The following is a 53,186-nucleotide window of genomic DNA, read 5'->3' as shown; positions in this document are numbered from 1 at the left end:
GTGGAGATCGTGGCCGAGATCGACCGCGACGAGTTGTGCGGGATGACCGGGGCGCGGTCGGTGCCGGCGTTGGTGGCTTGGAAGACGGGGTGTTCGTCGGCAAATGCGCGCACGATCGCCACGATTGCGAGCCGGCTTGAGGAGTTTCCGCGCTGCGCTCAGGGCATGCGGGAGGGCCGGCTGTCGCTGGACCAGGTTGGGGTGATCGCGGCGCGGGCTGGCGAGGGTTCTGATGAGCATTACGCCGAGCTTGCCGCGGTGGCGACGGTGAACCAGTTGCGTACCGCGGTCAAGCTGGAACCGCGTCCCGAACCCGAGCCGCAGCGCGAGCCCGAACGCTCGATCACCACGACCAGCACCGAGCAGGGCAGCTGTTACCGGATCACGCTTCCGCACCCCGATGCGGCGAAGTTCGACGCGGCGGTGGCGTCGCATCGTGAGGCGCTGATCGCCGAGTGGAAGCACGATCAGGCCACCGGCGCGGGTGATCAGCGGCCGCCGTTGCCGGGCACTGTCGAGGCGTTCATGCGCCTGGTGCAGACCGGCTGGGATGTCGAGGCGGCGCGACGCCCGCACGGGCAGCACACCACCGTGGTGGTGCACCTCGACATGGACAAGCGCGCCGCGGCACTGCATCTGGGTCCGTTGCTCTCCGATGCCGACCGCCGCTACCTGACCTGTGATGCCACGTGTGAAGTGTGGTTCGAACGCCGCGGCGAGGTCATCGGTGCCGGAAGGGCGACGCGGGTGATCAACCGGCGGCTGCGCCGCGCGCTGGAGCATCGCGACCGCACCTGCGTGGTGCCGGGTTGTGGTGCCACCCGCGGTCTGCACGCCCATCACCTGCGGCACTGGGAAGACGGCGGCCCCACCGAGTTGGCCAACCTGGTCCTGGTCTGCCCCTCCCATCACCGGTCACATCATCGGGGTGTCATCACCATCAGCGGACCCGCACACGCACTCGTGGTCCGCGACGACGAAGGCCGAGTGCTCAGCGCGGGATCGCTGGCGCGCCCACCCACGGGGCCCCCACCTGCGGTGGCGCCGTGTCCGGGACCGATCGGCGAACGCGCCGACTGGTGGTGGTACACACCCTTCCAACCCCACCCACCACCAAACAACTAGGGACGACGGGTCCTTACCGGCAACGCATCGGTGCTCTAAAACGCTGGGGCGCAGAGGTATTCGTTCGCGCCTGGACCGCCTACCCCGCCGTGGACATGGGCGCTAGCTCGCCGCGCGCTGCGCCGCGACGAACAGATTGCCGGGCACGTAGTCGCGAACCTCCTCGGGCGCCGCACGCCCATAGCCGGCCATCAATTCGTCGGCCGGGGTGACCGTCACCTCCCAGCCGTGGCGGCCGAACCATTCGCCGACGTCCTCGCGCTCCTCGAAATACCAGAGCTCGTCGGTGCGGGGTATCTCACGATCCGGATCCACGCCGGCCATCAGCCCGCGGATCCGATCCATCCGCTCGCGGCGCTTGGCGCGGGCCTGCGGGTCGAGGAACTTCGGACCCAGGGCCTCCACGGCCACCCGGCTGCCCGGCGCGGTCAGCCCCTGGATGCGTTCGAACAGCAGCTCTTGGGCGGCCGCCGGCAGATACGGCATCAATCCCTCGGCCGACCAGACGCTGGGCGCGTCGGCGTCAAAACCCGCCTGCCGCAACGCGGCCGGCCAATCCTGGCGCAGGTCCACCGGCACCGCGACGCGATTACAGGCGGGCTGCGCCCCATGTTCGGCCAACGTGGCCGCCTTGAAGTCCAGCACCTTGGTCTGGTCGAGCTCGTAGACCGTCGTGCCCGCAGGCCACGCCAACCGCCAGGACCGCGCGTCCAGGCCGGCCGCCAGGATCACCGCCTGGCGAATGCCTGCGCCGGTCGCTTCGCGGAAGAAACTGTCGAAAAACGCTGTGCGCGAGGCCATATAGCCGACCATCGACTGCATCTGCAGCGGCAACGTCGGCTCGGCCTCGATGACCTCGGCCGGCAACTGCGCCGCGGAATGCCAGTTCCACACGCCGTCCCCGGCGGCGTCCAGGAAAACCTGCGCGAATGGGTCCGTGATCAACGGGTTTTCGTTACGGGTCTCCGCCGCGCGGGCCGAGGCCACCCCCAGCGCGGTCGCCCCCACGCTTTCGGTGATCTCCCAGCTGTCGTTGTCGGTCCTGGGCACAGTCAGTTTCCTCTCGTCCGATGCGCAGACACGAACAGCGTCTGTGGTGTGGCGTCGTCGATGTCTTGTGGTGGCCTGCGGTCGTACCCGGCCATCAGCTCGGGGGCCGGGGTGACCGTCACGTCCCAGCCGTGCCGACCTAACCAGTCGGCCACGTCTTCGCGTTCCTCGAAGTACCACAGGTCTTGCACGTCGGGAATGTCGCGGTCGGGCTCCAGTTCGGCCATCAGGTCGCGCACCCGCTGCATGGTCTGGCGCTGCCTGTCGCGGGCGCCCTCGTCGAGGAAGTCGGGGCCTGGCGCCTCCACGGCGATCCGGCTGCCTTGCGTGCCGAGCGCCTGTACCCGCTCGAACAACAACTCCTGGGCGGTCGCCGGCAGAAACGGCAACAGCCCCTCGGCCGACCACACGCTGGGCGCGTGCGCGTCAAATCCCGCGCCCTGCAAGGCGGACGGCCAGTCGTGGCGCAGGTCGACGGGAACGCTGACCAGCTCGCAGGTCGGCTCGGCGCCCTTGTCGCGCAGCGTCGCGGACTTGAACTCCAGCACCCGCGGCTGGTCCAACTCGTACACCGTGGTGCCGTCCGGCCAGGGCAACCGCCACGCCCGCGAGTCCAGCCCGGCCGCCAGGATCACCACCTGCCGCACGCCCGCGCCGGTCGCGTCGAGGAAGAACTTGTCGAAGAACGCCGTCCGCGCGGCCATGTAGTCGACCATCCCCTGCATCCGCGGCTTGAGGTCCGGATCGATCTCGGCGACCTGGGCGGGCAGGTTGGGGGCCGCGAACCAGTCCCACACGCCCGCTCCCGCGGCCTGCAGGAACACCCGCGCGAACGGATCGCTGATCAGCGGGTTCTCGCTCTCGGTCTCCGCGGCCCGGGCCGCCGCCACGCCCAGCGCCGTGGCGCCCACGCTCTCGGTGATCTCCCAGCTGTCGTCGTCCGTCCTGGCCACGCCGCCACCCGCCCCCAATTCGCTAACACGCCTACCTACCCGACCCTACGCGCGCCGGATGAGTGGAAGCTGTCAACGAACCGGGTATTGCGTTAACTTGTCGGCGGGCCACTGCGCGGGCCGAAAGCAAGGCTCAGCGGTGCCGAGCGAAGCCGAAGGATCCTTCATACATGCGAGTTGACGGGCGCGACATCATCGTCTCCGGCAACCTGCTGCAGCCGTTGACCCGGCGGACCAACGACATCCTGCGGCTGATCCTGGCGTTGCTCTTCCTGGCGCTGGTGATCACGGGCTCGGTGATCACCCGCCCGCAGTGGATCGCGCTGGAGAGATCCGTGTCGCAGATCGTCGGCGTCTTGTCGCCGACCCAATCCGACGTGGCGTACCTGATCTACGGCCTTGCGATCGTGGCGTTGCCGTTCATGATCCTCATCGGCCTGATCGTCGCCGGGCAGTGGAAACTGCTGGGCGCCTACGCCACCGCGGGGCTGAGCGCGATCGTGTTGTTGTCGATCAGCGGCACCGGCCTCGCCGCGCCGCGGTGGCACTTCGACGCCCTCGACCGGCTGACCACGCTGCCGGCGCAGTTCCTCGACGACCCGCGGTGGATCGGGATGCTGGCGGCCGTGCTGACGGTGTCGGGGCCCTGGCTGCCGGCGCGCTGGCGGCACTGGTGGTGGGCCCTGCTGCTGGCCTTCGTTCCGATCCATCTGGTGGTCAGCGCCATCGTCCCGGCGCGCTCGTTGGTGGGCCTGGCGGTCGGGTGGGTGGTGGGCGCGCTGGTGGTGCTCGTCGTCGGCACGCCCGCGCTCGAGGTGCCGTTGGACGCGGCGGTGCGCGCCCTGGCCAAGGCGGGCTTCACCGTCACGCGGCTCACCGTGGTCCGGCCGGCCGGCCGTGGCCCGCTGATCCTTTCGGCGGAGGGCGAACATCTCGGTGACACGGCGCTGATCGAGTTGTACGGCCCGCATCAACGCAGCGGCGGAGCGCTGCGCCAGCTCTGGGGAAAGCTGAAGCTGCGCGACGCCGAAACCGCGCCCCTGGTGACCTCCATGCGCCGCGCCGTCGAACACCGCGCGCTGATGGCGATCGCCATCGGCAACACGGGTCTGGCCAACACGGCGACGGTCGCGGTCGCGCCGCTGGACCGCGGCTGGATGCTTTACTCGCACCGGCGCCCGCTCGGCACCCCCATCGACGAATGCGCGACGACGACTCCCGTTGCCCGGCCGTGGGAATCGCTGAAAGTCCTCAACGACCGCCAGATCGCCCACGGTGACCTGCGCAGCCACCACATCACCGTGGAGGACGACACCGTGATGTTCGGTGGGTTCGGCAGTGCCGAATACGGGGCCACCGAGGCCCAACTGCAATCCGACATCGCGCAGCTACTGGTGACGACATCCGCGCTGTACGAGCCGAAGTCCGCGGTGCGCGCGGCGATCGAGGTGTTCGGCAAGGACACCATCCTGTCCGCTTCGCGCAGGCTCACGAAAGTCGCTGTGCCGCGGTTTATTCGGCGGTCCATACCAAACTCTGGAACCGTCATCTCCGGCGCACGGGCCGAGGTCAAGCGCCAAACCGGCGCCGACCAGATCAAGCCTGCGACCATCACCAGGTTCACCCGCAGCCAGATCGTGCAGCTGGTGCTCTTCGGCGCGCTGGTCTACGTCGCCTACCCGTTCATCAGCACGGCACCGACGTTCTTCTCCCAACTGCGGACGGCGAACTGGTCGTGGGCGCTGCTGGGGCTGCTGGTGTCGGCGCTCACGTATGTCGGTGCGGCAGCCGCGTTATGGGCCTGCGCCGACGGCATGGTGAACTTCTGGACGCTGTCAATCGCGCAGGTGGCCAACACCTTTGCCGCCACCACCACCCCGGCGGGCGTCGGCGGTCTGGCGCTGAGCACGCGGTTCCTGCAAAAGAGCGGCTTGTCGGCGATGCGGGCCACCGCGGCGGTGGCGCTGCAGCAGTCGGTACAGGTGATCGCCCACCTGGCGCTGCTGGTGCTGTTCAGCGCCGCCGCCGGGGCCTCGATGAACCTGCGGCATTTCGTGCCGAGCGCGACACTGCTGTACCTGATCGCCGGGATCGCGCTGGGCATCGTCGGTGCGTTCCTGTTCGTGCCCACGCTGCGCAAGTGGCTGGCGACCGAGGTGCGACCGAAGCTGAACGAGGTGGTGACCGATCTGGTCAAGCTGGCCCGCGAACCGCGGCGGCTGGCCCTGATCCTGCTGGGTTGTGCGGGCACCACCCTCGGCGCGGCGCTGGCGCTGTGGGCCAGCATCGAAGCCTTCGGTGGCGGAACGACTTTCGTCGCCGTCACGGTGGTCACCATGGTCGGCGGCACGTTGGCCTCTGCCGCTCCCACGCCCGGCGGTGTCGGGGCCGTCGAGGCGGCGCTGATCGGTGGCCTGGCCGCGTTCGGGGTGCCGGCGGCGGTCGGCGTGCCCTCGGTCCTGCTGTACCGGGTGCTGACCTGCTGGCTGCCGGTCTTCGTCGGCTGGCCGGTGATGCGGTGGCTGACCAAAAACGAGATGGTCTGAGGACCTAGTTCTCGGATTCGGCCTGTGCGACCACGAGAACCGTTGAGGTGCGCACGCTTCGGCCGACGGTGGTGGTCAAATACGCCAGGTAGAAGTCCTCGGGCACCGACGGTGCGACCGAGATGGAAACGGTGACGCTGGCCGACCCGTCGGCGCGGAATTGACCCGATGCCGGCCGCACGCCGATCCCGACATCGGAGGAGGTGCCCGCGACGGTGTAACCGTCGGCGGTGTCGGTCATGCGTTGCGCATCAAGGGTGACGGTGCCCGTGCTCCCGGGCGCGATCGTGACGACGGGTTGAGCAACGTTGACGGCCACCGCCGAGCTGCCGGCCCCGAACGACGGCGGCGCATCGGATTGCGCTGTGCCCCAATGCTTGTCGGGATAGGCGGCCAGCGAGTACGCCAGTGTGCCGCCGGTGCGGATGATCGACTCGGGCAGCGACGTGTGGTCGGTGGCCTGCCCGTCGACCCTCAGGCCGCTGATGTATTTGAGGTGGTGCGGTCCCGAGGCGCCCGGCGCGAAGATCCGGATGAATTTGTTTGCCGGCAGCGCGATTTCGACACGGTCGAACAACGGCGCGCCGACGGTGAGGATCGGCGTTCCCGGGGTGGCCGGGTACAGCCCCAGCGCCGCCCACACGTACCAGCTGGCCAACGCGCCCAGGTCGTCGTTGCCCGGCTCACCGTCGGCGGTCGGGGCGAACAGCCCGCGCACCCGGTCCACGGCGTGCTGGGTCTTCCATGGTTGACCGATGTAGTTGTACAGCCACGGCACACCGAAACTCGGTTCGTTGCCGGCCCACAGGTAGGGCTGGTTGGGACCGACATTGAGCTTGTCGGTGAAGCGGTCGAGCCGGTCGGCCACGGCGGCGCGGCCGCCGAGCGCGGTCACCAGTCCCGCCACGTTGTGGGGGACCGACCAGACGTACTGTTCGGCATTGCCCTCGTCGTAGCCGACCTGGCCGAAGTTCTCCGGGGCCACCACGAACCCGGGACCGGGGCGGAAGAAGCCGGTCCAGCTGCGCGGCAAGACGTATCGCGTGGTGGGGTTGAACAGGTTCTGCCAATACTGCGCCCGGTTCGCGAATTCGGTGGCGGTCGCGGCGTCACCCAGCGAGTCGGCGAATCGGGAGATCGCGAAGTCGTCGATCGACCACTCGAGGGTGATCGACGCGTCGGCGATCCAGCCGTTGCGGCCGAACTCCAACGTGAACGGCGCATAGCCGAACCGCAGGTAGGTGCCGATGCCGCGACGCTCGACGTAACCGGCCAGGCCCACGCCGCCTTTGGTCGCCCCGTCCACCATGTAGCGCAACGCCTTTTGCGTGTCGAAGTCATTGGCGCCGAACGCATTCCAATTCACGATCAGCGGGGTCACGCTGTCCCCGCTCATCTCCCCGGTCGCGGCGTTGGCGAACGCCCAGCGCGGCAGCGCTCCACTCTGCTCGGCGTCGTTCACCAACGATTGGGCCATGTCGCTGGCCCGCTCCGGAAACAGCAACGCCTGCAGCGCCGCCAGGCACCGGTAGGTGTCCCAGTCGGAGAAGTTGGCGTACTGCGTGTGCCCGGCGGCGACCGTGTGGATGGAGCCGTCGAACCCGACGTAGCGTCCGTCGGCGTCGTTGAACATGTTGGGGTGCAACAGGGATCGATACAGGGAGGTGTAGAAGGTGCTCAGGTCGTCGACGTTGCGGCCGGCCACCGAGACGCGGGACAGCGCGGCGTTCCAGTCGCGGGACGCGGCGCCGCGAACGTCGTCGAAGCCGGCCGAGCCCTCGGCCGCCAGGTTCGCCCGGGCCCCCTCGATCCCGACGTAGGAGACCGCGGTGCGCACCTCGAGCGTCGAGCCGGCCGGGAATTCGACGTATCCGCCGGCATACGGCGCGTTGGCGCTGCGGGCGCCGGGGTAGACGGCGGTGCCGTCCCAGGACCCGTAGCCGGTGAAGGGCTGGCTGAACTTCATCGCGAAGTACACCGTGTAGGCGTTCGGTTTGTCGCAGAATCCCCCGCTGGTGGCCCAACCGGTGATCGTGGTGTTGTCCTCCCCGATCTGGATGGTCGCGCGCGAGTTGCCCGCCAACGACGAGCCGGAGCGCACCTGCAGCAGCGCGGGCCGGCCGTTGCGCGGATAACTGAAACGGCCGACGCCCGTGTGCGCGGTGGCGGTGAGTTCCGCCTTCACGCCGGTGCCGGGGAACCGCACCGCGTAATAACCGGGGACGCCCTGCTCGCTGTCGTCGTGGGCGATGCCTTCGGTGGCATTCCAGGGTTGCCGACCGATCCCGCCGGTGACCGGCAGCATCGAGATGTCGCCGAACGCAGCGCATCCCACCGACGCGTGGGTCATGCTGAAGCCAGTGGCGCGCGGGTTGTCGTAGTTGTAGCCAGCGTAGTTGCCGACGGTGTCCGGCGAGTACTGCACCATCCCGAAGGGCACCGTGGCACCGGGGAAATTGTTGATCTCCCCGACCGTCTCGCCGCCCGTCCCGGTGCCGATGAGCGTGGCGACGTGGTCGACCGGATTCGCCACGAACACCGGCGGACCGTCGTATCCCCTGGGTGGGGCCGCCGCGATGAAGACCATGAAGACAGCCGACGCCGCGATGACCGCAATGAGGGCCCGCCGCGACCGCATACCTGTCTAATACTCCGCTAACGAACCGAAAACGCCGTATTCGTGGGGCGTTTCGGCCGGCGAATTGGACAACTATTGGGGCCGCACCGAGTCGCGGGCAAAAACTCCAAAAGATACCGGCAAACCGTCGAGGTTTTTCCGTTACTGTCATGCCCAGCACGGCTGGCGCTGGTACCGGCCCAATTTTCGGGAGATTGGATCGATGAAACATTTGACGCTAGCAACCATTTCCGTGGCGCTCAGTCTGGCGCTCGTCGGTTGCGGCCACGACCACAAATCCGGCGATAAAGCGTCGACTTCCACTTCGACGACGACGTCGTCTGCCACGTCGACGTCGTCGCAGACCGGCGCGCCACCCGCGGCGAAGGCCAAGTACACCATCGCCGACTACGTCAAGGACAACAACATCGCCGAGACACCCGTGCACCACGGCGACCCCGGCCCGAACGTCGACCTGCCGGTGCCCGCGGGCTGGCAGCTCAACCAGAACTCCGGCACCTCGTATGGCGGCATCGTGCAGAGCCAGCCCGCCAATCCCGCCGATCCGCCGACCGTCTCGGCGCTGTACTCCAAGCTGAGCGGCAATGTCGATCCCGCGAAGCTCATCCAATTCGCTCCGGGCGAGGTGCAGAATCTGCCCGGATACCAGGGCACCGGCAACGGCTCGGCGTCCACGCTCGGCGGCTTCCAGGCCTGGCAGGTGGGCGGCACGTACCAGCGGGGCGGCCAGACCCGGGTCATCGCGCAGAAAACCGTGGTGATCCCCAGCCAGGGCGCGGTCTACGTGCTGCAGCTCAACGCCGACGGGCTGGAAAGCGACCAGGGCCCGCTGATGGACGCCACCAACATCATCGACGACCAGACCACCATCACGGGCTGAATGGCGGGCCGCGGGGCGCGGTTGCCTCTACGGTGAACGCATGACAGAGCAGTCGTATGCGGTGGACGCCGGTCATCCACCGTCGGCGCTGATGCGTCTGGTCAATCCGGTGATGGGGTTCTTGCTGCGCAGCCCGCTGGCCGGGCTGGCCCGCAAGCAGTTCATGGTGCTGAGTTTCACCGGGCGAAAGACGGGACGCGCTTATTCAATTCCGTTGAGCGCCCATGTGATTGACGGCGAGCTGTACGCGCTGACCGGAAATCCGTGGAAGCAGAACTTCCGCGACGGCGGACCGGTCCAGGTCGTTTACGACGGCAAGACGACGGCGATGCGCGGCGAGCTCATCCGCGACCGGGCCGTCGTCTCCGACCTGCTGGTGCGCTGCGCCGAGTCCTACGGGGTCCAGCGCGCGCAGCGCATGATCGGGTTGAAGTTTCGCGACCAGCGCATCCCGACCCGCGACGAGTTCGCCGAGGCGGTCGACCGGCTGCATCTGGGTGCGGTGCGGCTGAGTCCGGCGCCCTAGCACCGCACCCGCTCAGGTGGTGTCGCCGCTCTCGGGCGCGCGCAGGTGGGCGCCCCGCAGGCGCTGGTCGAATCGCGAGCGCGCGGTGATGACCTCTTTGCCCAGCGCCGAGAAGTCCTCGGCGATCCGTTGGGCGAGCAGTCCGAGCTTGGTGTTTCCCGACTGGGACAGCGTTTTGAGCATGTTGAACGCGGCGTCTTCGTCGATGCCGTAGATCAGCATCAGCATGCCCTTGGTCCGCTCGATCACGCCGCGGCGCCCGGCGATTTCGGCGACCTTCGCGCTGATGGATTCCTCGCGGCTGCGCGCGGGCGTCGGCGTGACTTCGATGTAGAAGCCGTGCGTCCCGACGACGTTGCCGTCGTCATCGCAGAATTGGTCGCCCACCACCAGGACGTGATGGATCATGCCGCCGGTGTCCACGATGCGATGCCGTGTGCTGAATGCCTGACGACGCCTGATCATGTCGTTGATGCCGTCGGTCACCTGAGGACGATCGGCCGGATGCTTGTGCGACAGCACCAGTTCCGTGGTGGGTGTCACCGTGCCGGGTTGGTACCCGTGCATGCGCTGGACCTGGTCGGACCATACCCAGCGGTGGCCTTCGAAGTAGAAGCGGAACCAGCCCACGGATTGTGGGGTGGCGCCGGCCAGCCCCCGCTCGATCGCTGCGGCTTGGCTGTCTAGATTCCAAGCCACGGCTGACGTTTCGCGTAGTGGGCGGCAGAATTTGGTAGCGATCGCAGCTGGATCGCTACCGCCCGGGCGGGAAAACCGGTACTGCACATGCAGGAGTGGGATACCCCCATGGGGGTTAGGTTACATTTTCTGACCACTGGTCATGCCCGGAATCTCAAAATTGCCGGGCGAGTAAGTTTGGCGTTCAGATCCGGCGCCGCAGGCGTTCGACGAGGGCGACCAGCTTCGCGTGGTGCGACCCGGCCCAATAGATGCGGCCGCATTGCGTGCACCGGCTGAAGTCGTCGTAGTGCTCGCGGGTCAGCGGCTCCAGCTCATCGATCACGTCCTCCTTGGCGACCGGAGCCAACATGCCGTTGCAGCGCACACACCGGCTCAGCGGCGCCAGCCGTCGCTCCAAATCGAGCCGGCGGAGCACGGCGACCGCCTGCTCCTCCGGATCGTCCGAGCGAACAAACAGGCCATGGGTGACGGCGCGGCGCTTCAACAGGCCGCGGTCGCGGGTCAGCAGGATGCGCCGCTGCGCGCCGCTGATCTCGGCCAGGGTCTGGTCATCGGCGTCGTTCGACCACCACACGTCGAACCCGAACAGCCGCAGCAACCACGCGAGCCGGCCGAGGTTGACGTCGACGACGAAGCGCGGGTCGCGCAACGGCACGGGCCGAAGCCTGCCGGTCGGGCCGATGTCGAGCGCCTCGAACACCGGATAGGCGGCGACGCGGTCCCCGGAGACCGGGCGGTAATCGAACCCCCGGGCCGCATCGTTCACCAGGATGAGGTCGACCTCGGTGTGCGGAATTCCCATCGCCTCCAACACATCTTTGACGCTCTGGTGGGGTTTGAAGGGCCGGCGCACGGTGTGCCCGCGCAACGGCGCCGCGACGAAGTCATTGAGTTCGGCGTATGCCCGAACTTCGATGTAGCCGGTCGGCTCGCTCACGCCGGTCCCGCGCCCGCGGCCGCGCGGGTTCGGGTGACGACGGGCTGCTCGAACCCGGCGTCGGCCACGGCCCGTTGCACCGCCTCGCCGACCGCATTCGCGCGCTCGTGCGGCACCAGCGCGATCACACAGCCGCCGAAGCCGCCGCCGGTCATCCGCGCGCCCAGCGCGCCCGCGCGCACCGCGGTCTCAGCGATCAGGTCGATGCGTTCGGTGGTGATGCCGAAGTCGTCACGCATGGAGGCGTGCGAGGCGGTGAAGATCCTCCCGGCTTCGGAATAGTCCGAATTACGCAGCGCCGCAACGCAATCGATGACCCTCTGGTTTTCGGTCAGCACGTGTCGGGCGCGCCGGGCGTCGGCGGGATCGCGCACGGCCGTCAGGTCGACGGGCCCACGATCGGCGGCCTCACGCAGCGAGGACGCCGACAGTTCGGCCGCCGCCCGCTCGCACGACGCGCGCCGCGCCGCGTAGTCGCCGCCGGCGTGGCTGTGGCGCTGCCGCGAGTCGATCAGCAACAGCGTGACACCCGCGGCGGCCGGGTCGAAAACCACCGGCGTGACGGTGAGGTCGGCGAAGTCGATCAGCACCGCCGTCGCGTCGCGGCCGCAGAGCGCGGCCAGCTGATCGAGCAAACCCGTTGGCGCCCCGACGTATTCGTTTTCGGCGCGCTGGGCCAGCCGGGCCTGTTCCTTGGGGTCGATGCGGACACCCGCGGCCGTGGTGATCGCGCCCAGCGCCGCGCATTCCAGCGCCGCCGACGACGACAGACCCGAGCCCATGTGCAGGTCGCTGGTGATCGACATGGCGCCGCCCGGCACCGGGTGGCCGCCCTGGCGCAGCGCCCAGATCACCCCGGCCACGTAGGCCGCCCAGCCGGCCACCTCGCCGGGAACGGTGCCGATCCGAACGCGCACCGGGGCATCGGCGCGGTCGCTGACGACGGTGATCGCGTCGTCGTCGGTGGGCGTGAACGTCGCCACGGTGCGCTGCGGTAGCGCGATGGGCAGCGCGAAACCCAGGTTGTAGTCGGTGTGTTCGCCGATCAGGTTGATCCGCCCCGGGGCGGCGTAGCGGATCGGCGTGGTCATTGCGCGAGGCCCCGCAACAGCTGGGCCACGCTTTCCGGCGTGACGTCACCGATGAAGGCATCCATCGCCGATTCGGAGGCCGCCAGGTACTTGAGCTTGGTGGCGCTGCGCCGGATGGACATCAATTCGACGTGGAAGTAACCCTCGGCCTGGGCGGCGGTGTCGGCGTACTGATGCAGCGCCGAAATGTAGGGCAGCGGCGCGGAATACAGCCGGTCGAAGCGCCTGAGCACGTCGAGGTACACGTCGACGAATGCGCAGGATTCGTCCTCGCCGAGTTCGGTCAGGTTGCGCACGAACCGGTTCGGGTAGATGTGCACCTCCACCGGCCAGCGCGCCGCGAACGGCACGAACGCGGTGAACAACTCGTTGCGCGCGATGACGCGGCTGCCGGCCTCGACCTCGCGGGCCAGCAGGTCGGCGAACAGGTTGCCGCCGTGGCGTTCTCGATGCAGACGGGCCTGCTCCAGCATGGCGGCGGTGCGCGGCGTCAGATAGGGGTAGCCGTAGATCTGACCGTGCGGGTGGGTCAACGTCACCCCGATTTCCTCGCCGCGGTTCTCGAAGCAGAACACCTGCTCGATGCCCGGCCTGGCCATCAGGTCGGCGGTGCGATGCCGCCACGCCTCGACGACCAGCCGTGCGTGCGCCGGCTCGAGCTGGGCGACGGATCCGGTGTGGTCGGCCGAAAAGCAGATCACTTCGCAGCGGCCGTGCCCAGGCGCGGCCGCAAAGCCGTCGTCGGCGGGCACGGGCGGCGAGACCGGCGACGACGGCAGCGCGCCGGACAGGCTGGGGAAGCGGTTCTCGAAGACGACGACGTCGTAATCGGGCGCGGGCACCTCACTGGTCAGCCCGGTCGGGCCCGGGCACAGCGGGCACGCCTCGGGTGGCGGCTTGTAGGTGCGGTCCTGGCGCAGCGCCGCGATGATCACCCACTGCCCGGTGGACCGGTCGAACCGCAGCTGCGACTGCGCGGAGGGCTCAGCGGCACGCGACGGCAGCGGCCGGCGATCTTCGACCGGCGCCGGGTGATGCCCCGGCAGCGCGAAGAACAGCAGCTCACGACCGTCAGCCAGCTGCGCGCGCGTCGGCTCGGTCACGATGTCGAAGACTACTTTGGTCGCCGTGGCGCGGTTCGGGTAACCATGGGGGGTAAGCGCACGAGAGGGGTCATCGGAATAACTGTTCTTTACGAACGCGCCCGCAATTGGGTGATCGGCTCCGATCCTGGCTTGCTTCGGTTGCGCATGGCGACCCGGACGACGGCCGCGCTCGGCCTCTCCCTGCTGGCGCTCTTCATCCTGACCAAGGCGACGGGACAACCCCTGACCGTCGCCCTGCTGGGCGTCGTCATCACCATGGTCGCGTCACGCTCCGTCAACGAACCCGACCCGCGCCAGCAGCGAATCACCATGGCGCTGTTGCCGTTGCCGGCCGCGGTGTCCATCACCGCCGCCGCGGTGCTGGCCCCGCACCTGGTGGCCAGTGACGTCGTGTTCGTGGCCGTGGTCTTCACCGCGGCGTACATCCGCCGCTTCGGGGCGCGGGGCAGGGCGCTGGGCATGGTCGCGTTCATGTCCTACTTCTTCACGCTGTATCTGCACGCCCGCCTCGCGGAGCTGCCCTGGATGATCGGGGCGGTCGCGGTGGGCACCGTGTGCACGTTCGTGATGAGCACCTACGTGATGCCCGATCGACCGGAGCGGGTGTTGCGCGACACCGTTCGGGCCCTGCGCGCCCGGATGGCGATCGTCATCGACACCACCGCCGAAGCGGTGCGGACGGGCCGCCTCGATGAGCGGCGGCGCCGCCGCATGCGGGCCCGCACCATCCGGCTCAACGAGACCGCCCTGTTGGTGCAGAGCCAGATCGAAGACAAGGCCGACCCCGCCACCCTGTGGCCCGGCGTCACCACCGAGCAACTGGCCCCCTGGCTGCTGGATGCCGAGCTGGCCATCGAATGGGTGGCCACCGCCGGTCGACGGGCCGCCGTCCTTGCCTGCGAGGCCCCGGACGCCATCCCCGCACCCACCCGGGCCGCGCTCGTCGACGCGCTGACCGAGCTGGCGCGAGCGATCCGGCTCCCCGAACCCGACGGGCTGCGCCGGGCCGCCGACCGCGCGCAGCGACTGCTGGACGAGCAGCGCGGCCCCGCCTCGGACCCGGCCGGCGATGACTCGGGCGCCACCGCCGTGCGGCGCCTGGCCCTGGCGATAATCAACGCCGCCACAGCGACTTCCGATGTGCGGGCGATCGTCGACCGGGCCACCACCGGCCGCCCCCTCGACGACGCCGCCACCTCCCCGGCGGCGCCCGAGGGTGACGAACCCGACGAGGCCACCGAGGAAGAGCCGTCCACCGGGCTGCCGCCGACCACCCGGCAGGCCATCCAGGTGTCGGTCGCCGCATCGTTGGCCATCGTCGTCGGCGAGCTGGTGTCGCCCGCGCGCTGGTATTGGGCGGTGATCGCCGCGTTCGTCATCTTCGCCGGCACCAACTCCTGGGGCGAAACCTTGACCAAGGGCTGGCAACGGCTGCTCGGCACGCTGCTCGGCGTGCCCTGCGGCGTGCTGGTGGCCACGTTGCTGACCGGCCACAAGACCGCCGCGCTGGCCGGCATCTTCGTGTGCCTGTTCTGCGCCTTCTACTTCATGACGGTCACCTACAGCTTGATGACGTTCTGGATCACCACGATGCTGGCGCTGCTGTACGGCCTGCTCGGCCAGTTCTCGTTCGGCGTGCTGATGCTGCGCATCGAAGAGACGGCGATCGGTGCCGTCATCGGGGCGACGGTGGCGGTCCTGGTGCTGCCGACCAACACCAGAACCGCGATCCGCATCGACACCCGGGCCTTCTTGACGAGCCTGTCCGCCCTGATCGAGGTGTCGGCCGCGACGATGTTCGGCGAGGCGGACAGCGCCAGCCCCTCGGAGCAGGCGCGTCAGGTCGGTCGCGATCTACAGCAGTTCCGGGTCACCGCCAAGCCGTTGCTGGCCGGGGTCGCCGGGCTGGCCGGCCGGCGCAGCATCCGCCGCGCGCTGCGCATCTTCACCGCCTGCGACCGGTACGGTCGAAGCCTGGCGCGCAGCGCCGAGCAGTATCGCGATCCGGTCGGGTCACCCTCGCTGGCCTCGGAACTGGCGCAAGCGTTTTCGGCGGCCGCGGACCAGACGCGGCGCAACATCGAAGCGTTGCAGGAAGCCATCGAAGGGGGCCACGCACCGACGCTGATCTCGGCGGCCGACGAACTCGACGCCGCCGAGACGGTGGCCCGGCAACAGGACGGCGACGGCCGCGATGCCATGAGCCCCGACACCCGGCGGTTCCTCACCGCCGTGCACGCCCTGCGCCAGATCGAGCGCGCCATCATCACCGCGGCCACCAATCTCGGTGGGCGCGAGAGCGTCAAGACCGCCAGTCCCGCGTCGCGCTGATCCGGTGCCTCGCAGATTTGCTAGGCGATCCGCACGCACGCGGCTAGCATCGTGCTAACCGCCACCGCCAGGGCAGCAGTCGAGGAGAAATCCGATGGCGACACCGAACCTTCCGCCGGGCTTCGATTTCACCGACCCCGACATCTACGCCCGTCGGCTTCCGGTGCAGGAGTTCGCCGAACTGCGTGCCACGCAACCCATCTGGTGGAACGAGCAGCCGCTGGATCAAGGGGGCTTCGGCGACGGCGGTTACTGGGTGGTGACCAAGCACCGCGACGTGCGCGAGGTGTCGCTGCGCAGCGATGTCTTCTCGTCGGCCACCAAGTCGATCGTGCCGCGCTACCGGGAAGACTTGGCGCAGGGGCAGATCGAGGCGGGGCGGGCGTCGATGATCATGATGGACGACCCCGAGCACAGCCGGTTGCGCAAGATCGTCTCGCGGGGCTTCACGCCTCGGGCGGTCGAGCGGCTGCGCGCCGAACTCACCGAACGCGCGCGACGCATCACCGCCGACGCCGCCGCGCACGGCTCGGGCGATTTCGTCCGGCAGGTGGCGTGCGAGCTGCCGCTGCAGGCCATTTCGGGACTGCTCGGTGTGCCGACGGAGGACTACGACAAGCTGTTCGACTGGACCAACAACATGATCGGCAGCGACGACCCGGAGTTCGCCGGCAATGACGCGCTGACGTCGGCGGGTGAATTGATGTGGTACGCCATGCAATTGGCGGCGCGCAAGGCCGAGGAACCCGGCCCGAAGGATCGCGACATCGTCACCACGCTGATCGAGGCCGATTCCGAGGAGCAGCGACTCTCCGAGGCCGAGTTCGGCATGTTCGTGGTCACCCTGGCCGTGGCCGGCAACGAGACGACCCGCAACTCGATCACCCAGGGGATGATGGCCTTCACCGACCACCCGGACCAGTGGGAGTTGTTCAAGGCACAGCGGCCGCAGACGGCGGCCGACGAGATCATCCGCTGGGCTACCCCGATCACAGCGTTCCAGCGCACCGCGTTGACGGACACCGAACTCGGCGGCGTGGCCATCAAGCAGGGCCAGCGGGTGGTGCTGTTCTACCGGTCGGCGAACTTCGACGACGAGGTCTTCGACGAGCCGTTCACCTTCGACATCATGCGCAGCCCCAACCCGCACGTCGGATTCGGCGGCACCGGAGCGCATTACTGCATCGGCGCCAACCTGGCGCGCATGACGATCGATCTGATGTTCAACGCGATCGCCGACCGCATGCCCGATCTGAGCTCGGCCGGCGATCCCGAACGGTTGCGGTCGTCGTTCATCAACGGGATCAAGCATTGGCAGGTCGACTACCGCGGGACCTGCCCGGCGGGGCGCTAGCTGGGCTGGAAAGGCTGCTCTCGCTCGGTTTCCTGGCGCTCCCCCGCGGCGATGAAGTCTTCGATCAGCTCGACCACCCGGTTGGGCGCCTCCACCTGTGCGAAGTGGCCCACGTCGGGCAGCACCTCGAGCCGGGCGTCGGTGCGCGCCTCGTGTGCGGCGTAGGCGTGCGCGACGGGAATGATGCCGTCGCGCTCCCCCCAGATGGCCATGACCGGTAGCTCCTCGCGCAGCCGCAGCCGGTTGAGCGCGCTGACGGCCTGTCCGCGGTAGTCGACGACCGATCGCAGCGTCTTGAGGAACGATTGTCGCGTCTCGCCATCCGACAGCGACGAGTAGGCGCTCCACAGCTCGGCACCGCGCGGCGACTGGATGCCGGCGCTGCGCAGCCAGGACCGCAGCTTGTTGCCGACGGACAGGACGGGGTGCGGCGCGATGATCGGCAAGACCAGCTCCGCCCCGGGTGCAGAGAGCAGCCGCAGCACCCATCCCACGTCCGGGCCCAGGCCGCCGCTGCTGATCAGGATCAACCCCTTGGCGTAGTCGGGGTGCTGATAGACGAACTGCATCGCCACCCCGCCACCGAGGGAGTGACCGACGAGGGTCGCCTGGCTGACGCCGAGCTCGTCCAGGAAATCCCGCAGCCAGACCGCGAACGCGCCCAGCGAATAGTCCGTGCGGGGCTTCGCCGACTCGCCGTGGCCGAGCAGGTCCGGGGCGATGACCCGGAACTTCTTCGACAACGGCGGTATCACCGACCGCCAAGTCTCCGCGCTGCCCGCCATGCCGTGGATGAGCAGCAACACCTCGCCGTCACCCTCGTCGCGGTACGCGATGCGATCGCCGTGCAGGTCGAGAACCTTCACCTCACTCATCCGCCCTGGGTACCCGCTTTGGGCTGCCTACAGCGATGATCTAGTGCATGACCGAACCGGTTGCGACCCGCGTGGCCGTCTACCTCGACTTCGACAACATCGTGATCTCCCGATATGACCAGATTCACGGTCGGAACTCGTTTCAGCGGGACAAGGCCAAGGGCCTCGAGCAGCAATCTGAGCGGCTGGACCGGGCGACCGTGGACGTCGGCGCGATCCTCGACTTCGCGTCGTCCTTCGGGACCCTGGTGCTCACCCGGGCCTACGCGGACTGGTCGGCGGATATCAACGCCGGGTACCGCGGACAGTTGGTGGGCCGCGCGGTCGACCTGGTGCAGCTGTTCCCGGCGGCGGCGTACGGCAAGAACGGCGCCGACATCCGGTTGGCGGTCGACGCAGTCGAGGACATGTTCCGGCTGCCCGACCTGACCCACGTGGTGATCGTCGCCGGTGACTCCGACTACATTCCGTTGGCCCAGCGCTGCAAGAGGCTGGGCCGGTACGTGGTGGGCATCGGGGTGGCCGGCGCGTCGAGCCGGGCGCTTGCGGCGGCCTGCGACGAGTTCGTCATCTACGACGCGCTGCCCGGCGTTCCGGTGCCCGCCGACGCGGGATCGGCCAAGCCGAAGAAAGCGGCCGGCCGCGGCAAGTCGGCCCAGCCCGAGGAAGCCGACGAGCCCGAGGAGCAGCCCGACCCGCAGGCCGCCGCGACCGCGCTGCTCACCCGCGCGCTGCGGATCGGCCTGGAGAAAGACGACGTCGAGTGGCTGCACAACTCCGCGGTGAAGGCCCAGATGAAGCGGATGGACCCGTCGTTCAGCGAAAGATCCCTGGGATTCCGCTCGTTCAGCGATTTCCTGCGGTCGCGGTCCGACGTCGTCGAGCTGGACGAGACCTCGACGACGCGGACGGTGCGGCTGCGCGCGCAGGATTGAGGATCGCGACCCGCGCGATGCCGCCATGCATTTCCCGTTGGATGTATGGCGCTTCGTCCATCAGTGCGCCGATATCGTTGACACCCCTGGGCACCGGCCATACATTATTCGAAAGTCGTCCGCACGTTGTGCGGAACCAAGGAGACCGTCATGACCGTCGGTGCCGCTCCCCCAAGCGTTTTCGAGGCCGACCTGCCGACGCTGTCCTACGACCCCGAGGAAACGCCCGCCCAGGTCTACCCGCGACTGCGCGAGGCGCAGCGGCGGGCCCCCGTCGCGCTGGGACCGCACGGGCCCGAGGTGCTCTCCTATCACCTGGTCCGTTCCGTGCTTCGCGATCCCCGATTCCAGATCCCGCCCGGCATCAACCTGCTCGCCCAGGGCATCGACTCGGGGCCGCTGTGGGACAAGGTGGCCAACAGCCTGCTGTGCCTCGAGGGTGACGCGCACCATCGGCTGCGCAGCCTGTGCTCCAAGGCCTTCACCCCGCGCACGGTCGCGCGCCTGCACGACACCATGGTCGGGGTGCTCAACGAGCTGGTCGCCCGGGTGGCGGCCGCGGGCCGCTGCGACGTCGTCACCGATATCGCCCGCCCGTACCCCGTTCCGATCATCTGCGCGCTGCTCGGCGCGCCCCGCGAGGACTGGGAACAGTTTTCGTTGTGGGCCGACGACGTGTTCAAGGCCTTCAGCTTCACCGTCGACCTGCGCGCGGTCGAGCCGGTCGTGATGCGCGCGTGGCGCCAGCTCGACGACTACGTCGACGAGATGGTCGCCCGGCGGCGGCACAGCTTGACCGATGACCTGCTCTCCGACCTGATCCGCGCCGAGGACGAGGGCGACCGCCTCGACGCCGCCGAGCTGCGCATGTTGGCGGGCGGACTGCTGCTGGCGGGGACGGACACCACCCGCAACCAGGTGGCTGCCTCGGTGCAGGTCCTGTGTGAACATCCTGACCAGTGGGAGCTGCTGCAGCAGCGTCCCGAGCTGGCGATGCGTGCCGTCGAGGAGACCATGCGGCACTCGCCGATCGCCTGCGGCACGCTGCGGCTGGTGGTCGAGGACGCCGAGCTCGACGGCTACTCGTTTCCCGCCGGCACCGCCGTACTGGTGAATACCTTTGCCGCCAACCGTGATCCGGTGGTGTACGACGACCCCGACCGGGTCGACATCACCCGCGCGGCGCCGCCGCCCATCCTGACGTTCGGCGGCGGGGTGCACTACTGCCTGGGCGCGAACCTGGCCAGGCGCGAGATCGCCGAAGCGCTGAACGTCCTGGCGAACGGGCTGCGCCACCCGCGCATCGCCGGACCGGCACCGTGGAAGCCGATGGTGAGCCTGAGCGGTCCCAAGAGCCTGCCCATCGAGTTCGACCGGTAACCATCGGCCCCTTCCGCCGGGCGCAGGTTGTGACAAAGCGCGCCATACGCCCGAGTCGCGGCCGCATCGGGGCGGCTTTACGCTGCTTGGTTACACGAACGTAATGGGGGTTTTCGATGCGTGCAGCCTGGGCGCGTGCCCGGTGGCGGCGCCGGTCGCGCTACCGGCGCGCCGCGGTCGCGTCGGCGGCCTGCCTGGCGTTGGCCTCCTGTTCGGAAACCGCGGCGCCGCCCCCGCTCACCGCCACCACCTCCACATCCGTCTCCAAGACCAGCACCCGCGCGGCGGCCCCGCCCGCACCGATCACCGGGCCGCTGGAAAAGGACTGGAAAAGTTACGGCGGCACGGCCTATTTCGGCTGCCCGGAGAAATTCTCGGCCGGCAAATCGGCGCTCGAGGACATCCGGCCGAAAATCTTCGACCCGAAGACCGGGCAATACGTCGCGCCCGCCATCCCCACCGTGCCGGCCGGGGAGAGCCTCATCGGCGGCATGTGCGCGCTGACCGGCACGGCCGACGACATGAAGGTCGTCTATCTCGTCGCCACCACCGGGCCGGCGCAGCCACCCGCGCCCGCAGCCACCAAAACCACCGCGTACGTCTACGACTCCAAATCGGGCCAGCAGGTCGCCACCAAGGAGCTGCAGCCGCCGTCGCTCGACCTGAAGCCGACCGCACCCAAGGACTGGGGACTGGGATCGACCGCCTCCGGCGTGGCGTGGCTGAACGCCTTCACCGACGGCCACGGCGCCGCGTCGCCGCCGCGCACCGTCGTGCTGTCCGGCGGTGACCTGTCGACGATCTGGACCGATCCGCAGCCCGGCCGGGTCTGGCAGGACGTGCTCGCGTTCCAGCGCAACACCGAACCCGGCAAGACATCCGGCGCCGAGTTGCGCCGGCCCAGCGGGGAGGCGATCTTTCAGGACAACGACGTGCAGTCCGTCGACGCCGAATTGACCGACGGGCCGAACAAACTGGTGAAGCTCACGCACTGGGATTCGTATAACCCCCCGGCGCTGTCGACGATGTTCTACGACCTCAACGCCAAGTCCATCATCAAGATCGGTGATTCGGACCGGATTTCCGGCGGTGGGCTGAGCGCGGCGCTGTCCGACGGGAAGCTGTTCGTCGACGGCCACGGTTCGGACACTTCGCAATTCGGCTTCGGCGTCTGGAATCTGCGCACCCAACAATGGGACTTCCAAAAGAGCCGCGACGACGCCAAGAAGCTGTCGGTCTCCAAGCTGGCGTTCTTCGAAGACCACCTCTACATCACCGGCACCGGCGGGACGAATTCCGTGATCGCCTTGCCCGCAACCGATCCCGTCGCACCCAACTGGGCGCTACGCCCGTTCGAGCGGATCTCCGGATGGACGCTGGTGTGTCGCGGTGAGACGGCGCCGGGCGCCAACGGCGAGTGCAAGGAAATCGTCATGGTGCAAGACCAGGACGGCCACTACCCCGGGCCCTGGTTCTGACGTTCGGTCGCGCACTAGAACAGGCCGAGGGCCTGCGGCACCATGTACAGACCGAAGCCGATGGTCACGAAACACAGTGCGCGGGTGACGTATTTGTGCAGCCCCCGCATGCGCCACCGCTCGGGCAACGCCCTGGCCTCCAGCGCCAGCAGCAGGCCCAGCACGATCGGCAGCAACAGCGCGTTCATGACCTCGACGTCGACCGCCAGGTTGACCAGGTCGACACTGGCCAACACCAGCACCGCGCCCACGATGTGGGCGAGCGCGTAGGTGACGTAGAACTTGGCGGTCGCACGGTTGGGCCGCTCGTTGAGCGTGTGCTTCCAGCCGAACACCTCCGCGAGCCCCCAGGCGCCGGCCAGCGAGGCCACGATGGCGGCCACCAGCGCCGCGCCCAGCATGCCCAGGCCGAACAGCACCGTCCCGCCGACGTGGCCGAGGTAGGGCGTCAGCGATTGGGCGATCTGGCCGACGGTTTCCAGCTGCGCCCCGCCGCCGTGTTTCCCAATGGTCCCAATAGTGGAAGCCATCGTGATCACCACCGCGATCATGATCAGCTGGGTCAGCACCGCGCCGAACGCGGTGTCGTAGCGAGCCTGTCGAATCGTGCTCTCCGACAAGCGTTTATCGACAACCGCGCCCTGCTGGTAGAAGATCATCCACGGCATGATGACCGCGCCGACGTTGGCCGCGACCAACAGCAGGTACGACGAGTTGCCCAGCGGCATCGACGACAGACCGTCCACCAGCGCCCTCGGATCGGGCCGGGCCATCACCATGGCCACCAGGAACGCCAGCTCGGCCGCGCCGACGACGAGGCCGATGCGTTCGACGCGCCGGTAGCTGCCGGTCAGCGCCAGCCCCAGCAGGGCGGCGGTGGCGACCGGAATGCTCACCCAGCGCGAGACGCCGAACAGTTCGCCGACCCCGGCGACGCCGGCGAATTCGGTCAGCAGCGCCCCGATCGCGGAGGCGAACAGCGTGAAGGCCGACAGCCAGGCCCAGCCGCGGCCGAACCGCTCCCGGATCAGCGAGCCGTGGCCGCGCCCGGTGACGATGCCGAGCCGCACGGTCATCTCCTGCACGACGTAGAGGACCGGCATCAGGATCAGCTGCGGCAGCACCATCCGGTAGCCCCACTGGGCCCCGGATTGCGAGGCGGTGATGAGCGAGCCCGCGTCGGTGTCGGCGAGCATCACCACCAGGCCGGGCCCCCACACCGAGAGCAGTCCCCACCGTAGCCACCGGCCACGGGTTCGCAGTGAGACCGGCGGGCGGTCGTCGAATCCGTCCGCCACCGGCTGCGTGGTTGTCTCGGTCACCCGGCGATGATAACTAAGGGTCGCCTAACCGCGGGCGTTATCCCGGAGAGCGCCATTGACCGAAAACGCACAACCATTCTCGAAAATGCGATAGGCCTTCTCGAAAAGCGAGAGTACGTTACCCAGGTATGCAAACGGTGCGTAGCTTCTGCCGCGTCTGCACCTCGGTCTGCGGCATCCTCGTCGACGTCGACGGCGACGAGGTGGTCCGCGTCCGCGGCGATCAGGACCATCCCTTCTCGCACGGCTACACCTGCCCGAAGGGCCGCGCGCTGCCGCAGCTGCACCACCACCCCGATCGGCTCGAGCGTCCGCGGATGCGGGTGGACGGGCGGTTGCAGGACGCCACCTGGGACGCCTGCCTGGACGACCTGGGCACCCGGCTGAAGGAGATCATCGACCGGCATGGACCGGCGTCGGTCGCGTTCTACTTCTCCACCATGGAAAGCGCCGGCTTCCGGATGGCCGAGGCCCTGCACGCCGCGATCGGCACGCCGGCCAAGTTCAGCCCGCTGACCATCGACGGCACCGCCAAGCCGCTGGTCTCGGATCTAGTCGGCGGGTTCATGGGGCTGTCCGGCCGCACCGACCTGGACAACGCCGACTTCCTTTTGCTGGTTGGCGTCAATCCCGTTGTGTCGCATGGCCATGCGATCTCGATGCCCAACCCGACCGGCACGGTGCGCGAAATCGCCCGGCGCGGTCAGGTGTGGGTGATCGACCCGCGCCGCACCGAGACCGCCCGGCTGGCCACCGCCCATCTGGCGCCGCGGCCCAGCACCGACCACGCGGTGCTGGCCTATCTGGTACGCGAAATCCTGTGCGACGGAATGAAATCCGATGTACCGGTGCAGGGCATCGACGCGCTGTCCGCCGCGGTGGCGCCGTTCACCCTCGAGCACACCGCAGCGCTGGCCGATGTCGCGGAAGCCGACCTGCTCCGGCTGTGCGAGGCGGTGCGCGCCGCCGAGTGCGTCGCGGTGGAAACCGGCACCGGTGTCACCATGACGGCCGAACGCGCCAACGTCACGCAGTGGCTCGCGTGGGTGCTGATGATCCTCACCGGCGCGATGAACCGGCCCGGCGGGACGTGGTTTCATCCCGGATTCGCTTACCAGCTGGAGACTTTCGGCGAGTTCCTGCCCGTCACGCCGATCGAGGGTGTCTTCGGTCCCGGTCCGCGCAGCCGCCCCGAGGCGCAGGCCTTCATCAACGAGTGGCCGTGCGCGGTGTTGCCCGACGAAATCGCCGCCGGCAACATCCGCGCGCTGATCAACGTCGGCGGCAGCCTGGTCACCTCGTTCCCCGAGACGGGCAAGCTGATTCCGGCCCTGCAAAACCTCGAGGTGTTCGCCACCACCGAGATCATCAACAACGAGACCACCGAACTGGCCACCCACGTCCTGCCCACCAAGGATCCGCTGGAGCGGCCCGACATCACCATCCACGACATCCTGAGTTCGCATGTGTCGGTTCAGTACAGCCCGGCCGTCGTGGCCCCGGTCGGCGAGCGGCGCTCGATGTGGTGGGTGTTCGCCGAGCTCGGCCGGCGGCTCGGCTATGACCTCGGCAATCTCGGGAACCCCGACACCAGCACCGACGACGACGTGCTGGCCGTCCTATTGGCAGGCGCCCGAACGGGTTTCGACGAGGTAGCGGCGGCGGGTTGGGCCGAGGCTCCGCGCGAGTTACCGGCGGCCTGGGTCGACGAACATGTCGCGCGGATGGGGGGCTGGCGGCTGGCGCCGCCGCTGCTGGTCGACCAGCTCGCCGCGCTGGAACCGCCCGCACCCCTGGTGATGGTGCCGCGCCGGCAGCGCCGAAAGCTCAACGGGCAGCTGGACTTTCTCGGTGAGGCGCCCGAGATCCTCATCCATCCCGACGACGGCGCAGCGGCCGGGGTCATAACCGGCCAGAGAGTGACCGTCCGCAGCACGAGCGGAGAACTGACCGGCATCGCGAAGATCGACGACTCCATCCGGCGCGGAGCGGTGTCGATCCCGCACGGCCACCACGTCGCCAACGTCAACCGCCTGACCAACAAGGACGATATCGACGTGGTGACCGGCATGGTGCGCTACTCCGGCATTCCCGTGAGCCTGCACCCCGCGTAGGCGGACAGATCCCTGACTCTGCTTGGTGACGTCGGGCAGTCGGCGCAGGCAGACAGTTTGTGACGCAACAGCTTGCGGATAATCAAGCATCGAGGGTTCAGTCGATTAGATGGGCGGGCAATCGGTGACGGTGATCATTTCCCGCGTGGCCAACGCGCTGATCGCCGATGTCGACGTCACGGTACCGACGACGTCGATCAATAGACGGGTCCTGGACCGTTACCGCCGCCGCCACGGTGGTCTGTGGGTCGGCGGCCGGCTCACTGTTACCGAGACCGATGTTCAGTTCCACGCCAACGCCCTCAACCGCTCGATCCAGTCGGGACAACTGGACATCGTCGTCGACCTCGGTTCGGTCGAAGCCGTGGAACTGCTGCCGGGTGTTCTCACCAAAATCGTCGCCATACACACCGGTGACCGGGTGACCAAATTCCGCTGCTTCGGGGCGGCGAAGGTCGCGGACCGAATTCGCGCTGCAGCGTCTTCCGCAGGCGCTTGAACTGGCTCCGGTCAGGTCTTGCACCGCTCGATGAATCGGCAGACGAGGAAGTCATCTGCACCACAGATCACCGCGTCGGCTGTCCGATGTGCCCAGTCGTGACAGGGTGTCGTGGGCCGCGATCATGTCGATGCTGCGCGGTGAGATGTCAGTGTCGCCCGGCCGTACCGACAACGTGGCCGCAACGGCTCTCGGTGAACGTCATCAGAAGACCGCATCGGCTAGGCGGTCGACCTGGTCGATCTCGGCGACACACGGATGGAAGATGACTCCGTCGAAACCTAGGTCGCGGTAGGCGCGCACGGTCTCGATCGCCTCGTCCGCCGAGCTGAGCATGTCGGCGACGTTGAGGGCGGCGAAGTCAGGCTTGAAGCCGTAGTAGCGCTGCAGATGGGAGCGACCCATAGCGATGGTGTCGGCATCGCCGAAAGCGAAGTTGACGCTGGCCGCAAGCCACGGGCGTCCCGCCCGGCCCGCCTCCGCCCATGCCACCCGCACCCGATCGGCCAGCGCAGACTGGTTGGCGTAGTCACGCAACGCTCCTGCGGTCCAGCCGTCACCGATCGCGGCCGCGCGGCTGATCGTCGCGTCCGCTCGCCCGCCGAACAGGATCGGAATCCGCACGGGCGCAGGGGTCAGCGGCTTATCGCCCGTCACGGTGTGGGCGTCACACGTTGCGCGCACCACGGCCACGGTCTCGTCGAGGATGCGCCCGCGCCGGCGATAGTCCACGCCGACAGCGGTGTAGTCATCGGGTCGGCTGCCGATGCCCAGGCCGAGGGTGAGCCGCCCACCGGATGCGGCGGCAAGGGTGGCGACTTGCTTGGCCAGCAGCACCGCGGGGTACAGCGGAGCCAGCAGCACGTTGGTCGTCAGGCCGATGTTTGTGGTCGCGCCCGCGGCTACAGACATCGCGACCAGCGAGTCGAGGCTTTCGTAGACCAGCCGGTCTATGGCGGCTAGTGCCGCGAAACCCCGCCGTTCGGCTCGACGCGCCCACTCGGCGGTCAACGGCCCGGGCACGTGCGCGATATGGCTGGGCAGTCCGATTCCAATGTGCATGGCGATATCGCTCCTTATGAGTTGATTGCCGCAAAGACGTCGTCGTAGTTGCCGTCGCGGGCGGCGAATCGCACGTGTTTGGCGGCATCGACCACGATCTCTGCGGCGTCAGGCCGGCCGTGCAACAGCGAAAATGCCTCGGCGACAAAGGCATTCACCGACATCGTGGCCGCGCCATCGCCCCGTTCGGCAAGCATGTCGGTCTGGACCCGCGGCGGGATGATCTCAATGACCTGGACCCGGGTGTGACGCAATTGGTGGCGCAACGACTGGGTGTAGGCGTGCAAGCCCGCTTTAGTCGCCGAGTAGCTCGGCGCGTCCGCTCTGGGGACGAACGCTAAAGCGGAGGTGATGTTGGCGATTGCGGCGTGCTGCTGGGAGAGCAGCGTGGGTAGCAGTGCCGCCGTGAGCCGTATCGGGCCCAGCAGGTTGACCGCGACCGTCTGCTCGGCGATGTCCGCCGAGGTGGTTAGCAGGTCCTCGGAGCGCATCACCCCCGCGTTGTTGATCAGGATGTTCAGACCGGGGTGGCTGCCGGTCAGCTCAGCGGCCAACCGGTTGATGCTGTCCGGCTCCGCCAGGTCCAAGTGGCGGTATTCGATGCCCGGGTTGGCATCGGCGACGGCCTGCAGCACGCCGCGACGGCGTCCGGCGATCACGACCTGGTTGCCGGCTCGGTGCAGGGTTTCGGCCAGGCAGCGACCGATTCCGGTGCCGCCACCGGTGACCAAAATGGTGTTTCCTGTCGGCTTCATGGACTTCAGGCTCGCAGCGACGGCGGTGAACTTGCGATCGTTGCGGCGAAATTGTGCAGAAGTCCTCACCCAGACCGCGATCGACGCATACTTTTCGTTGTGCTTGACGACTTAGACGCGCAGATTCTGCATGCCCTGCAGCTGGCTCCTCGGGTGTCGTTTCGCCGGATCGCCACCGTCGTCGAAGCCACTGAGCAAACGGTCGCGCGTCGCTACCATCGGCTGCGCCGCGACGGCGTGGTGCGCGTTGTCGGGCTGGAGAACCGGTGGACCGATGGGGAAGGGAGTTGGGTGTGCCGGATGCGCGCCGCACCCGAACGCATCCAGCAGCTGGCCGACGCCTTGGTGCGCCGGCCAGACGTGTCTCATGCCAACGTGCTGGCGGGATGGACCGACCTGGTTTGCGTCATCCGTGCGCCGGTGGGTGACACCCGGGAGGATCTCCTGAAGCTACTCCCGCGAACAGCCTCGGTCACCGACATCACCATCGACCTGCTGCTGCATTCGTTCGGGCAGCCTCACAGTGCACCGTGGACCGGTTACGGCCGCACCCTCACCGACCGGCAGGCCGCAGCGATCCTGGCGGAGCGAACCGGTCGGATGCCCGGCGCTCAGCGGTGCTCGCCCACTGCCGCGGACCGCCCGATCTTCGAGGCGCTCGCCGAGGACGGCCGGACGTCGCAACCGAAACTCGCCGCACGCGCCGGCTGGTCGGTGGCCAGAGTGGGCCGGCGACTCGGGGCGCTGGAAGCCGGCGGCGCCCTGCTCTTCGACGTCGACGTGTTACCGGAACGACTCGGCCACCAGCTCAGCGCGATGCTGTGGCTGACAGTAGCGCCCCGCGACATCCAATCCGTGGGCGAGCGCATCGCTGCGCACCACCACATCGCCTTCGCCGGCGCCATTAGTGGGACCAAAAACCTTGTGGCGATTGCGATCTGCCGGGACATCGATGATCTGTACCGGTACCTCAGTGAGCAACTCGGACAGATCGCGGAAATTCTCAGTTACGAGGTCAACATCCGCACTCAACGCCTCAAGCAGCACGGATCGCTGGTGGCCCAAGGAAGGCTGATCAACTCCCGCCCCTTCCGCACTGGGCGGTGAGCCGCCCCGGCGCGGCGCGCCGTCGAATGAAGCACGGCTGCACCTTCAGCCCTGCTCGCGGACAACCCTTTTCGCTCCGAAGGCGACGAGCGCGGTGCAGATCACCAGCACGCCGGTGGCCGCGGCTTCGGCGATCAACGAGCCGGAGTTCAGCACTTGCCGGTCCGGCACCAGGGAAATGCCCATCTCGTTCTTGGCGTCGCCGGCCAGTACCGCCGGATAGACCAGGCACACGACGGCGGTGACGAACGCGACGACCGCGCATCCACATGCGACGAGCCCGAGCACGCGCACTCGGGCCGCGCCCAGGACCGCGGCGCCGGCCGCCAGGGAGGCGATCAACACGACCCATCCCGGCACGCTGTCCACCATGCCGGCGAGCAGATGGCCGTATTCCTGCCTGTCCTCGCCGACGTAGACGCCCAGGCCATTCCACCGAATGGGCAATCCCAGCCGGCTGACGTCGACCCAGGGCAGCAGTGTCAATGCGGCTGATGCGATGGCCGCCGCGACGGCCACCACGGTGATCACCTTGGTACGCAGCATGTTTCCTTTCGATCGGCCGGCCGGGACGATTTTCGCGCCGGCCACTCAGGGTAGGCGGGAGGGCCCGTCACGCAAAGGGCGAGTTAACCCCCGAGGTCAGGGGTACCCCACCGGGCATGGGGTGGGTAACCGAGCACGCGGTCGCGATCTTCTCGGCTTTGCTTTCGGCGTTCTGGGCTGCGGTGGGAATCGTCGTTCGGCAACGCGCGACCCACCGGGTTCCCGGTGATGAGGCCATGTCCGCCGCGATGGCGACGACGCTGGTTCGCCAGCCGCTGTGGTGGGCCGGGACGTTTGCCGCGGTTGCCGGCTACGCGTTTCAGGCCGTGGCGCTGGCCCACGGCTCGCTGCTGTTGGTCCAGCCGTTATTGGTGTCGTCGCTGCTGTTCGCGCTGCCGCTGAGCGCGGCGCTGTGCCACCAGCGCATCAGCGGGCCCCAGTGGGGGTGGGCGATGCTGCTGACGGCGGCGCTGGCGGTTTTCCTGCTGGTGGGCGAGCCCCGGGAAGGGCACAGCCGCCCCCCGATACCGGCGTGGACGCTGGCGCTGGCGATCACGGTCCCCGCGGTGATCGCCTGCGTCGTCGCCGCGCACCGCGCCGCGGGCCGGATGCGAGCGTCACTGCTGGGTGTCGCCGTGGCGGTCCTGCTCGGCATGATCGCCGTGGTGACCAAGGTCTGCACCCACCGCTTCGCGATGGGCGGCTGGCATGCGCTCTTGACCGTCCCGGCCCCGTACGTGCTGGTCGGGCTCGCGGTGACGGTCACGGTAGTGCAGAACTCCGCGTTTCACGCCGGCGCGCTGCAGGCGTCGGTGCCGATCATGCTGGTGGGCGAACCGGTGGTCGCCGTCCTGCTCGGCGTGGTGGTGCTCGGCGAGCACTTGGTGGTGGGCGGCGCTAGCGCGCTCGTCCTCGTCCTCGCGGTGGTGGCCATGGGGGCGGCCACCGTCGCGCTCGGCCGCAGCCAGGCCATCGAAAACGGCGGCGTCGCGGGCGAGGCGCCCACCGCAGCGCCGGAGCGTGACGAGGCCGCGCTGACGGCGGTCGGGGTAAGCCCGCGCGGCGGGCGTTACGCCAACTGATCCTGGGGTATCGGTTCGGGCAGCGTGTTCGCTTTGGTCGTCATGTCTTTGCATTCGCCGTAGATGGTGATCGACCCGCCGGAATTCTGCACCGGCGAGTAAGGATCGAAGACCGCCGTAACCCCTTGTTTGCTGACCGCGGAGCCGTGCGTGCGGAAGTCTCCCGGCCCGCCCCAGCCGTGTTGTTTCAGGGTCGCAACCATCTGCTCGATCTCGGCTCGGGATGCTTCCAGGGTGGGCGCGTGGTCGTAGGCGATGCCGACGATTCCCCGGAAGGGCGCCACAGCCTGGTCGTTACAGGAGTCGCGGCTGAAATGCGCCGACACGCCTTTGAGTCCCAGCGTGGTGGCGATCTCTCGCGCCGCATTGACCACTTGGGCCCTGGATTGTTCGGGAGTCATCGGGTTGGGCACCCCTTCGCTCAGATTCCTTACGCTGCTGCAGGATTGAAGCGCGAGGGTCAACACCCCCGCCGCGGCGAGGGCAAGCAACCACCGCCAGGTGGCGCTGCTGATTCCCCTTAAGGTGTTCATGGCTGTTCTCAATGGTAGTGGCCTCCTGTCGGGCGTCGAAGCGCCTCCGGGTCGAATTCATCGGGGAGCCAGTAACTGCCGCGGTGCTGTGCGGTCATGTTGTCGTGTTCGAGTGCGTCACCATGACCGGATGCGATGTCGGCGATGCTGAACAACGATTCGTTCCCGGGCGTGAAGTAGGAGCTGTGGTCCTTCAGCGGGAAGGTCAGCCCCGGCGCTTCGGCCTTGAACCGTGTCGAACCCCAGCCTTCGACGGCCGGGTCGCTACCGAGCCCGACCGTGACGCCGGTTCCGGGCAGGTGTCCCTGGATGCAGCCGAGGTGGGTGATCGGGTCGGTGGATGCGGCGCCGACATAGACGTGTCCGCCTTCGGGAAGGTGGAAGTCGCCGGCATTGTGGGCAAGGTCGGTTCCTGGACAGCCCACCAGGACAACGTCATTGGCGTGCATACCGGATCCCGCCGCGGCGTCGGCCACCGTAGTGGAGCCGTAGGAATGACCGACCACGGTCACGTGTGAGTTGCCCGGTTGGTGAGTTACGCCGAGCGCGTTGACATCGCCGGCCAGTAGGCCTCCTCCGTTTCTGGCTAGCGTCGTCTGCCCGATCTGGGGATCTAATGCGCTGTCTGGGGCGTGATACCCCATCCACACCAGAACCGAATTCGATTTATTCGGATCGGCCCGTTGAGCTTCGTTGTAGATGTTTCGTCCGTCCGTGTGACTCAGATAGCCGTCGCGCACGCTGCTGCCCGTTCCCGGTACGAGCACGGTGGTGTTGTCGGCCTTGTCGGGGTTGCCGATGGCGATGGCTTCCCTGCCCCGACCGTCGAACGCTTCGGGATCGTAGGTCTGCAGGAACACCGGGTTCTTGCTGCCATCGGGGTTCGTCCCGTTCGTGTTGAGGCCGTCGCGTGTCTTGAGCGCGTTGTTGTAACGGGTGATGGCCGACGGCGTCAGGCCGTACAGCTCCGGGTGCTGGGTCACCTGGTCAACACCGACATGGGCTCGGTCAGCGGCGCTTTGCACGCGGGCGATGTCGTCGTTCATCACCGCCTGGTTGACCGTGTCCCGGCTCACGGTCTCAATGCCGTTGAGGTTGCCCAACTCCGGCGGATGCTGTGCGAGCAACTGATCGCGCTGTTCCTGACTGAGGGAATTCCACCACCGCTTGACGTCTTCGGGTTTGGTGTTCGGTGGCGGGATGTGAATCTGTTCGGGTTTGTCCTGGGCGTCCACCGGCGCAAGCGGCTTGGGGTCATACCCGTCAGCACGCAGATTTCCCAGCGAGTTCTGCAGCGTGGCCGAATAGTCGTTGCGTGTCGAGTTCAGCTGGTTGAGAGCGTCTTTGGTGTCGTTGACGGCGGACGTTTTGATGGCATCGATGATGGCGTGCAGTTCCCGCTGGGTCTGCGCGTCAGGGTGGTCCCGCAGATCCTGCTCCGCCAGATCGATCAGATGGTCGAGCTGCTCCAATTGCCCTTCCAATTGAGCGATCTCGCGGGCTGCCGCCTGTTGCGCGTCGGCCAACGAAGCGGCGATGTTCTCCAGGTCTGCGCCGATTTTGGGCAACTGTTCGGATTGCGCGCCAAGCGATTTGACGGTGCGCTGCACTTCAGCGGGGTCGTTGATCGGGCTGCCGCCGTCCTGATGGTTCCAGGCGGCGTTGAAGCGTTGCTGCGCCTGCGCGAATGCGTGGTCGGCCTCGGCCGTGTGGCGGCCCGCCCCATGGAAGGCTTCCGCCAGACGCGCGATCTGGGCCGGGTTACCGGCCTGCAGGGTTCGGTTGATCGCCCACGGGTCGCCGCCGGCCCCCGCGATCAGCTCCGCGATGGTGAGATGCTTCAACTGCATCGCATGTCCGTACCGCGCACGGGAGAAAGATTACCGCCGCCAGGTTGTCGATCAATTCACCTTCGGCTGCGAGCGTCACTGTGGATGCCAAGGGATTTCGCCATGAGACGATTCGTGACCCCGATGATCAAAAGGGCTCGAAAACGCCAGCGCGACAAGGCAATCCAGGTCAGGAGCACAGCAACAGGACACCCTCCCGGTGGACTTGGAGTTGGAGGAAGTACCGGGAGGGTGCCTGGCTTTTGTCGACGCTGGTCACCTGGCGCGTGAGTCGCCCTCCACGACGAATAAGAGCCGATCGACGAAGGCGAGATCGTCGGCCAGCTTTTCGATCAGCTCCGCGGCGCGAGCCTGCCGGACCCCGGCCAGTCGATCGTGCGCGGACACGGCCGACTCACGGGCGGCGAGGATGGCGGTGCGGCATTGGCGTAACGCGCCGAGAGCGTCGGGAGAACCAGCCATGATCGCCCCCTGGGTGAATGCTGTGCTGGATGAATTCCCCCCAGCACGCCCCGCGACACCGGCTTGACCGAATTGTTACAACTTGTCTTGTATTAATTGCGCACGTGTCGCACAGCGGGCGCCGGCGGCGAGCGTGGACGACCCACGGCGCCGGCCGAAACAGGCTTGGTGGCAGGTACAGGATTCGAACCTGTGAAGCTTTCGCGACGGATTTACAGTCCGCTCCCATTGGCCGCTCGGGCAACCTGCCGCCAGACAGGTTACAACGAGCGAGTAGACAAAGCACAAACGCCTATCACCGGATGAAGGGACGGAATGCATGGCGGACTCATCGTTCGACATCGTCAGCAAAGTGGATCGCCAGGAGGTCGACAACGCGCTCAACCAGGCCGCCAAGGAGCTGGCCACCCGCTTCGACTTCCGCGGCACCGACACCACAATCGCCTGGAAGGGCGACGAGGCTATTGAGCTGACCTCGTCCACCGAGGAACGCGTCAAGGCGGCCGTGGACGTCTTCAAGGAGAAGCTGATCCGCCGGGACATCTCGATGAAGGCCTTCGACGCCGGCGAACCGCAGGCCTCGGGCAAGACCTACAAGATCAACGGCTCCCTCAAGCAGGGCATCAGCAGCGAAAACGCCAAGAAGATCACCAAGCTGATCCGTGACGACGGCCCCAAGTCCGTCAAGACGCAGATCCAGGGCGAGGAAATCCGGGTCACCAGCAAAAAGCGTGACGACCTGCAGGCCGTCCAGGCGCTGCTCAAGCAGGCCGACCTGGACGTGGCGCTGCAGTTCGTCAACTACCGCTGACCGGCCCGGCGCGGTTTCCCGGTTCCTAGCCCGACCAACCGGTGGGTCTCTAGGCTAGTGACGAGTCCCACAATTTGAGCGAGGTTCGCGATGACCGTGACTCCCCAGCAAGCCGCCGACGGTGGTGCGACCGAGGCCGGGTACACCGACGTGATCATCGTCGGTGCCGGCATCTCCGGCATCGACGCGGCCTATCGGATCACCGAGCGCAATCCGCACCTGACCTACACCGTCCTGGAGCGGCGCGCGCAGATCGGCGGGACGTGGGACCTGTTCCGCTACCCCGGGGTGCGCTCGGACAGCAGCATCTTCACGCTGTCCTTCCCGTTCGAGCCGTGGACCCGCAAAGAGGGCGTGGCCGACGGCGTGCACATCCGCGAGTACCTGGCCGCCACCGCGCGCAAGTACGGCATCGATCGGCACATCCGGTTCAACAGCTATGTGCGGTCGGCCGACTGGGACTCGGCGACCGACACCTGGACGGTCACCGTCGAACAGGACGGGGCGCGCAAGCTCTACCGCGGGCGCTTCCTGTTCTTCGGCAGCGGCTACTACAACTACGACGAGGGCTACACGCCCGACTTCCCGGGCATCGAAGAGTTCCAGGGCACCGTGGTGCACCCCCAGCACTGGCCAGAAGACCTCGACTACACGGGCAAGAAGGTGGTGGTGATCGGCAGCGGGGCGACCGCGGTCACGCTGCTGCCGTCGTTGTCGGACCGGGCCGCCAAGGTCACCATGCTGCAGCGCTCGCCGACCTATCTCATCTCGGCGTCCAAGTACGGCACTGTCGCCGCCGTCTCCCGAAAGCTATTGCCCCGCAAGCCCGCCCATCTCGTTGTTCGCATGTACAGCGCTCTGACCGAGGCGGTGTTCTTCGCGTTGTCGCGCAAGGCGCCGGGGTTCGTGCGCTGGCTGTTGCGGCGCAAGGCGATCAACAACCTGCCCGCCGGCTACGACGTCGACACCCACTTCAAGCCGCGCTACAACCCGTGGGATCAGCGGATGTGCCTGATCCCCGACGCCGATCTGTACAACGCGATCACCGCGGGCTCGGCCGAGGTGGTCACCGACCACATCGACCACTTCGACGCGACCGGCATCGCGCTGAAGTCCGGCGGCCATCTCGACGCCGACATCATCGTCACCGCCACCGGCCTGCAGCTGCAGGCGCTCGGTGGGGCCACGATCAGCCTGGACGGCACCGAGATCAAGACCAGCGACCGCTTCGTCTACAAGGCGCACATGCTCGAAGACGTGCCGAACCTGTTCTGGTGTGTGGGCTACACCAACGCGTCGTGGACGCTGCGGGCCGACATCACCGCCCGGGCGACCGCAAAACTCATGGAGCACATGGCCTCTCACGGCTATACCCGTGCCGCCCCGCATCGCGGCAACGAGCCGATGACCGAGAAGCCGTCGTGGGACATCAACGCCGGCTACGTGTTGCGCTCGGTGCACATGCTGCCGAAGTCGGGCACCAAGCGGCCGTGGAACGTGCGGCAGAACTACCTGGCCGACGCACTGGACTACCGCTTCGACCGGATCGAGGAGGCGATGGTGTTCGGCCGGGTCGATGACCGCGCGCCGCTGGCCGGCTAGCCCGGTCTGAGTGTTCGTGAACTGCTACTAAATCGCAGGTGTCCGCAATACGCTGATCGCCATGGCATCTGAGAAGCGCGAACCCAAAGTCGTTGTGCTCGGTGGCGGTTCCTGGGGCACCACCGTGGCATCAATCTGCGCTCGTCGCGGTCCGACGCTGCAGTGGGTGCGCTCCGAGGCGACCGCCAGCGACATCAACGACAACCACCGCAACAGCCGCTACCTCGGCAACGACGTCGTGCTCAGTGACACCCTGCGCGCCACGACCGACTTCGCCGAGGCGGCCAACTCCGCCGACGTCGTCGTGATGGGCGTTCCCTCGCACGGCTTTCGGGGGGTGCTGAGCGAGCTCGCCAAGGAGCTGCGGCCGTGGGTGCCGGTGGTGTCGCTGGTCAAGGGGCTCGAGCAGGGCACCAACATGCGGATGTCGCAGATCATCGAGGAGACGCTGCCCGGCCACCCCGCCGGCATTCTGGCCGGGCCGAACATCGCGCGCGAGGTCGGCGAGGGCTACGCCGCCGCGGCGGTGCTGGCGATGCCCGACCAGCACCTGGCGACCCGGCTGTCGGGCCTGTTCCGCACCCGGCGCTTCCGCGTGTACACCACCGACGACGTCGTCGGGGTGGAGATGGCCGGGGCGCTGAAGAACGTCTATGCCATCTCGGTCGGGATGGGCTACTCGCTGGGCATCGGCGAGAACACCCGCGCGCTGGTGATCGCCCGCGCGCTGCGGGAGATGACCAAGTTGGGCGTCGCCCTCGGCGGCAATCCCGATACCTTCCCGGGGCTGGCCGGCCTTGGCGACCTCATCGTCACCTGTACCAGCCAGCGCAGCCGCAACCGCCATGTCGGTGAACAACTGGGGGCGGGCAAGCCGATCGACGAGATCATCGCCTCGATGAACCAGGTCGCCGAGGGCGTCAAGGCCGCCAGCGTGATCATGGAGTTTGCCAACGAATTCGGGCTGACCATGCCGATCGCCCGCGAGGTCGACGCCGTGATCAACCACGGCTCGTCCGTCGAGCAGGCCTACCGCGGCCTGATCGCCGAGGTACCCGGCCACGAGGTGCACGGTTCCGGCTTCTGAACTGGTCGTTCCGAGCTGGCCAAATTCAAATCTTTGCGTTCTCTATGGGCACGGCCCGCCAGCTTGACCGGTCTTTGCCAGCAAAATACCGTCAATCCAGGCGGCCAGCGGTATCCGGGCGCGATCCTGCGGGTCACCCCGGCGTAATCGTTTGTACGCCAGCGCGTTACGAAGAAGTAATGAGCGCACTATGGGCGGATATCGGAACATCCCCCGCTAACTCCTATCGAGGGACGCGACCGATGCACAACGTTGAACAGTCGGGCGAAAAAACCCGTGCACGTCGGCTGAGCGAACCGCGCATCAATCGGTTGCGCGGCATCATCCGGCACGACCTACCGTCATCGCTGGTGGTGTTCCTGGTGGCGCTCCCGCTGTCGCTGGGGATCGCGATCGCTTCGGGAGCCCCGGTGCTCGCCGGCCTGATCGCCGCGATCGTCGGCGGCATCATCGTCGGCTCGCTGGGCGGATCGCCGCTGCAGGTCAGCGGTCCCGCGGCCGGGCTGACAGTCGTGGTCGCCGACCTGGTTTCCGATTTTGGCTGGGGCATAACGTGTTTGATCACCGTTGCCGCCGGAGTGGTGCAGGTGCTGCTGGGCCTGAGCCGGGTCGCCCGTGCGGCCCTGGCGATCTCACCGGTCGTCGTACACGCGATGCTGGCCGGCATCGGCATCACGATCGCCCTGCAGCAGGCGCACGTGTTGCTCGGCGGGAAGTCCAAGAGCACGGCGTGGCACAACCTCATCGGGCTTCCGGGCCAGATCATCGGCGCGCACCGGCCGGGGGTCATCCTGGGCGTGCTGGTGATCGTCATCCTGGTGGGCTGGCGCTGGGTTCCCGTCAAACTGCGCCGCATTCCGGGTCCCCTGGTCGCCATAGTCGCGGTGACGGTGATCTCGGTGGTCTTCCCGTTCCACGTGCGACGGATCAACCTCGAGGGCTCCCCGCTGGACGCGCTGCGATTGCCGGATCTTCCCCACGGCAACTTCGGTGCGGTCGCGATCGGGGTGATCACGGTGGCGCTCATCGCCAGCGTCGAGAGCCTGCTGTCGGCGGTGTCGGTCGATCGGATGCACAACGGTCCGCGCACCGATTTCAACCGCGAGTTGGTGGGACAGGGAGCCGCCAACATCGTGTCGGGCACCATCGGTGGGCTGCCGGTGACCGGGGTCATCGTCCGTAGCTCGACAAATGTCAACGCGGGCGCCAAGTCTCGCGCCTCGGCGATCATGCACGGCGTCTGGATCCTGCTGTTCACCATCCCGTTCGCCGGTCTGGTCGAAGAGATCCCCACCGCCGCGTTGGCCGGACTACTCATCGTCATCGGCATTCAGCTGCTCAAGCCGGCCCACATCGAAACCGCAATGAAGCACGGCGATCTGGCGGTGTACGTCGTGACCGCCGTCAGCGTCATCTTCCTCAACCTGCTGCACGGCGTCATGATCGGGCTCGCGCTGGCCATCGCCCTGACCGGATGGCGGGTGATCCGGGCCAAGATCGAGGCAACGCCGGTGGGCGACGACGAGTGGCGGGTGAGCATCGAGGGCGCGGCATGCACCTTCCTGGCGCTGCCGAGGCTGACGCGGCTGCTGGCGTCGATTCCGCAGGGCGCGACGGCGACGGTGACCCTTGCGGTCCACTACCTCGATCACGCCGCCCATCAAACGATCACCGACTGGCAGCAACAGCACGAGGCGACGGGCGGGACGGTGCACATCCGGGGCGGGACCGACACGGGCCGCCGCGACGTGCACCAACCGCTGGTCGAGGCCCAAAGCCCGGGTGCCGCAGCATAATTGGCCCTCGTGTTGAGCCGGTTCGGGGACGAGGCGCCGTGGGTGCCCGGCCGGTCAGTCCACGTCGATGCGGATGTGTAGCCGCTTGCCGCACACCTGCGCCAGCCGTTGCAGCACGTCGACCCGGGGCACCTCGGTCCCGTCCTCCCAGGCGGCGACCTCGGCCTGGGTGGTGCCCAGCGACTCGGCCAGCTGGGCCTGGTTCATCCCCGCACCGGCGCGCGTCTCGAAGATCAAGTCGGGCAGATCCAATGCCAGCCCGGCTTCGTGAATGTCCATCGAGTTGGGTTCAGTCATCGCCAATCACCGTCCAACGCCGATGGTACGTGGGTCGGGGCTACCGCCCGGCCATTTGTTCCAGCCGCCGGATGCGGTCCTCGATCGGCGGGTGCGTCGAAAACAGCGACCCGATCCGCTCGCCCGCGCGGAACGGATTGGCGATCATCAGGTGCGCCTGGCTGGCCAGCTGGGGCTCGGGCGGCAACGGGGCCGCCTGCACCCCGCCGGAGATCTTGCGCAGGGCCGACGCCAGGGCCAGCGGGTCACCGGTCAGCACCGCGCCCGATTCGTCCGCCTGGTATTCGCGTGATCGCGACACCGCCAACCGGACCACCGTCGCCGCGATCGGGCCCAGCAACGAAACCAGCAGCAGCGCAAAGGGATTCTCGCCGTCGCGGTCGTTACCGCCGAACATGCCGGCGAACATGGCCATGTTGGCCAGCGCGGTGATCACCGACGCCAGCGCCCCGGCGATGCACGAGATCAGGATGTCGCGGTTGTAGACGTGCGAAAGCTCGTGTCCCAGTACGGCACGCAGCTCGCGCTCGGTGAGGATGCCCAGAATGCCGGTGGTGCAGCACACCGCCGCGTTGCGGGGGTTGCGCCCGGTCGCGAATGCGTTGGGCGCGTTGGTGTCGCTGATGTACAGCCGGGGCATCGGCTGGTGCGCGGCGGTGGCCAGCTCACGCACGATCCGGTACATGGCCGGCGCCTGCACCTCCGACACCGGCTGCGCGTGCATCGCCCGCAGCGCCAGCTTGTCGCTGTTGTAGTACGTGTAGACGTTCATCCCGATGGCGAACAGCACCGCGAGGAACATCGCGGTCTTGCCGAAGAGCGAGCCGACGAACACGATCAACGCGGACATGCCAACCAACAACGCGAACGTCTTGAACGTGTTGTGATGCGGATGCCAGGTCATCGGTGTCTCCTCGGAACACTCGGGTCGCGCGTTACTGCCGATTACAGCTCATAGAACGCCCGAGACGGCCCCGTTGGTTCCACAGGGCGCTCGCGATCACCGCTAGCCGAATGGTGGCGACCCGCTTCACGCGGCTGCGCCGCGCTCGCGATCACCACTAGCCGTGCCGGCTGATGGTGTAGTCGACCAGCGTCTGCAGCGCATGCCGGCCCGGGACGTCGGGCAGCAGGGACAGCTCCTGGCGCGCCTGGTCCGCGTATTCCTGCAGCGACTGCTTGGCCTTGGCCATGCCCGGTGATGCCCGCAACAATCCCAGCGCCTCGGCCACCGCCTCGTCGTCGTCGATGGGCCCGACCAGCAGCTCGCGCAGCCGCGCAGCTTCGGGCCCGGGTTCGCGCAGCGCGTAGACCATCGGCAGGGTGTGCACGCCCTCGCGCACGTCGGTGCCGGGCAGCTTGCCGGACTCGTGGGAGTCGCTGTCGATGTCGATGATGTCGTCGGAGATCTGGAACGCGGTGCCCACGATGCCGCCGAGGCGGCTCAGCCGCTCCACCTGATCGGGGTCGGCGCCGGAGAACATCGCCCCGAACCGGCCCGCCGCGGCGATCAGGCAGGCGGTCTTCTCGTACACCACCTTCAGGTAGTGCTCGATCGGGTCGGATCCCTCGACGAACCCGCGGGTCTCACGCATCTGGCCCGTCACCAGTTGGGCGAACGTCTCGGCGATCAGCCGCACCGCCTCCGGGCCCAGCCGCGACACCAACCGGGATGCCGTCGCGAACAGGTAGTCGCCGGCCAGGATCGCCACGTTGTTGCCCCAGCGCACGTTGGCGGTGGGGGTGCCGCGGCGAACTTCCGCCTCGTCCATCACGTCGTCGTGGTACAGCGTGGCCAGGTGCACCAGCTCGATGACGGCGCCGGCGATGGTCACGTCCGCGCTGTCCGGGTTGGGCCCGATCTGCGCCGACAACACGGTGAACAGCGGCCGGAACCGCTTGCCGCCGGCCTTGAACAGGTGGGTCAGCGACTCGGTCATGATGTCGTCGGCGCTGCGCAGTTCGGTGTCCATGAGCTGCTCGATCCGTCCGACGCCGTCGCGTACGGTCGCCGCGAAAGCCGGGTCGCCGAAGTCAACGCCCGCCACCACCGTCGCCGGAGTACTCACGGGACCAAACATACTGGTGTGCATGAAGACGGGAGCGACCCGAGCCCTCGAGGCCCAAGTGGTGGTCGTGGGCGCCGGACCCGCCGGTTCGGCGGCGGCGGCCTGGGCCGCCCGCGCGGGCTATGAGGTGCTGGTCGTCGACTCGGCGAGCTTTCCCCGCGACAAGGCCTGCGGCGACGGGCTGACTCCCCGCGCGGTCGCCGAGCTGGAGCGCCTGGGGCTGCGGGACTGGCTGGACACCCGCATCCGGCATCGGGGGCTGCGGATGAGCGGGTTCGGCGGCGAGGTGGAGGTCGACTGGCCGGGCCCCTCGTTCCCGTCCACCGGCAGCGCGGTGGCCCGCTTCGAGCTGGACGACCGGATTCGCAAGGTCGCCGAAGATTCCGGGGCACGGATGTTGCTGGGGACCAAGGCTGTTGCGGCACAACATGATTCGTCGGGCCGGGTGAGGTCGGTGGCGTTGGCCGACGGCACCGAGGTGAGTTGCGCCCAGCTGATCGTCGCCGACGGGGCCCGGTCGACGCTGGGCCGCAAGCTGGGCCGGCGCTGGCACCAGGAAACGGTGTACGGCGTCGCCGCCCGCGGCTATCTGGCCACCGCGCGCGCCGACGACCCCTGGCTGACGTCGCATCTGGAGCTGCGCGGACCCGAGGGGGCCGTGTTGCCGGGGTATGGCTGGATCTTCCCGCTCGGCAACGGCGAGGTGAACATCGGCGTCGGGGCGTTGTCGACGTCCAAGCGGCCCGCCGATTTGGCGCTGCGGCCGTTGATCGACTACTACGCCGACCTGCGCCGCGACGAGTGGGGATTCTCCGGCCGGCCCCGCGCGGTGGCCTCGGCGCTGCTGCCGATGGGCGGCGCGGTGTCGGGGGTGGCCGGTGCCAACTGGATGCTCGTCGGTGACGCCGCGGCCTGCGTCAACCCGCTCAACGGCGAAGGCATCGACTACGGGCTCGAGACCGGGCGGCTGGCGGCGGCGCTGCTGGACCACCCCGACCTGTCGCAGGTGTGGCCGTCGCTGTTGCAGGAGCACTACGGTCGGGGCTTCTCGGTCGCCCGGCGGCTGGCGTTGCTGCTGACTTTTCAGCGGTTCTTGCCGTCGACCGGACCGATCGCCATGCGCTCGACGGCGCTGATGACCATCGCCGTGCGGGTGATGGCCAACCTGGTCACCGACGACGACGCGGACTGGGTGGCCCGCGCCTGGCGCGGCGGCGGGCGGCTGTCGCGGCTGCTCGACCGCCGCACGCCGTTCAGCTGACCGAGCGTGCGTATCACCGCTGGTCGGCGGGCCGGTCACGGTCCCACGGGGCCGGCGCTCGTCGATCTACTTTCGTCCGCGCACCCGCGGCGAGGCGTGTATAGTCCAGCTAATGAAGGGAACGAGGCTGGCTACTATCGGAGCCGCTGCCGCCGCCGCTGCTGCTGCTATCGCGCTGGCCGGGCCGGCGCAGCTTTCCGCGCCCGCGCAGGCCGACCCGCCACCGACGGCGCCATACCCGACGCCGCGCACCCCGTCGCCCCCGAGCGACTACGACGCCCCATTCAAGAACACCGTCAACGGCTTCGGCATCTACCAGCCGCAGGACCAGCTGGCGTGGCTGGGCAAGATCACCTGCGAGCGGATCGGTAGGGGCGTGGACGGCGACGCGTACAAGTCGGCCACATTCATCCAGCGCAACCTGCCGCGCGGCACCACTCAGGGCCAGGCGTTCCAGTTCCTCGGCGCGGCGGTGGACCATTACTGCCCCGACAAGGTCGGCTTCGTGCAGGCCGCCGGCAATCACTAAAGCTTTCTCAGCGCAACGGTTTGTACCCGGCGTGTAAGGCGACGATGCCGCCGGTCAGGTTGCGCCAGCGCACCCCCGACCAACCGGCCCGGGTGATCTGCTGCGCTAAGCCCGCCTGATCGGGCCACGCCCGAATCGATTCCGCGAGGTACACGTACGCGTCCGGGTTGCTGGACACCGCCCGGGCGACCCGCGGCAGCGCCCGCATCAAGTACTCCTTGTACACGGTCGCGAATAGCGTGTTGGTGGGCGTGGAGAACTCGCACACCACCAGCCGGCCACCCGGCCGCGTGACGCGGGCCATCTCGCGCAGCGCGGCCTGGGTGTCGACGACGTTGCGCAGCCCGAAACTGATTGTCACGGCGTCGAATACGTCGTCACCGAACGGCAGCCTGGTGGCGTCGCCGGCGACCTTGGGAACATTGCGCGCGGCACCGGCCGCCAGCATGCCGACCGAGAAATCGGCGGCCACACACCACGCCCCGGATTTCCTCAGTTCCACGGTGGACACCGCGGTGCCCGCGGCGAGGTCCAGCACCTTCTGGCCGGCACCGATGGCCAGCGCCGTCCGGGTCGCCTTGCGCCAGTACCGGTCCTGACCCATCGACAGCACGGTGTTGGTCAGGTCGTAGCGGCGGGCGACGCCGTCGAACATCGACGCGACGTCCCGGGGATCCTTGTCCAGCTCCGCGCGACTCACCAGGCAAACGCTACCTGTTCGGGGAATGAGGTGGCGCGGTCGGCGTTGTATGGGGGCGTGACGGAAAAAGTTTGGTTTATCACCGGGACATCGCGAGGTTTTGGACGGGCGTGGACGATCGCGGCGCTGGAGCGCGGCGACAAGGTCGCGGCCACGGCGCGCAACACCGCCGCGCTGGACGACCTCGTGGGCAAGTACGGCGACACGCTGCTGCCGATCCGACTGGACGTGACCGACCGGGCGGCCGACTTCGCGGCGGTCAAGGAAGCGCACGACCACTTCGGCCGGCTCGACATCGTGGTGAACAATGCCGGCTACGGCCAATTCGGGTTCGTCGAGGAACTCTCCGAGCGGGACGCACGCGATCAGATCGAGACCAATGTCTTTGGGGCACTGTGGATCACCCAGGCCGCGCTGCCGTACCTGCGCGAGCAGGGCAGCGGCCACATCATCCAGGTGTCCTCGATCGGGGGCATCACCGCGTTCCCGTTGGTCGGCATCTACCACGCGTCGAAGTGGGCGCTGGAGGGCTTCTCGCAGGCGCTGGCCCAGGAGGTCGCTCCGTTCGGGGTGCACGTCACGCTGATCGAGCCGGGCGGTTTCGACACCGACTGGGCCGGCGACTCGGCCAAGCACGCCGATCCGCTGCCGGCCTACGACGACGTTCGCGCCGCCGTGCAGGCCGAGCGCAGCCGCCGGTGGGCCAGCCCGGGTGACCCGTCGGCGTCCGCGGCCGCCTTGCTCAAGGTGGTCGACGCCGAAAAGCCGCCGCTGCGAGTGTTTTTCGGCGCTTCCCCGCTGGAAACCGCCAAGGCCGACTACGAGAGCCGGCTGCGCAACTGGGAGGAATGGCAGCCCGTCGCTGAGCTCGCGCAGGGCTGATCGGCCGTCGATTCGTGTCGTAACGGCCTGTCCAGGTCGGCTCGCCTGCTCGATTTGGTCCTCGATTGCGGACAAATAGCACGCGAGAAGAGAGTTGCGGCGAACCCGAAAACGGGTAAGCGCTGTGGTACCACCTGGAACGGAATCGAGGGACACGTTATGAGCGGCGCGGATAAGGCCCGAAACAAGGTGCGGCTGATCACGGGCAAGCTCAAGGCGGCAACCGGCCGCGCCACCAACGATCCGACGTTGGCAGCTGAGGGCAGAGCGGACCAGCGGGCGGCCCATTTGAGGGACGCCGGTGAAAAGGTCAAAGACGCATTCCGGCCTCGTCGGCGCCGACAGGTCTAGCCGACGAGCCCACCGCTGCGACGCGACAGTCGGCAGCAATGGAGTAGTCGATTACTCACCCCGCCACCACGCAGCGGACAGATAATTGTGGACGTCTGCGAGGAAAGGCGGTCCGATGTCCGCACCCCAGTTCCCGCCAGTGGAGAGCTGCGACGTTTGCATCGTCGGAGCCGGCATCGCCGGGTTGAACGCCCTGTTCGCGGCCAGCCGATACCTGTCCCGCGAGCAAAAGGTGATCCTCATCGACCGGCGGCCACGCGTCGGGGGCATGTGGGTCGACGTCTACCCCTACGTCCGCCTGCACCAACCGCACCCGATGTTCACGGCGGGCAACATCGCGTGGACGCTCGGCAAGGACCGCAGCTACCTGGCGACCAAAGGCGAGGTGCTCGACCATTTCGAACACTGCGTCGAGGTCATACGGCAGCGAGTGCAGGTCGACGAGTACTTCGGCTGGAATTTGGAGTCCGAGGTAGAGCAGAACGGAATCGTGCGGGCCACCTGTAGCGCCGCCGACGGCCGCAGGCTCGTGGTCGAGGCCAAGCGGTTGATCAAGGCGTATGGCCTGGGGATCACGCCGAACGAACCGCTCGAGATCTCCAGCGCGCGCGTCCATTCGGTGTCGCCCGACTACTGCGACGTCCGGACGGGCGACATCCGGCAAAGCGATGCACCTGTGTGGATCATCGGCGGCGGAAAAACCGCGATGGACACCGCACACGCACTGATCACGACCTACCCCGGTCGACAGGTCAACATGGTCGCCGGCCGCGGAACGTTCTTCTCCTGCCGCGACACCCTGTTGCCGAGCGGCGCCCGCCGCTGGTGGACGGGCACACCGCCGAGCGCCGTCGCGACCCAGCTGAGTCGTCGGTACGACGGCACGAACGAATCGGAAGTCCAAGACTGGTACCGCGCCACCCATGGCACGTTCCTGACCCCACAGTCGGACAACTTCGTGTTGGGCGTCTTGTCGCAGGCCGAGAACCGCACGATCTCCGCCGGCCTGAACGATCTTGTCATGGACTATTTCGAGGATGCGGTCGACCGCAATGGCAGCACCGATCTGGTGTTGCGGAGCGGATCGACGAAGACGATCGAACCGGGCAGCTGGATCGTCAACTGCACGGGCTACGTCAAATTCCCCGACGAGTACCCATACGAGCCCTACGTATCACCCAGTGGCGCAGTGGTTTCCATCAACGTGCGGTCGGCCACGCTGCACTTGCCCGCGTTCATGGGGTATTTCCTGGGCCACCTGATGTTCTTGGGCAAGCTCGGAGAGATCCCGCTCTACGAAATCGACTGGATGCATCTGCGGCAAAAGGCGCCGCTGGCGTTCCCGTACGTGCTCTTCGCACTCGTCGGCCACAACCTCAGCCTCATCTACGACAACGTGCCCAGCCGCGTGTTCGCCGAGAACGGCCTCGATTTCGACAAGTGGTATCCGCTGGCGCGCCGCCTGCCGGCTGTGGCGCGGTTCATGCTCACGCACCGCCGCGAACGGGAGCGCCAGCGCCGCGTCCTCGACACGGTCCGGGAGCGATTCGGAATCCGTTGCGGCCCATTGAGTCCGCAACGCGTGTCCGGCGCGACAACGTAGTACCCCGTCATGGCAGCATCTCGGCCCAGCCGATATGCCCTTCGTAGCCGACTGTTTTGGCCATATCGCGATACTCATCCCGAAATCGCGTGTAAGCAAAGGCGTCACCCTGGGCGCGGGCCAGCAGCGCCCGCATCCGCGACGTCCAGATGTCACGCATCGCCAAACCCTCATCGGCCGGAGCGGTCGCCAACCGGTCGATCGCGACCTCGGCTTCAGCCACATCATGGTCGGTCGCGCGAGCCAGCAGCGTCTCCACCAGAACCGCCGTGGCCGGAATGCCCCATAGCAGAAGGCGTTCGCAACGAAATAGATGGTCGACGGCGGCGCGAATCGCCGGTAGGCAAGCGTCGTGATCTCCCTGCCTCGCCGACTCACGGGCCGCGTAGACCTCGACAATCGGCAAATCGCTCAGATTGTGTCCTTGGCCCGAGAACACTTCCCCGGTCTCAACCAACACCTGCCGGCCCCGACTGCGCTCGTCATGGCTGTCGCGGTGCACCAGCGCAACGCCCAGCGTCGCCTTGATGAATCCCACCACCACGTCATCGCTGGATCGCTCGGCGACTCGTAGCGCGTTCTTGATCTCGTGCAGCGCAACGTCATCGGGCCTGCGCACGCCGAACGGTATTCCCAGCAGATAGATGTAGCCGACCACCCCGGCGTAGGACGCGGCGTCAGCGCGGCGGGCCATAGCCAAGCCGTGGCGCAGGTCTGCTGACCATCCGCGACGACCCAGCGAATATCGCGCCATACCCCGCGACACAAAGGCGAGCGCCAACGGGCATCCCACTAGGAAGTTGCCTTTGGATGGATCACCGTCGGCCAGGTCGATAGTGGCTTGTGACCATTGCAGCACGTCACACCATTCGGCGTTTTCGATCTTGCCGTAGATCACCGGGAAGGACAGACCCACCGTCAGGTTCGGGTCTGCGACCGACTCAGCCAGGGCCCAGGCAGCCGAGGCCAGCTGCGACGCCTCGCGCACCCGATCCTGATGCGCGTAGCCAACCACCATCCCCGCCGTTGCGATCCCAAGTGACGCCTTATCTCCCGCGGCGCTGCACAACTCCCGCAATTCATCGAAGCGGTCACCGGCAAGGCTGGCGTGGACTCGCCAGCCCGTCCCGCACAACATGGTGCGTGGCGCTATGCGCATGGCCGGCCGGCGCGGGTGATCGGCGGGCAGGGTGTCGGCGATGTCTGCCGCGCGCCCCCAGCTCGCTCGCGCGGCGCTGATGTCCCGGTTGGTCGCCCAGGTGGCGGCGCGCATGTGCCAGTCGTAGGCGGCGGGCAGATCACCGGCGGCCTGCACATGTTCGGCGATCAACGCCGCGTTTTCGTCCCCCGATTGCGGATCGCGGGCTTCGATTGCGGCGGCCACCCGCCGATGCAGCTCCGAGCGATCCGATCTGAGTTGTGCGCCATAGGCCACCGAGTGAATGAGCGGATGGTGGAACACATACTCCGGGCGCCGAGTGAGGCCGACGACATCGATGAGCTGGGCCGCCAGTAGTTCGTCGATCTCGGGCTCAACATCCAACACGGTGAGTAGGTCCAGCCCGAACCGCGAGCCGATGACCGCCGCCGCGCCTAGCGTGCGCTTGGCTTTCGGATAGAGGCGGTCGATGCGCGCGGCGATGGTCGCCTGCAATGTGGCCGGCACGCTCACTTCGCCGACCTCCGTTGCCGACGTGTAAGCACCGGGCTCGCCTCGTAGCACACCGCGATCGGCCAGTTCACGCACCAACTCCTCGGCGAAGAATGGATTACCGGCGGCGCGCTCGGCGACTCTGCGACCCAGGGCACCGACCGACGGGTCCGGCCCGAGCAGATGTGTGACCAGTGCTGCCGTTTCTGAATTACTCAGCGGTGCAAGGGCTATGGCGCGCGCATCGGACACCCGGGTCAACGCACCCCGGTACTCCGGCCGGTGGGTGACCAACACCAGCGTGGGCGTTCGCGGGACCACCTCGAGGAAATCGGTCAGCATCGACTCGCTGATCTCGTCGATCCAGTGGGCGTCCTCGACGACAAAGACCGCCGGGCGCTGGCGGGCCAGTCTGGCGGCGTGCACCAACGCGGTCAACCGCCTGCGACGCGCATTGGGATCAACCGCGGGCACGGCGGTGGTCGGGTCGGCGATGCCCAGCAGGTCGTCGAGCAGCAGCACGTCCTCGGGATCTGCGTCCGGAAATCGGTCCCGTACTCGCGCGCGGGCCGCCTGTCCCCCAAGACCTTCGATGCCCGTGACCGCCCGCAGCAGCCGCGCCACGGCATGGAATGGGACCTGGCTGGTGTGTGACTCACAACAGGCGGTCAACACCTCCGCACCCCGAACCGCTGCCATCGCGGCCACCTCGCGCGCCAGGCGGCTCTTGCCGATGCCGGGTTCGCCCACCACCACAACTACAGCGCCGTGACCGGCGAGGGCGCGCTCCAACAAGCCCTCGACGGCGGACATCTCCCACCGACGACCAACCAGATTCGAGTCGGCGCGACCGGCGGCGCGGTGCCGGTCTCCGATGCCCAGTAACCGGTGGGCGGTGACTGGTTCGTTGACGCCCTTGATGCGGACCAACTCCGGTTCGCTTAGCGCCGCCGCCTCGTCAACCAGTCGCGCGGTGGAGACGCTGAGCATCACCCCGCCCGGCGGTGCGACCGATTCCATCCGCTGGGCCAGGCCCACCTGATCACCCATCGCGGTGTAGCCGAAGGATCCAGAACCGAGCTCACCGGCGATCACCTGACCGGAGTTCAGCCCCACCCGCACGAGCAACGTCGCACCGTCTCGGCCCTGCACCTCGCTGCCCAGCGCCTTGGCTTCTTCCTGAATGCTCAGCGCCGCGAGGCATGCGCGCAGGGCGTGGTCCTCCATTGCCGCCGGCGCGCCGAACACCGCCATGATGCCGTCGCCGGTGAACTTGTCCACCGTGCCGCCGTACCGCCGGACGACGGCCGCGCAGCGGTTGGCCAGGTCGACCATGATCTCGCGCAACCGCTCCGTCCCGACGGTTGCGGCGATGTCCATCGAGCGGACCACGTCGGCAAACAGGACCGTGACCTGTTTGTACTCGGCGCGGCTAGCATCGTCGCGTACCGGTGCGCCGCAGTGATGACAAAACCGGGCGTTATCAAGAGTTTCGGTGCCACATGTCCGGCACGCTGCTATGGCCGTCATCCGCCCCTCCGCTGATCCGGCCCCCACGTCTGCAGTGGTTCTCCGAAAGGATAGGCCGCTGAACACCCCGCTCGGGAGTGTTGATTCCAGGCCGGCAAGACAGGTAGTCGGCTACGCATGTGCCGCGCGGGGGTGCGGCCGAGACTCGGTATGGAAGCACATCGCCGACGACTGAGGCCTCACCATGACCACCACGATTGACCCGCCGGTTTGCCCCAATGTCTTCGATGCCGGCCTGCCGGCGATCGATTATGAGCTCTGCGGAAGCCTCGAGGAGGCCCATGCGATCATCAGCGAGGCGCGCCGCCTGGCGCCGATCGCCATCGGCCCGCACGGGCCGGAGTTCCTGACCTATGAACTGGTGCGCACCGTGCTGCGCGACCCGCGGTTCCGTATACCGCAAGGCATGTTCCTTGCCTCCCAAGGGATTACCAGCGGACCGCTGTGGGACCGCGTCGCGACGAACCTGATCAGTCTCGACGGGCCCGAGCACCACCGGCTACGCCGACTGGTCTCCCATGCCTTCACGCCGCGAGCCACCGCGCGGCTGGGCACGACCATCGTCGAGGTGATCAACCAACTCGTTGACCGCCACACCGCAGCCGGGCGCTGCGAGGTGGTCGCCGACATCGCTCGCCAGTATCCGATCCCGATCATCTGCGCGCTGTTGGGCGCCCCGGCCGAGGATTGGAGGCTGTTCTCGGAATGGACCGACGATATCTTCAAGGCTTTCAGCTGGGAGGTCGCCGGCCATCAAGAGACGATCTTGGCGGCCTGGGACGAACTCGACGCCTACATCGACGGCATGGTCGCCCAGCGCCGCGACCGGCTGACCGACGACCTGATCTCCGAACTGATCCGGGCCGAGGACGACGGGGACCGCCTCAGCATCGACGAGCTGCGGATGCTGGCGGCGGGCCTGCTGGTGGCCGGCACCGACACCACCCGCAACCAGCTGGCCGCCTCGGTGCAGGTGCTGTGCGACCACCCCGACCAGTGGACGATGCTGGCCGAGCATCCCGAGCTGGCGGCCAACGCGGTCGAGGAAACGATGCGGCATTCGCCGATCGCGGGCGCCACCCTGCGCACCGCCCTCGAGGACGTCGAGATCGCCGGGTTCACGATCCCGGCCGGCACGCTGGTGATCGCCAACACCGCTGCGGCCAACCGTGACCCCGCCGCCTACGACGACCCCGACCGGCTGGACATCACCCGCGCGGCGGCGGCGCCGATGCAGACGTTCGGCGCCGGCATGCACTACTGCCTGGGTGCCAATCTGGCTCGGCTCGAGCTCGCCGAGGCCCTGACGGTGATGGCACAACGCATGCCCAACGCTCACCGCACCGGCCCTGCCCCATGGAAGCCGCTCACCGGACTGAGCGGACCACTCACGCTCCCAATCGAATTCGGCCCGGTTGGGTGAACGGGGCCCTAGCTCATTCGCCTTGGGCGTGACGCGTCGCGCTCAGTTGTCGCCGGGCAAACGGCGAGAGCACCGCCTCGTAGTGGCCGAGCAGCTCGTCGCAGATGACCGGCCAGCTGCGCCCGACCACGCTGCGCCGGGCGGCCAGCGCGTAGCGCGGCCGTTCGGCGATCAGGTGTGCGACCGCGTCGGACAGCCGGGGTTCGAATTCGTTGACGGCCAACAACAGACCGGTACGCCACGGGGTGACGAGGTCACGTGGGCCGCCGGCGTCGGGGGCGATCACCGGCAGCCCCGACGCCAGCGCTTCTTGCACGACCTGACAAAACGTCTCGTGCTCACCGGGATGCACGAACACGTCCATGCTGGCGTACGCCGCGGCGAGTTCGTCGCCGTAGAGTGCGCCCGTGAAAACCGCTGCCGGCATTGCCGATTGCAGCTTGGCGCGGTCGACGCCGTCACCCACGATGACGAGCTGGACCGCGTCGCTGGCGGCCAGGCCGGCCAGGCGCTCGACGTGCTTCTCGGGCGCGAGCCGGCCCACAAAACCGACGATGGGCTTGCCCAACGGCGACCACTGCCGCCGGAGCGCCTCGCTGCGCGCCGACGGCGCGAACCGCAGCACGTCGACACCGCGCGCCCACCGGTGCACGCGCGGAAAGCGGTGCGCGACAAGAGCTTCCATCGTGACGCTGGACGGTGCCAGGGTACGGTCGGCGAGCCCGTGCAGGTGACGGAACCAGGCCCAGGCGGCCCGCGCCGTCATCGGGATGCCGTAGCTCGCCGCGAAGCCCGGGACGTCGGTCTGGTACACCGCCACCGTCGGCACCCCCAACCACCGCGCCGCGCGCAGCCCGCCGTAGCCCAACAGCGCCGGCGAGGCCAGGTGCACCACATGGGGATCAAATCCACGCAACACCTTCACCAGCCGGGGGGTGGGCACCCCGAGCGGCAGGCTGGTCACCTTCGGGAACATCCGCGACGGCACCCGGTGCACGCGGATGCCGTCGTAGATGCGGTCCGCCCGAGGCTGGCCCGGGGGCGCGTCGGGGGCGATGACGAGGGCTTCGTGACCCGTCCGGCGCAGATGCTCGAGCACCCGGATCACCGAGTTGCTGACACCGTTGACTTCGGGGAGGAAGGATTCCGCGACGATGGCAACGCGCACATCACTACCGTGTCAGCATCGACTGTCGACAAGGTTGCCTGCCGGCATACGTCACGCGAAATTTGCAGGTCGGGCACCGTCTGCGGCCGGGCTCGGCGGTCCGTCTCGGGGCGCGTCGCGGCGGTCCAGCCACTTGTCCAGCAGCGCCAGCACGGTCAGGATCGCCGCCGCGCCGAGCCAGCCCACCACCGCGATCGAGCCGGCCGGGATGATCGCCAACCCGGCGTTGCGGTGTTGCACGCGAACCAGGTTCGGATCGTTCTTGTTGTACTCGACGTAAATCCGCATCCCGGTGGCCAGATGGGACGGATAGAGCACACCGAGCTCGGGACGATAGGTGACCCGTTCGGGGGTGACGAATTCGATGGTGGAGCGGCGCGGCCCGGCGCTGAGCACCTCGGCCTGCGCGACGCCCATGTTGTGGGTGATCGCGATGTCGTCGCGCCAGGCGCCGGCCACCAACAACAGCGACTGCAAGGTGACCAGGCCGATGACGATCAGCACCGCAATCCGGGCCCACCGCAACACGATCCGAACGCGAGTTTTCGGCGGCGCGTCACTGCGACCATGAATCAGTATGTGCAGCAGCACCTTTGGCGATATTGCCATCTAGGCGCGCCTCACAGCGCGGCCTTGATGGCGGCGTGCAGTTGGCGCAGCGACGACCGGTCGGCCTTGACCTCCAGCACCCGCATCCCGGCCCCGGGTTCGTCGAGGGCCGCCGCCAGTTCGCCGACCTCGATCTGGCGGCTCTCGACGTGGTAGGCGCGGCACAGCGCGCCCACGTCGACGTCGTGCGGGGTGCCGAAAACCCGTGACGACACGTCGGAGAACCGCGGGTCGCCCTGCTCGAGCAGTTCGAAGATGCCGCCGCCGTTGTCGTTGGAGACCACGATCGTCAGCCGGCGCGGCGTGGGCTCGGTGGGCCCGATCAGCAACCCGGAGCTGTCGTGCACGAAGGTCAGGTCGCCGATCAGCGCGACCGTGCGCGCCGGGGTGTCCGGCCCGCCGTGGCGTTCGTGGGCGAGGGCCGCGCCGATCGCGGTCGAGACCGTGCCGTCGATGCCGGCGACGCCGCGGTTGGACCGCACCCGGATGCCGTGGGTGTCCAGGCCGACCAGCGCGGCGTCGCGGACCGGGTTGGACGCCCCGAGCACCAGTTGGTCGCCGGGCACCAGCGCGGCGGC

At 67.9% G+C, this 53,186-nt stretch carries 46 protein-coding genes and 1 tRNA gene; 23 read left to right on the top strand and 24 right to left on the bottom strand.

The window, feature by feature from the left end; genetic code table 11:
• Window positions 1-1,125, top strand: a 1,125-nt coding sequence (locus tag A5622_RS07445) for an HNH endonuclease signature motif containing protein (protein ID WP_156752874.1), incomplete at its 5' end; no start/stop codon positions are given.
• A 102-nt stretch (window positions 1,126-1,227) separates the two neighbouring features.
• Here A5622_RS07445 and A5622_RS07440 read toward each other — a convergent pair.
• Window positions 1,228-2,175, bottom strand: coding sequence for a class I SAM-dependent methyltransferase (locus tag A5622_RS07440; protein WP_066877626.1), 948 nt, complete (start codon window positions 2,173-2,175; stop codon window positions 1,228-1,230).
• A gap of 2 nt (window positions 2,176-2,177) precedes the next feature.
• Entirely contained in the window at window positions 2,178-3,128 is a 951-nt protein-coding gene (locus A5622_RS07435; protein WP_066877625.1) for a class I SAM-dependent methyltransferase, read from the bottom strand.
• A 170-nt stretch (window positions 3,129-3,298) separates the two neighbouring features.
• On the opposite strand from A5622_RS07435, the gene A5622_RS07430 reads away from it, so the two are divergent.
• A complete protein-coding gene (locus tag A5622_RS07430) occupies window positions 3,299-5,674 on the top strand; it encodes a lysylphosphatidylglycerol synthase transmembrane domain-containing protein (RefSeq protein WP_066877623.1) in 2,376 nt (791 codons plus the stop codon).
• A 4-nt stretch (window positions 5,675-5,678) separates the two neighbouring features.
• Here the strand turns inward: A5622_RS07430 and A5622_RS07425 are convergent, their stop codons facing one another.
• The gene (locus A5622_RS07425; RefSeq protein WP_066877620.1) at window positions 5,679-8,312 is read right to left on the bottom strand and encodes a GH92 family glycosyl hydrolase; all 2,634 of its coding nucleotides are present in this window, start codon (window positions 8,310-8,312) and stop codon (window positions 5,679-5,681) included.
• A gap of 202 nt (window positions 8,313-8,514) precedes the next feature.
• Here A5622_RS07425 and A5622_RS07420 point away from each other — a divergent pair, with 202 nt between their 5' ends.
• On the top strand, window positions 8,515-9,192 hold the full coding sequence (locus A5622_RS07420) for an LpqN/LpqT family lipoprotein (protein ID WP_066866365.1): 678 nt from the start codon (window positions 8,515-8,517) through the stop codon (window positions 9,190-9,192).
• A 40-nt stretch (window positions 9,193-9,232) separates the two neighbouring features.
• Entirely contained in the window at window positions 9,233-9,718 is a 486-nt protein-coding gene (locus A5622_RS07415; RefSeq protein ID WP_066877618.1) for a hypothetical protein, read from the top strand.
• 12 nt (window positions 9,719-9,730) lie between these two features.
• Here A5622_RS07415 and A5622_RS07410 read toward each other — a convergent pair whose 3' ends face one another.
• The 4 genes from A5622_RS07410 to galT all read right to left on the bottom strand — a co-directional run bounded on the left by A5622_RS07410 (window position 9,731) and on the right by galT (window position 13,551).
• A complete protein-coding gene (locus A5622_RS07410; RefSeq protein ID WP_066866367.1) occupies window positions 9,731-10,417 on the bottom strand; it encodes a PAS and ANTAR domain-containing protein in 687 nt (228 codons plus the stop codon).
• Between the two features lie 184 nt (window positions 10,418-10,601).
• On the bottom strand, window positions 10,602-11,357 hold the full coding sequence (locus A5622_RS07405) for a Mut7-C RNAse domain-containing protein (protein ID WP_066877616.1): 756 nt from the start codon (window positions 11,355-11,357) through the stop codon (window positions 10,602-10,604).
• Window positions 11,354-12,448 (bottom strand): galactokinase, encoded by a 1,095-nt coding sequence (locus A5622_RS07400; RefSeq protein WP_066866371.1) that lies wholly within the window; start codon window positions 12,446-12,448, stop codon window positions 11,354-11,356. Before A5622_RS07400 ends, A5622_RS07405 begins: the two co-directional genes overlap by 4 nt.
• Window positions 12,445-13,551, bottom strand: a complete 1,107-nt coding sequence (galT, locus tag A5622_RS07395) for a galactose-1-phosphate uridylyltransferase (protein WP_066866373.1) — start codon at window positions 13,549-13,551, stop codon at window positions 12,445-12,447. The genes A5622_RS07400 and galT overlap by 4 nt, the downstream gene beginning before the upstream one ends.
• A gap of 111 nt (window positions 13,552-13,662) precedes the next feature.
• Here galT and A5622_RS07390 point away from each other — a divergent pair, with 111 nt between their 5' ends.
• Window positions 13,663-15,885, top strand: coding sequence for an FUSC family protein (locus A5622_RS07390; protein ID WP_066877614.1), 2,223 nt, complete (start codon window positions 13,663-13,665; stop codon window positions 15,883-15,885).
• 94 nt (window positions 15,886-15,979) lie between these two features.
• Window positions 15,980-17,239, top strand: coding sequence for a cytochrome P450 (locus A5622_RS07385; protein ID WP_066877612.1), 1,260 nt, complete (start codon window positions 15,980-15,982; stop codon window positions 17,237-17,239).
• Here A5622_RS07385 and A5622_RS07380 read toward each other — a convergent pair.
• Window positions 17,236-18,114 (bottom strand): alpha/beta fold hydrolase, encoded by an 879-nt coding sequence (locus A5622_RS07380; RefSeq protein ID WP_066877610.1) that lies wholly within the window; start codon window positions 18,112-18,114, stop codon window positions 17,236-17,238. The genes A5622_RS07385 and A5622_RS07380 overlap by 4 nt on opposite strands.
• A gap of 47 nt (window positions 18,115-18,161) precedes the next feature.
• Here A5622_RS07380 and A5622_RS07375 point away from each other — a divergent pair, with 47 nt between their 5' ends.
• The 3 genes from A5622_RS07375 to A5622_RS07365 all read left to right on the top strand — a co-directional run bounded on the left by A5622_RS07375 (window position 18,162) and on the right by A5622_RS07365 (window position 21,907).
• Window positions 18,162-19,049, top strand: a complete 888-nt coding sequence (locus A5622_RS07375) for an NYN domain-containing protein (protein ID WP_066866382.1) — start codon at window positions 18,162-18,164, stop codon at window positions 19,047-19,049.
• Between the two features lie 150 nt (window positions 19,050-19,199).
• Window positions 19,200-20,429 (top strand): cytochrome P450, encoded by a 1,230-nt coding sequence (locus A5622_RS07370; RefSeq protein ID WP_066866440.1) that lies wholly within the window; start codon window positions 19,200-19,202, stop codon window positions 20,427-20,429.
• 116 nt (window positions 20,430-20,545) lie between these two features.
• Window positions 20,546-21,907 (top strand): hypothetical protein, encoded by a 1,362-nt coding sequence (locus A5622_RS07365; protein WP_066866384.1) that lies wholly within the window; start codon window positions 20,546-20,548, stop codon window positions 21,905-21,907.
• Between the two features lie 14 nt (window positions 21,908-21,921).
• Here the strand turns inward: A5622_RS07365 and A5622_RS07360 are convergent, their stop codons facing one another.
• Window positions 21,922-23,229, bottom strand: coding sequence for an NRAMP family divalent metal transporter (locus A5622_RS07360; protein ID WP_066877608.1), 1,308 nt, complete (start codon window positions 23,227-23,229; stop codon window positions 21,922-21,924).
• A 128-nt stretch (window positions 23,230-23,357) separates the two neighbouring features.
• Between A5622_RS07360 and A5622_RS07355 the strand changes: the two genes are divergently transcribed.
• Both A5622_RS07355 and A5622_RS07350 read left to right on the top strand, forming a co-directional pair.
• Window positions 23,358-25,343, top strand: coding sequence for a molybdopterin-dependent oxidoreductase (locus A5622_RS07355; RefSeq protein ID WP_066877606.1), 1,986 nt, complete (start codon window positions 23,358-23,360; stop codon window positions 25,341-25,343).
• A gap of 109 nt (window positions 25,344-25,452) precedes the next feature.
• Window positions 25,453-25,842: a hypothetical protein gene (locus tag A5622_RS07350; protein WP_066877604.1), complete on the top strand. Its 390-nt coding sequence runs from the start codon at window positions 25,453-25,455 to the stop codon at window positions 25,840-25,842.
• Window positions 25,843-26,046: 204 nt separating this feature from the next.
• On the opposite strand, the gene A5622_RS07345 is transcribed toward A5622_RS07350, so the two are convergent.
• Together A5622_RS07345 and A5622_RS07340 are read right to left on the bottom strand one after the other, a co-directional pair.
• On the bottom strand, window positions 26,047-26,904 hold the full coding sequence (locus tag A5622_RS07345; RefSeq protein WP_066877602.1) for an LLM class flavin-dependent oxidoreductase: 858 nt from the start codon (window positions 26,902-26,904) through the stop codon (window positions 26,047-26,049).
• 14 nt (window positions 26,905-26,918) lie between these two features.
• Complete coding sequence (locus tag A5622_RS07340; RefSeq protein WP_066877600.1) at window positions 26,919-27,659, bottom strand: SDR family oxidoreductase; 741 nt, start codon at window positions 27,657-27,659, stop codon at window positions 26,919-26,921.
• 99 nt (window positions 27,660-27,758) lie between these two features.
• Between A5622_RS07340 and A5622_RS07335 the strand changes: the two genes are divergently transcribed.
• Entirely contained in the window at window positions 27,759-28,766 is a 1,008-nt protein-coding gene (locus tag A5622_RS07335; RefSeq protein WP_066877598.1) for an Lrp/AsnC family transcriptional regulator, read from the top strand.
• 45 nt (window positions 28,767-28,811) lie between these two features.
• Here the strand turns inward: A5622_RS07335 and A5622_RS07330 are convergent, their stop codons facing one another.
• Window positions 28,812-29,312, bottom strand: a complete 501-nt coding sequence (locus A5622_RS07330) for a hypothetical protein (RefSeq protein WP_231997767.1) — start codon at window positions 29,310-29,312, stop codon at window positions 28,812-28,814.
• Between the two features lie 116 nt (window positions 29,313-29,428).
• Here A5622_RS07330 and A5622_RS07325 point away from each other — a divergent pair, with 116 nt between their 5' ends.
• On the top strand, window positions 29,429-30,394 hold the full coding sequence (locus tag A5622_RS07325; RefSeq protein ID WP_066877596.1) for a DMT family transporter: 966 nt from the start codon (window positions 29,429-29,431) through the stop codon (window positions 30,392-30,394).
• Here the strand turns inward: A5622_RS07325 and A5622_RS07320 are convergent.
• The 4 genes from A5622_RS07320 to A5622_RS07305 form a co-directional block, all read right to left on the bottom strand.
• On the bottom strand, window positions 30,382-30,927 hold the full coding sequence (locus A5622_RS07320; protein WP_231997768.1) for a hypothetical protein: 546 nt from the start codon (window positions 30,925-30,927) through the stop codon (window positions 30,382-30,384). The two genes, A5622_RS07325 and A5622_RS07320, sit on opposite strands and share 13 nt — an antisense overlap.
• Window positions 30,928-30,935: 8 nt before the next feature.
• On the bottom strand, window positions 30,936-32,537 hold the full coding sequence (locus A5622_RS07315; RefSeq protein ID WP_232002897.1) for an alpha/beta hydrolase: 1,602 nt from the start codon (window positions 32,535-32,537) through the stop codon (window positions 30,936-30,938).
• A gap of 495 nt (window positions 32,538-33,032) precedes the next feature.
• Complete coding sequence (locus A5622_RS07310; RefSeq protein ID WP_066866401.1) at window positions 33,033-33,239, bottom strand: hypothetical protein; 207 nt, start codon at window positions 33,237-33,239, stop codon at window positions 33,033-33,035.
• 166 nt (window positions 33,240-33,405) lie between these two features.
• Window positions 33,406-33,489: transfer RNA gene (locus tag A5622_RS07305), tRNA-Tyr, on the bottom strand.
• 69 nt (window positions 33,490-33,558) lie between these two features.
• Here A5622_RS07305 and A5622_RS07300 point away from each other — a divergent pair.
• The 4 genes from A5622_RS07300 (at window position 33,559) to A5622_RS07285 (ending at window position 38,535) form a co-directional block, all read left to right on the top strand.
• Complete coding sequence (locus A5622_RS07300; RefSeq protein ID WP_066866403.1) at window positions 33,559-34,050, top strand: YajQ family cyclic di-GMP-binding protein; 492 nt, start codon at window positions 33,559-33,561, stop codon at window positions 34,048-34,050.
• A 90-nt stretch (window positions 34,051-34,140) separates the two neighbouring features.
• Window positions 34,141-35,652 (top strand): NAD(P)/FAD-dependent oxidoreductase, encoded by a 1,512-nt coding sequence (locus A5622_RS07295; protein WP_066877592.1) that lies wholly within the window; start codon window positions 34,141-34,143, stop codon window positions 35,650-35,652.
• Window positions 35,653-35,713: 61 nt separating this feature from the next.
• Entirely contained in the window at window positions 35,714-36,739 is a 1,026-nt protein-coding gene (locus tag A5622_RS07290) for an NAD(P)H-dependent glycerol-3-phosphate dehydrogenase (RefSeq protein ID WP_066866407.1), read from the top strand.
• 242 nt (window positions 36,740-36,981) lie between these two features.
• Window positions 36,982-38,535: a SulP family inorganic anion transporter gene (locus A5622_RS07285; RefSeq protein WP_066877590.1), complete on the top strand. Its 1,554-nt coding sequence runs from the start codon at window positions 36,982-36,984 to the stop codon at window positions 38,533-38,535.
• A 54-nt stretch (window positions 38,536-38,589) separates the two neighbouring features.
• On the opposite strand, the gene A5622_RS07280 is transcribed toward A5622_RS07285, so the two are convergent.
• The 3 genes from A5622_RS07280 to grcC1 form a co-directional block, all read right to left on the bottom strand.
• Window positions 38,590-38,832, bottom strand: coding sequence for a helix-turn-helix transcriptional regulator (locus tag A5622_RS07280; RefSeq protein ID WP_066877588.1), 243 nt, complete (start codon window positions 38,830-38,832; stop codon window positions 38,590-38,592).
• A 40-nt stretch (window positions 38,833-38,872) separates the two neighbouring features.
• Window positions 38,873-39,736: a zinc metalloprotease HtpX gene (gene htpX / locus A5622_RS07275; protein WP_066866411.1), complete on the bottom strand. Its 864-nt coding sequence runs from the start codon at window positions 39,734-39,736 to the stop codon at window positions 38,873-38,875.
• A 157-nt stretch (window positions 39,737-39,893) separates the two neighbouring features.
• Window positions 39,894-40,901 carry a nonaprenyl/(2E,6E)-farnesyl/geranylgeranyl diphosphat synthase gene (gene grcC1, locus A5622_RS07270; RefSeq protein ID WP_066877586.1) on the bottom strand — a complete coding sequence of 336 codons (1,008 nt, stop codon included), beginning with the start codon at window positions 40,899-40,901 and terminating at the stop codon, window positions 39,894-39,896.
• A 22-nt stretch (window positions 40,902-40,923) separates the two neighbouring features.
• Here grcC1 and menJ point away from each other — a divergent pair, with 22 nt between their 5' ends.
• Window positions 40,924-42,162 (top strand): menaquinone reductase, encoded by a 1,239-nt coding sequence (gene menJ, locus A5622_RS07265; RefSeq protein ID WP_066877584.1) that lies wholly within the window; start codon window positions 40,924-40,926, stop codon window positions 42,160-42,162.
• Window positions 42,163-42,274: 112 nt separating this feature from the next.
• Window positions 42,275-42,691: a DUF732 domain-containing protein gene (locus A5622_RS07260; RefSeq protein WP_066866417.1), complete on the top strand. Its 417-nt coding sequence runs from the start codon at window positions 42,275-42,277 to the stop codon at window positions 42,689-42,691.
• Between the two features lie 7 nt (window positions 42,692-42,698).
• On the opposite strand, the gene A5622_RS07255 is transcribed toward A5622_RS07260, so the two are convergent.
• Window positions 42,699-43,391, bottom strand: coding sequence for a demethylmenaquinone methyltransferase (locus tag A5622_RS07255; protein WP_066877582.1), 693 nt, complete (start codon window positions 43,389-43,391; stop codon window positions 42,699-42,701).
• A 57-nt stretch (window positions 43,392-43,448) separates the two neighbouring features.
• Between A5622_RS07255 and A5622_RS07250 the strand changes: the two genes are divergently transcribed.
• The 3 genes from A5622_RS07250 to A5622_RS07240 all read left to right on the top strand — a co-directional run bounded on the left by A5622_RS07250 (window position 43,449) and on the right by A5622_RS07240 (window position 46,227).
• Entirely contained in the window at window positions 43,449-44,273 is an 825-nt protein-coding gene (locus A5622_RS07250; RefSeq protein WP_066877580.1) for an SDR family oxidoreductase, read from the top strand.
• Window positions 44,274-44,432: 159 nt separating this feature from the next.
• Entirely contained in the window at window positions 44,433-44,624 is a 192-nt protein-coding gene (locus A5622_RS07245) for a CsbD family protein (RefSeq protein ID WP_066866423.1), read from the top strand.
• Between the two features lie 115 nt (window positions 44,625-44,739).
• A complete protein-coding gene (locus A5622_RS07240) occupies window positions 44,740-46,227 on the top strand; it encodes an FAD-dependent oxidoreductase (protein WP_066866425.1) in 1,488 nt (495 codons plus the stop codon).
• 7 nt (window positions 46,228-46,234) lie between these two features.
• Here A5622_RS07240 and A5622_RS07235 read toward each other — a convergent pair whose 3' ends face one another.
• A complete protein-coding gene (locus tag A5622_RS07235) occupies window positions 46,235-49,408 on the bottom strand; it encodes an adenylate/guanylate cyclase domain-containing protein (RefSeq protein ID WP_066877578.1) in 3,174 nt (1,057 codons plus the stop codon).
• Between the two features lie 184 nt (window positions 49,409-49,592).
• On the opposite strand from A5622_RS07235, the gene A5622_RS07230 reads away from it, so the two are divergent.
• The gene (locus A5622_RS07230) at window positions 49,593-50,831 is read left to right on the top strand and encodes a cytochrome P450 (RefSeq protein WP_066877575.1); all 1,239 of its coding nucleotides are present in this window, start codon (window positions 49,593-49,595) and stop codon (window positions 50,829-50,831) included.
• 13 nt (window positions 50,832-50,844) lie between these two features.
• Here the strand turns inward: A5622_RS07230 and A5622_RS07225 are convergent, their stop codons facing one another.
• From A5622_RS07225 to A5622_RS07215, 3 genes are all read right to left on the bottom strand, one after another.
• Complete coding sequence (locus A5622_RS07225) at window positions 50,845-51,999, bottom strand: glycosyltransferase family 1 protein (RefSeq protein WP_066877573.1); 1,155 nt, start codon at window positions 51,997-51,999, stop codon at window positions 50,845-50,847.
• A 51-nt stretch (window positions 52,000-52,050) separates the two neighbouring features.
• Window positions 52,051-52,608 (bottom strand): DUF3592 domain-containing protein, encoded by a 558-nt coding sequence (locus tag A5622_RS07220; RefSeq protein ID WP_232002896.1) that lies wholly within the window; start codon window positions 52,606-52,608, stop codon window positions 52,051-52,053.
• Between the two features lie 11 nt (window positions 52,609-52,619).
• On the bottom strand, window positions 52,620-53,186 hold a 567-nt coding region (locus tag A5622_RS07215; protein WP_232002894.1), incomplete at its 5' end, for a thiamine pyrophosphate-binding protein.

The sequence above is a fragment of the Mycobacterium sp. 1245801.1 genome (genome assembly GCF_001673055.1).
Classification (GTDB): domain Bacteria; phylum Actinomycetota; class Actinomycetes; order Mycobacteriales; family Mycobacteriaceae; genus Mycobacterium; species Mycobacterium europaeum_A.
The sequence above is the reverse complement of the archived record's forward strand: the minus strand, read 5'-3'. Positions and strand labels throughout refer to the sequence as shown.

Coding starts and splice junctions, on each gene's coding strand:
- A5622_RS07430 (WP_066877623.1), top strand. CDS start 3,299: ATGCGAGTTGACGGGCGCGACATCATCGTCTCCGGCAACCTGCTGCAG.
- A5622_RS07425 (WP_066877620.1), bottom strand. CDS start 8,312: ATGCGGTCGCGGCGGGCCCTCATTGCGGTCATCGCGGCGTCGGCTGTC.
- A5622_RS07420 (WP_066866365.1), top strand. CDS start 8,515: ATGAAACATTTGACGCTAGCAACCATTTCCGTGGCGCTCAGTCTGGCG.
- A5622_RS07415 (WP_066877618.1), top strand. CDS start 9,233: ATGACAGAGCAGTCGTATGCGGTGGACGCCGGTCATCCACCGTCGGCG.
- A5622_RS07400 (WP_066866371.1), bottom strand. CDS start 12,448: ATGACCACGCCGATCCGCTACGCCGCCCCGGGGCGGATCAACCTGATC.
- A5622_RS07385 (WP_066877612.1), top strand. CDS start 15,980: ATGGCGACACCGAACCTTCCGCCGGGCTTCGATTTCACCGACCCCGAC.
- A5622_RS07380 (WP_066877610.1), bottom strand. CDS start 18,114: ATGAGTGAGGTGAAGGTTCTCGACCTGCACGGCGATCGCATCGCGTAC.
- A5622_RS07375 (WP_066866382.1), top strand. CDS start 18,162: ATGACCGAACCGGTTGCGACCCGCGTGGCCGTCTACCTCGACTTCGAC.
- A5622_RS07370 (WP_066866440.1), top strand. CDS start 19,200: ATGACCGTCGGTGCCGCTCCCCCAAGCGTTTTCGAGGCCGACCTGCCG.
- A5622_RS07365 (WP_066866384.1), top strand. CDS start 20,546: ATGCGTGCAGCCTGGGCGCGTGCCCGGTGGCGGCGCCGGTCGCGCTAC.
- A5622_RS07355 (WP_066877606.1), top strand. CDS start 23,358: ATGCAAACGGTGCGTAGCTTCTGCCGCGTCTGCACCTCGGTCTGCGGC.
- A5622_RS07350 (WP_066877604.1), top strand. CDS start 25,453: ATGGGCGGGCAATCGGTGACGGTGATCATTTCCCGCGTGGCCAACGCG.
- A5622_RS07345 (WP_066877602.1), bottom strand. CDS start 26,904: ATGCACATTGGAATCGGACTGCCCAGCCATATCGCGCACGTGCCCGGG.
- A5622_RS07340 (WP_066877600.1), bottom strand. CDS start 27,659: ATGAAGCCGACAGGAAACACCATTTTGGTCACCGGTGGCGGCACCGGA.
- A5622_RS07330 (WP_231997767.1), bottom strand. CDS start 29,312: ATGCTGCGTACCAAGGTGATCACCGTGGTGGCCGTCGCGGCGGCCATC.
- A5622_RS07325 (WP_066877596.1), top strand. CDS start 29,429: ATGGGGTGGGTAACCGAGCACGCGGTCGCGATCTTCTCGGCTTTGCTT.
- A5622_RS07320 (WP_231997768.1), bottom strand. CDS start 30,927: ATGAACACCTTAAGGGGAATCAGCAGCGCCACCTGGCGGTGGTTGCTT.
- A5622_RS07310 (WP_066866401.1), bottom strand. CDS start 33,239: ATGGCTGGTTCTCCCGACGCTCTCGGCGCGTTACGCCAATGCCGCACC.
- A5622_RS07300 (WP_066866403.1), top strand. CDS start 33,559: ATGGCGGACTCATCGTTCGACATCGTCAGCAAAGTGGATCGCCAGGAG.
- A5622_RS07295 (WP_066877592.1), top strand. CDS start 34,141: ATGACCGTGACTCCCCAGCAAGCCGCCGACGGTGGTGCGACCGAGGCC.
- A5622_RS07290 (WP_066866407.1), top strand. CDS start 35,714: ATGGCATCTGAGAAGCGCGAACCCAAAGTCGTTGTGCTCGGTGGCGGT.
- A5622_RS07285 (WP_066877590.1), top strand. CDS start 36,982: ATGCACAACGTTGAACAGTCGGGCGAAAAAACCCGTGCACGTCGGCTG.
- A5622_RS07280 (WP_066877588.1), bottom strand. CDS start 38,832: ATGACTGAACCCAACTCGATGGACATTCACGAAGCCGGGCTGGCATTG.
- htpX (WP_066866411.1), bottom strand. CDS start 39,736: ATGACCTGGCATCCGCATCACAACACGTTCAAGACGTTCGCGTTGTTG.
- menJ (WP_066877584.1), top strand. CDS start 40,924: ATGAAGACGGGAGCGACCCGAGCCCTCGAGGCCCAAGTGGTGGTCGTG.
- A5622_RS07260 (WP_066866417.1), top strand. CDS start 42,275: ATGAAGGGAACGAGGCTGGCTACTATCGGAGCCGCTGCCGCCGCCGCT.
- A5622_RS07245 (WP_066866423.1), top strand. CDS start 44,433: ATGAGCGGCGCGGATAAGGCCCGAAACAAGGTGCGGCTGATCACGGGC.
- A5622_RS07240 (WP_066866425.1), top strand. CDS start 44,740: ATGTCCGCACCCCAGTTCCCGCCAGTGGAGAGCTGCGACGTTTGCATC.
- A5622_RS07235 (WP_066877578.1), bottom strand. CDS start 49,408: ATGACGGCCATAGCAGCGTGCCGGACATGTGGCACCGAAACTCTTGAT.
- A5622_RS07230 (WP_066877575.1), top strand. CDS start 49,593: ATGACCACCACGATTGACCCGCCGGTTTGCCCCAATGTCTTCGATGCC.
- A5622_RS07220 (WP_232002896.1), bottom strand. CDS start 52,608: ATGGCAATATCGCCAAAGGTGCTGCTGCACATACTGATTCATGGTCGC.